The following is a 56849-nucleotide window of genomic DNA, read 5'->3' as shown; positions in this document are numbered from 1 at the left end:
GCAAGCCGCAGCCGAAGGTCCCGGCCGAGGCGCGTGCGGAGCGCGGTGTCGTCGACGCGGGCTCGCTGGTGCCCGCGATCATCGGCAACGACCTCTCCGACCTCCGGCTCCAGCCGATGTTGCGCACCCAGCTCACCACGAAGATCACCAACTCCGCTCCCCGTGGTGTTGTCGTAGCGGCCTGATCAGATCACAGGTGGGAAACCCCCGAACCGCCCCTTCGCGCTCGCCCCTAGGGTGAGAATGGGTGTCCGGGGGTTGATCCCTGAATCGTGTCGGGCTCGACCCTGATATCCGTGGGGGCCGGTGGAAGCCGGGACGAGCACCTGACACGATGGATGTCAGCACCGGGTGAACGCCTGGTCATGGGGCGTAGTCACGGGGCTGGGCCGCGGCAGGGTCGCACGAAGAAGGCAGGCGGAGGAGATGGCCAATCCGTTCGTGAAGTTCTGGAAGTACCTGATGGCGGCGTTCTCGTCGAAGATCGACGAGCACGCCGACCCGAAGGTGCAGATTCAGCAGGCCATCGAGGAGGCTCAGCGCCAGCACCAGGCCCTCTCCCAGCAGGCGGCGGCGGTCATCGGCAACCAGCGCCAGCTGGAGATGAAGCTCAACCGCCAGCTCGGCGAGGTCGAGAAGCTCCAGGCCTCCGCCCGTCAGGCGCTGGTGCTCGCCGACCAGGCGCGCGCGGCCGGTGACGAGGAGAAGGCGCGGCAGTACGAGGACACCGCGACCGCCTTCGCCACGCAGCTGGTGACCGCCGAGCAGTCGGTGGAGGACCTCAAGAGCCTGCACGACTCGGCGATCCAGGCCGCGGGGCAGGCCAAGCAGGCCGTCGAGCGCAACGCCATGGTGCTGCAGCAGAAGCTGGCCGAGCGCACGAAGCTGCTCAGCCAGCTGGAGCAGGCCAAGATGCAGGAGCAGGTCTCCAGCTCGCTGCGGCAGATGAGCGAGCTCGCCGCGCCCGGCAACACCCCCTCGCTGGAGGAGGTGCGGGAGAAGATCGAGCGCCGCTACTCCACCGCGCTCGGCCAGACCGAGCTCGCCAAGGACTCGGTGCAGGGCCGGATGCTGGAGGTCCAGCAGTCCACCGCGGACTTCGCCGGTGCCTCCAGGCTGGAGCAGATCCGCGCCTCCATGCGCGGTGGCTCGGCCACCCCGCAGGTCACCGGTGGGCAGGCGGCCGTCCCGGCCCCCGCGCCCAACCAGGCCACCACCCAGCTGCCGCAGAACCCGCAGCAGGGCTGAGGCCGCGGTGGCGCCGGGACGGGACGAGCTCACCAAGTTGGGCGAGCTCGTGGTGAAGCAGCTGCGCACCAGCGGCGAGCTGACCAAGCACCTGCGCGGTGCCGCCGACGCGGTCGACGGCGTCCAGCGCAAGCTCTCGGCCTGGCGCGATCCGCGCGCCAAGATGATCCGCCAGCGCAAGCGCTCGGTGCGCCGGATCTGGTTCCGCACCACGCTCGCGGCAGCCGCGGGCGTGGTGGCGTTCTTCGTCGGGGGCGACCCCGGCAGCCTGGAGTTGTCCGAGGCGGCGCTGGGCACGGTCTCCGTGCTCAGCGCCGCTGCGGCGACCTCGGCGGGGGTGCGCTCCTACAAGCTGCACAAGACCCCGCTCCCCGAGCCCGCGGCCCCGCCGCCCCCGCTCCCACCCTCCTCCTCCGCCGCTCGCGGTCCGATGCGCGAGCTCGCCGAGGCGGAGGCGCTGCTCTCCGACCTGCTCACCCAGCTCGCCACACCGCGCAACGGGGTTCCCCCGGTTCCGCTGGAGTCCGTTGGCGAGTCCAGGGCGATCGCCGCCGAGGCCGCCATCGCGATCCGCGAGGTCGCCGCGCAGCTGCGCGCGGTCGAGCAGGCCCGCGACGTCGCGCCCGAGCACCAGCGCGCAGGGCTGGACGCCGCCGTCGCCCGCCTGCTGCACGAACTCGTCGAGGGTGTCGAGGGCTATCGCGGTCTCGTCGCCGCCGCGGGCAGCGCCGTCGCCGAGAGCACGACCATGCGGCCGATGCACGCACTGGAGGACGCCACCGATCGGCTGGCCGGACTCGCCGCCGCGCTACGTGAACTCGCTTCGGGCAACGGTACGTTCTGAACCGCCTCTGATCTGGGAAAACATTCCTGTTTCGAGGAATCGCGCCCCTATCTCGATTTGATTACATACGGTGCTAACGTTGCGCTTCCGGGTGGGGCGCCGGTGGTTCCCGGCACCCTTCGGGTCTTGGTCAGTCCCGCGTTGGAGGGGTCCTTGTGGCGTTGTGGACGGTGCACGGCGACGGCCGCCACCTCGCGGACGGGGACATCGTCGCCCCGAACGAACGGCTGACCTGGCCGCGCACGATCAGCTTCGGTTTCCAGCACGCGGTGACCATGTTCGGCGGCACCCTGCTCGTCCCGCTGCTCACCGGCCTGCCGCCGACCACGGCGCTGTTGTTCTCCGGCCTGGGCACGCTGTTGTTCCTGGTGATCACCCGTGGCCGGGTGCCCTGCTACCTCGGCTCCTCGCAGACCTACGTCGCCCCGCTGACCGCGAACGAGGCCGCGTCGATGGGCGGGCGCACCGGTGGGCTGCTGATCTCCGGCGTGCTCATCACCATGGTCGGCGTCGCGGTGAAGGCGCTCGGCGCCCGCCTGGTCGAGTCGATCATGCCGCCCGTGGTGACCGGTGCCGTGGTGATCCTGATCGGTTTCCACCTGGCGCCGGACGCGGTGAAGTCCTTCAAGACCCAGCCCGGCCTCGCCGCGCTCACCCTGCTCGCCGTGCTGCTGGCCACCGCGCTGCTGCGCGGGTTCCTGTCCAGGATCGCGGTGCTGATCGGCGTGGTGATCGGCTGGGGGCTCGCGGCCGCGTCCGGCGGCCTCGACCCGGCGCGCCTGGCCGCGGTGCACACCGCTGACTGGATCGGGATGCCGCCGTTCGTGGCGCCGGAGTTCCAGCCCGAGATCGTGCTCAGCATGCTGCCCGCCGTGATCGTCCTCGTCGCCGAGAACCTGGGCCACGTCAAGGCCGTCGCGGCGATGACCGGCCGCAACCTCGACGGCAGCGCCGGTGACGTGCTCATCGGCAACGGCCTCGCCACGGCGCTGGCCGGCTCAGGTGGCGGGTGCGGCACCACCACCTACGCGGAGAACATCGGCGTGATGGCCGCCAACCGCGTCTTCTCCACCGCCGCCTACATGATCGCCGCCGTGACCGCGCTGCTGCTGGCGTTCTCGCCGAAGTTCGGCGCGCTGGTCAGCACAATCCCCGGCGGCGTGCTCGGCGGGGCCTCCATGGTCCTGTTCGGGCTGATCGGCCTGGTGGGCGTGCGCATCTGGATGGAGAACAAGATCGACCTGACCGACCCGGTGAACCTCATGGTCGGCGGTGTCGCCCTGGTCGCGGGCATCGGCAACCTGGAGCTGACGATCTTCGGCGCCACCATCGGCGGCATCGCCTGGGGCTCGCTGATGATCATCGTGCTGCACCCCGTGATGCGCGGCCTCAACAACCTCCGCAAAACACCCGCCCCGCCCGCCACGGACTAGCTCGCGCCCGTCGCCGAAGCCCTGAACGACCCGTTCAGTGCGCTCAAGTACCTCAACGGGTCGTTCAGTGCGCTCAACGCACCAAACGACCCGTTCAGTGCGCTCAACGCGTCAAACGGGCCGTTGGAGTGGCTCGCCCCAACCTCCGTTCAGTCGTCACCGTCTCCGCCACGGGCTGCGCGGGGGCTGGGGGAGAGAGACCGGGTTACTCGGGTTGGCAGGTGGGGCAGTGGTAGGTGCTGCGTTGCTGGAGGCCGGTGCCCTGGACGGTGCGGCGGACGGGGGTGCCGCAGCGTCGGCAGGGGCGGCCCCCGCGTTCGTAGACCCAGTGCTGGCGGCCGCGCGCCAGCTCGCCGGTGGTGGACTGCTCGGGGCGGAGTGCGTTGCGCAGCAACAGTTTGCGGGCCAACGCCACCACGCGTGAAGAGTCCACAGTGGACACTGGAGCCCATGGGGAGGCGCCGAGCATGAAGCAGACCTCGGCCTTGTAGAGGTTGCCGACGCCCGCCATCACGCGTTGGTCGAGCAGGGCGAGGCCGAGCTCGCGGGAAGGATCGGCGGTGAGCCTGCGCACGGCCTCAGCCTCGTGCGCGGGGCTCCACGCGGGGTCGAGCAGGTCGGGGCCGAGGTGGCCGACGAGGCGGGATTCCTCAGCGGTGGCAAGGAGTTCCATGTCGTGCAGGCGGAAACCCACGGCAGTGCGTCGCTCCGCGGAGAGGATCGCGCGCACCTGGTGGCCGGGGCCGCGCCACCGCTCGCCGGGCGCGTAGAGGTGCCACGAACCGTCCATGCGGAAGTGCGTGTGCAAGCTCCGCGCATCGTCGAAGCGGAAGAACAGGTGCTTGCCGACGGGGCGCACTTCGAGCACCACGCGCCCGGCGAGGTCCACTGTGGACAGTCGTGGATGACGTAGTTCTCCGCGCTGCAAACGTTGCCCGGCAAGGGCATCGTTGAGCCGCTTGCCCGCGAGGAAGACTGTGTCCCCTTCCGGCATCGGCGTGTCAGTGGTTCTCGAAGGCCAGCTTCACGCCGAGCCCGACCAGCACGGTCGCGGTGACCCGGTCGAGCCAGCGCCGCACGCGCTCGCGGGCGAGCAGCCGCTTGGCGCGAGTGGCCAGCCAGACGACACCGAACAGCCACAGCAGACCGGAGCCCGCGTGCGTGATGATCAGCAGCGCCGCCCAGCCGGTGGTGTTGCCGGTGGCGGGGAGGAACTGCGGCAGCAGGCTGAGGTAGAACACACCGACCTTGGGGTTGAGCAGATTGCTCAGCAGCCCGGCGCGCACGGAACCCCACGTGCTCGTCGCAGAGCTCTCGACCTCGATCGCGGCGGCGGGACGGCGGGACTTCCACAGCGCGGACGCGCCGAGCCAGACCAGGTAGCCCGCACCCGCGTAGCGCAGCACGTCGTAGCCGATCCGGGACGCGGTGAGCAGGGCGGTGATGCCCAGCACGCTCGCCGTTCCCCACACGAGGCTGCCCAGCGAGACGCCGACCGAGGTGGCCATGCCGCCGCGCCGCCCGCCGGTCACGACGTGCCGCAGCACGAGCATCGTGTCCAGGCCGGGCGTGATGATCACGAGCAGCGCGGTGGCCAGGTAGGTGAGGAACGCCGTGGTGCTCACAGGTCAGCCTCCGACTCCTCGAACTCCTCCAGGTCCTGCTCCTTGCGGCGGCTCCGGGCGGAGCGCAGCACACGCGCCAGCAGCAGGTTGAACGCCAGAGCCACCTCGCGCGCCCCCGGGGTACCCCATTGGTGGATGGGCGTGCACGCTCCTTGCGCCTGTTGCACCGCGAGGCGGTCGGGCAGCGACACGGGCATCACCAGCGGGCCGAAGATGTCGCGCAGCTCGTTGATGCGGAACTGGTGCTCGTGCGAGCGCGGGCGCACCCGGTTGACCACCACGCCCAGCGGCTGGAGCTCGGGGTTGGTGTGCTCGCGCTCGTTCTGCACCGCTTCGAAGGCGCGCTGCACACCGGAGACCGCGAAGATCGTCGGTTCGGTGACCAGCAGCGCGCGGTCGGCCGCGACCAGCGCGGAGCGGGTCAGCCTGCCCAGCGACGGCGGGCAGTCCAGCAGCACCACCTGGTAGGGCAGCTCGTCCTCGCTCAACACGCCGTTGACCTTGGCCAACGCGTCGGAGAGCCGGTGCAGCTGCTTCACCCCGGGGTCGTGGTTGTTGTGCGCCTCCCCGTCCTCGGTGCCGACGAGGACGTCGATCTCCTCACCCCAGGCGCTCGGCGCGATGGCGGCGCGCAGTGTCGAGCGGGTCGGGTTCTCCAGGACGTCGAAGAGGCTGGCCTCGGTCTCCTCCGGCTCAAGCGCCGATGTGGCGTTGCACTGGGGGTCGAGGTCGACCACCAGGGTGCGGACTCCGCGTCGCAGGGCCGCCGAAGCCAGGCCCAGCACCACGGTCGTCTTGCCAACACCACCCTTGAGGCTCAGCACTGCCACCGTATGCACGCGTGAAGCCTACGGCCTGGCACAACCGTGCGGCGTGCTCGATTAGGCTTTCCGGTCATGCGACCTGACGCAGTGCACCGCGTGCTGGACGCCGAGCTCCAGGCCGCGCGACAGCGCAGGGGCACGGCTCCGGAGGTCCTCGACGTCGGTGGGGGCAGCGGCGTGTGGGCCGTTCCGCTCGCCGAGCGGGGCTGCCGGGTGACCGTGATCGAGCCCAGCCCGAACGCGCTGGCCACGCTGCACCGCAGGGCCAAGGACGCCGGGGTCGCTGACCTGGTGATCGGTGTCCAGGGCGACACCGAGACCATGGCGGCGCTCGGTGAGCTGGCCCCGGCGGGCGGTGCTGACGTGGTGCTCGCGCACGGGGTGCTGGAGTTCGTCGATGACGTCCAGCTCGCCGTCGCCGCGATGACCGAGGCCCTGCGCCCCGGCGGTGTCGTCTCGGTCCTGGTCGCCAACCGCTACGCCGCCGTGCTGGGCAGGGCGCTCGCGGGCCGGGTGGCGGACGCGCGGCACCTGCTCGACGACCCCAACGGCCGGGTGGGCGCGGCTGATCCGCTGCTGCGGCGCTTCGACCTCGACGGCCTCGCGGAACTGCTCACCGGCGGTGGGTTGGACGTCGAGGTGTTGCAGGGTCACGGTGTGCTCAGCGACCTGGTGCCGGGCGCGGTCCTGGAGGCGACTCCGGGTGCCACCGAAGCCCTCGCGGAGCTGGAGCTGGCCGCTGCCGCGCGGTCGCCGCTGCGTGATCTGGCCACCCGCCTGCACGCGGTGGCCCGCCGCCCCGCCTGAGGCTTCAGCCGAGTCGAAGCGCTTGGAGCGCCACGAACAGCTCGGCCGAGTGCCGGGGATCACGGAACGAACGTCCGGTCAGTTGCTCGACGCGCTGCATGCGGTAGCGGACGGTGTTGCGGTGGCAGTACAGCGCCTTGGCGGTCTCGGTCGTCGAGCCGCCCAGCTGGTACCACCGCCACGCCGTGTCGAGCAGCACCGCGCGGTCCTGCTCCGGTAGCTCCCGCAGTGGCCCGAGCACGCGCTCGGCCAGCTCGCGCGCGATGTCGGCCGCACCCGCGATGAGGGTCGCGACGGGCTGAGCGCCGTGGTGGCGGACCTCGTCGGCGCCCGCTTCGATGCCCGCCGTGGTCAGCCGGGCCAGCCGCACCGCTGCGAACGTCTCGTCGATTCGTTCATAGCAGGGGCTCACGCCGACCCGGCCGCCGCTGAGCGCCTGGTCGAGGCCGTTCGGGTCGAGCTTCGGCAGCGACAGCACGCCGATCCGGTCCTCGTCGGTGTGCCGCCACACGGAGTGCACGCCCAGCTCGCGGAGCCGCCGTTCGGAGCGGTCCAGCTCGTTCTCGGGATCGGCCACCACGACGTGGAAGCGCCCGATGCGGGGCAGCGCCAAGCCCTCGGCGGCGTCGGCCAGGCGCCCGGGGTCCGTCGTCCCGGTCAGCAGCACGTGCAGCAGCGCGGCGCGTTCCTGGTCGGAGCGCCGCGCCCGTTCAGCCACCGTGCGGCGGTAGGACTCCTGGAACGCCTCCGAGTAGCGGTCCAGGCCCAGCCACAGCTCGTCGGCGTGGTCCAGCAGCGCCGCCCGCGCGTGCTCGCCGATGCGGTCGGCCTCCGCGCGCAGCTTCGACCAGATGTACTGCGTGCCGATGCGGTAGCCGTGCAGCACGGCGGGCAGGGGGATGCCCTGGAGCGCGCGCTCACGGCCGTTGTCGGCGGGCACGCTGAGGTCGAGCTGCTCGGCCGTCCCGAGCTGGCCGAGGATCTCGGTCAGGTGCACAACGCAGGTCCGCAGCAGGTCGGCGCGGGAGAGCGTGACCGCCGCGGAGATCTCCGACTCGGCCGCCCACACCAGCTCGCACAGCTCCTCGGACAGCTCCGGCACCCTCGGCAGCAGCGACGTGCTGATCCGCGCCAACGTCCGCCGACCGGGCTCGCTCATGCGCGCGACCTTAGCCACACCGGTGACGTCCTTCGCTCGACCGGAGGAAAACCGCTGATGGCGCGGTGGGCCGGGGTTAGCTTCGCCGCCGAGGAGGCGATGACGATGAAGGTGATGGCGAAGGCAGTGCTGTGCGCTCTCGTCCTGGTGGCGGCGGGGGTGTCCCCGGCGTCGGCCGAACCGAGGTGCGCTCAACCGGCCGAGCGCGCCGGCGTGTGCAACCAGGTGTGCGGCAAGGTCTGCAAGCTCCCCGGAGTCTGCGACGCGCTGTGCGCGGTGATGTGCTGATTGTGCGCGTGCACAACGAGGACGCCACCAACGTGAGGCCCGGGAACGTGGACACCGGCGGCTCCGCCCGCGAAGACTGAGCGGGTGGCAGCTCAGTTCGGGACCTACCAGTCCGAGATCTACCTCCAGGGCCTCGCGGGCGCGGTGCCCCCGTTCACCACCGACCCGACCGCGTTGGAGTCCAGCGCGCGCGAGGTGCTCGAAACGGGGCCGTTCGGCTACGTCGCGGGCGGGGCGGGGTCGGGGGCGACCGTGCGGGCCAACCGCGAGGCGTTCGACCGCTGGCGGATCGTGCCGAGGATGCTCGCCGACGCCACCGAACGCGATCTGCGCACGACGGTCCTCGGGACCGAGCTGGTCGCGCCGGTGCTGCTCGCGCCCATCGGCGTGCAGTCGATCGTGCACCAGGACGGCGAGCTGGCCACGGCCGCCGCCGCTGCCGAACTGGGCGTGCCGATCGTGCTCTCGACCGCCTCGTCGTACTCGATCGAAGAGGTCGCCGAGGCCAGCGGGGACGGCCAGCGCTGGTACCAGCTGTACTGGCCCAACGACGACGACGTCACCGTCAGCATCCTGGAGCGCGCCAAGCGCAGCGGCTTCACCGCGCTGGTGGTCACGCTCGACACGTGGACGCTCGCGTGGCGGCCGCAGGACCTCGACCAGGCGTACCTGCCGTTCATCCGGGGCATCGGCACCGCGATCCCGTTCTCCGACCCCGCGTTCCGCGCGCTGCTCGCACAGAGTCCGGAGGAGGACCGCAACTCGGCGGTGCTGCGCTGGGTGCAGATGTTCACCGGCGTCGACAAGAGCTGGGACCAGCTCGCGTTCCTCCGCGAGCACTGGGACGGGCCGATCGTGCTGAAGGGCGTGCTGCACCCCGACGACGCGCGGCTGGCCGCGGACGCGGGCATGAACGGGATCGTCGTCTCCAACCACGGCGGACGGCAGGTCGACGGAGCCGTCGCCGCGCTCGACGCCCTGCCCGCGATCGCGGAGGCCGTCGGCGACCGCGTGGACGTGCTCTTCGACTCCGGCGTGCGCACCGGCGCCGATGTGATCAAGGCGATCTCGTTGGGCGCCAAGGCGGTCCTGCTCGGCCGCCCCTGGGTCTACGGGCTCGCGCACGGCGGTCGCGAGGGCGTGCGGCACGTGCTGCGCGGCGTCCTCGCCGACCTGGACCTGACGCTCGGCCTGTCCGGAAACCGCTCGCTCGCCGATCTCGGTCGGCACACCCTGATGGAGAAGCCGTGAAGGTTCTCGTCGTCCTGCCCCCGCACGTCGGCGGCATCAAGCTCGGTGGCCTGTTCGCGGGCGCGCTCGGACCGGACTTCGAGGTCACGCCCGTGGAGGACGCGGGCGCCGACGAGGCCGCTCTGCGCGAGGCGGAGGTGATCGTCACCGCGCTCGCCCCGATCACCGCCGAGCACCTCGCGGTCGCGGAGAAGCTGCGGATGGTCCAGTGCGCCAGCCACGGCTTCGACTACGTGGACGCTCGGGCAGCGGCGGCGCGGGGTGTGCGCGTGTGCAACATCGGCTCGACCTCGGCGGAGGCCCAGGACGTGGCCGAGCAGGCGTTGACGTTGATGCTGGCGCTGGCCAAGCAGCTGATCCCCGGGCACGAGGCGCTGCGCGAGGGCGACTGGGCGTTGCCGCGCCTGCAGTTCAGCATCACCGAGCTGTTCGGCAAGACGCTGGGCATCGTCGGCTTCGGCGCGATCGGCAGGCAGCTGGCCAAGCGCGCGCGGGCCTTCGACATGCGGATCGTGGTCAACACCAGGACTCCCGTGCCGGTGGAGGTGATGGGGGAGTTCGGGGTGGCGGCGCGGATGGAGCTGGACGAGCTGCTGGCGGAGTCGGACTACGTCTCGCTCCAGCTGCCGCTGACGGAGGCGACGCGGGGCTTGATCGACGAGCGCAGGCTGGGTCTGATGAAGCCGACGGCGATCCTGGTCAACACCGCGCGCGGCGCGCTGGTCGACCAGGACGCGCTGGCTCGCGCGCTGACCGACGGGCGGCTGGCCGGAGCGGGGCTGGACGTCTTCGACCCGGAGCCGCCGCCCGCCGACCTGCCGCTGCTGCGCGCGCCGAACGTGGCGCTGTCCCCGCACGCCGGTGGTGTCACGCGGGAGTCGATGCTGCGGATCGCCCAGGCCGCGCTGGAGAACGTGCGCCGCTACGCCTCGGGCGCCGACCCGGCGGACGTGGTCGCGGGCTGAGCGCCGTGTGACCGCGACCACTCTCGCGCGAGAGCGTGCTCGCCTGCGGGGCTTGATCTCCGCTTAGTGGGGAATGACAGAACTTTTTATGCAAGGGGCTTTCTTTCCTGTTCAGATATTGCCGTTATCCCGTGAGTTCTCATAGATTCTGCTCGCACTTTCCCTAGCCGCCATGTGTGCGACGGCGTTCCCTGGAGAAAACGTGACGCAGAATCATGTTCCAACGGAGCTCGACTACACCTACGACCACGGCTGGATCGCTTACGAGAGCTGGCCGGTGACGGTCGGCATCACCCCGATCGCCACGGCCTTCCTCGGCTGCGTGGAACGCGTGCAACTGCCGCGCCCGGGCAGTTACGTCACCGCGGGCCTGTCCTGCGGCGAGTTCGAGTCCCGCCAGCTCTCCCGGCCGCTGTACGCGCCGGTCAGCGGCGAGGTCGTCGAGGTCAACACCGACGTCCTGCTCAACCCGTGGCTGGTCGGCCGCGACCCCTACCAGGCCGGATGGCTGTTCAAGGTCCGGCTGACCGAGTGGCCGGAGCACGCGCTCTCCCCGGCCGAGTACGGCCAGCTGACCGAGGCCGAGCCCGAGTACGACCGCGGGCCGGTTGTCGGACTCCCGCAGTAGTCTCGCTCTCGCCTGGTCAGCCAGGTGGCCAGAGCGAGATGACAGGGCGGGGCGGGGATGGGACGCAGCGGTGACCTGCCGAGGGGGTTGCTGGAGCGCTTCCGCGTGCGGGACGGGGTGTTCCCCGAGGACACCGACTGCACCGTGCTGCACGTGGACATGGACGCCTTCTACGCCTCCGTGGAGATCCGTGCCCGCCCTGAGCTGCGAGAACATCCTGTGGTCGTCGGCGGGGTCGGCGGCAGGGGCGTGGTGTGCTCGGCCAACTACATCGCACGCGGCTACGGCGTCCGCTCCGCGATGCCGACCGCGATGGCCCGCAAGCTGTGCCCCCACGCGGTCTTCCTCCCGCCGAACTTCGCCGCCTACCAGGAGGTCTCGGCGGGGATGATGCGGATCTTCCGCGAGCTGACCCCGCTCGTGGAACCGCTCAGCCTCGACGAGGCCTTCCTGGACGTCGCGGGCGCGCTGCGCAGGCTGCGCCGCACCCCCGCCCAGCTCGGCGCCGCGATCCGCGAGCGCGTGCAGGCCGAACACGGCGTGACCTGCTCCGTCGGCGTCGCCGCCACCAAGTTCGTCGCCAAGCTGGCCTCCGGCCTGTGCAAACCGGACGGCATGATGGTCGTCCCGGCAGGCGAGATCATGGACTTCCTCAGCCCGCTGCCGGTCTCGGCGCTGTGGGGCGTCGGCGCCCGCACCGCGGAGAAGCTCACCCAACAGGGCCTGACCAGGGTCTCCGACGTGGCGCGCACCCCGCTGCCGCGGCTGCGCAGGATGCTCGGCAACGCCAGCGCCGAGCACCTGTACGCGCTGGCCAACGGCGTCGACGGGCGGCGCGTGGTCGCCGAGGCGGCGGAGAAGTCGATCGGTGCCGAGGAGACCTTCGACGTGGACCAGACCGACCGCGAGGTGCTGCGCCGCGAGCTGCTGCGGTTGAGCGAGCGCACCGCCGCCTCGCTGCGGGCCAGGGACCTGCGGGCCAGGACGGTCTCGATCAAGGTCCGCTTCTCCGACTTCACCACGATCACCAGGTCGAAGACCCTCCAGGTGCCGACCAATCTCAGCCAGGAGGTCTACCGCACCGCCGCCCGGCTGCTGGCCGAGCAGGTGCCGCCGGGGGCCGTGCGGCTCATCGGCGTGCGTGCCGAGCAGCTCGGCGTCGGCGAGGCCATGGGGGAGCAGTTGACCTTGGACGCCCCTGAGCGCGGCTGGCGCGAGGCGGACGAGGCCGCGGACCTGGCCCGCACGAAGTTCGGGACCGCCGCGATCCGCCCGGCCTCACTGCTGAAGGCCCGCCCCGAGCGCCCGGACCGTTAGTTCCGACGCTTTTCTCACACACCCCCGCTAGCATTTGCCAGCGTTGGCCGTGGTTATACAAACGTCCAATAAAACATCCTCCGTTTCGTACTCCCAACGGGAATGAAAGCGCTTACCCTTCCCGTTGGGAGTACGAAACGGGAAGATCATCGACCGCTCTGGAGAGCCTTCCAGGTGTTGGTCCCGACGACGCCGTCCGCGCCGAGGCCGCGCGCCGACTGGTACCGCTTCACGGCGGCGGTGGTGTTCGCGCCGAACTGGCCGTCGATGTCGAGCTTCGCCGCGACCGCCGCGTTGAGCGCGCGCTGCACCCGGCTGACCGCATCGCCCGACGAGCCGTCCTGCACCTGCGGAGTGCTGCCCGCCGACAGCAGCGCCGTCCACGTCCTCGCGTCGACCGCGCCGGTCGCGGCCAGCCCCTTAGCGGTCTGGAACTTCGACACGGCCGCCGTGGTCGCCGCGTCCAGCGCGCCGGTCGGGTCACCCTCCCCGGTGCTGAAACCGTTGGCGCGCAACACGCACTGCGCCGCCTTGACCGCATCGCCTCGCGCGCCCGCCGCGAGGTCCGGGTAAGCGGAGAAGTCGATCTTCGCGATGGCGCAGCCCTTGCGGCCCGACACCAGCTCGGTGGCCGCCGCCGTGCCGCGCGAGACCGCGCTGGCGTTGCTCTCGATCGGTGAGGCCTTGATGCCGGGGAAGAGGATGTAGTCCACGACCGCGCCGCTGACGCCGCCGTTCTTCGGGTTGGGGTTGATGCCCAGCAGCTCGGCCAGGCGGTAGGAGCCCTCGCCGATCGCGCTCGTCGGGCCGACGTCGCCGACCACCGCGAAGGCGAGCTTGTCCTTGTACACCACGGCCGCCACCGTGCCGCCGGTGATGTTGGCGCCCTTGAAGTTCCACGTCGAGCTGACGCCGGGGACCACCACGAAGGGCAGCTTGTCCGCGATCAGCGGCTTGCCGTTGGACTGGTTCCACGCGGTCTGCGCCTGGAACCACGGGTCGGTGCTCTTGTTGCACTTCGCGGTCGGCTGGCCGTCGCAGACGATGTCCATGTCGGCTCGCCAGTGCACCGCGTTGCCGGTCGCGCACACCGGGACCGTGCGCGAGCCGCCCGCGTCGTGGCCGAACTTTCCGCTGGAGATCTGCTTCGTGCACTTGGCCACCGCTGCCTTGAGCTGAGCGGCGGTCGGCGCCGCCGCCGCGTCCGGTGCTGCCGAGGCGGAGGGGAAGGGGGCGGCGGCGAGCAGCAGGGCCGCGGCCGCGAGCTTCGCGATCGTCAATCGCATGGTCATCACTCCTGGAATGGCGAGGGGAGTGGAAGTTAACCGTGCGATTCCGTCGCAGGCCAGCCTTTAGGTAAGTACTTTTACGAACTGGTCCAAATAGAGTAGCCCCGCAAGGAGTACTACCCTTGCGGGGCTCTGAGCTGCACCTTTACCGCTTGTTAGGCGATTCTTGGGTGTTATCGGGTAATGGCTCAGCCGACCAGTTTTGCCGCTGCGGTGGCCCCGAGAGACTGTGCGGAGGCCTGATTTTCGATCTGGCTGGCCTTGACTCCCGGAAAGAGGACGTAGTCCACGACGGCGCCGCCGATGCCGCCGGTCGACGGGTGCGGGTTGATGCCGAGGAGCTCGGCCAGGCGGTAGGAGCCCTCGCCGATGATCGCGGTCGGGCCGATGTCACCGACGACCGCGTAGACCAGCTTGTCCTTGTAGACCACGGCCGCGACGGTGCCGCCGGTGATGCCCGCGGCCTTCCAGCTCCACTTGCTGCTGATGCCCGGCACCACGACGAAGGGCAGCGCGGCGGAGTTGAGGTGCTTGCCGTTGGACTGCTGCCACGCCGTCTCCGGCTGGAAGTACGGGTCGGTCTGCTTGTTGCACTTGGTCGTGACCTGGCCGTCGCAGTCGATGTCGAAGTCGGCCTTCCAGTGCACCGCGCCGTTGGTCTTGCAGACCGGGATGGTGCTGGAGCCGCCCGCGTCCTGGGCGTACTTGCCGCTGGAGACCTGCGTGGTGCACTTCGCGACGGCGGCCTTGACCTGGGCGGCGGTGGGACCGGCGAGCGCTGCGGGCTCCGCGCCCGCCTGCGTCGTGGTGAGCGCGGAGGCGGCCGTGACCGCGAGCACGGCCACGGCGAACCTGGTGAGCGACTTGTTCATGGCGACCTCGTCCTTGGCAGGGAGAACTTGGCGGGGAGAACGACGAGGGTCAGGGGCGCGCCCCGCCCTCGTAAGGGTCGTTTACCAATACGTGCGCTCGCTTGTCCTCCGCTGGTCCCGCAGGTGGTGGGCGGGCCCCGCTCACCACCCGCGGGCGGCTCTAGCCCACGAGCTTCGCGGCGGACTTCGCGCCGAGGGTCTTCGCTGCGGCGGCGTCCTCGACCTTGCCGACCTTCACGCCCGGGAACAGGACGTAGTCCACGACCGCGCCGCTGGCCCCGCCGGTCTTCGGGTTCGGGTTGATGCCCAGCGCCTTGGCCAGCGCGTACGAGCCCTCGCCGATGGCCCCGGTCGGGCCGACGTCGCCGACCACGGCGTAGACGAGCTTGTCCTTGTAGGTCACCGCGGCGACCGTGCCGCCGCCGATCCCGGCGCCCTTGTAGCTCCACGTCGAGCTGATTCCCGGGACGACCACGAAGGGCAGCTTCTCGGCGTTGAGCGGCTTTCCGTTGGACTGCGTGAATGCCGTCTGGTTCTGCCACCACGGGTCGGTCGACTTGTTGCACTTCGGCGTTTTCTGGCCGTCGCAGTCGACGTCGAAATCGGCTTTCCAGTGCACGGCGCCCTTGGTCTTGCACACCGCGCTCGTGCGCGAGCCACCGGCGTCGTGGGCGTACTTGCCGCTGGAGAGCTGCTTCGTGCACTTCGCCACGGCCGCCTTGACCTGGGCTGCTGTTGGTCCGGCCTGGTCGGCGCTCGCTGGAGTGGCGGTGAGTGCGAACGCGAAGGCGGTCACGACGACCTTGCGCAGGGTTGCGTTCATGGAAAATCCTCTCGGCAGGGAAGAGGTCTTTGCTAAATAATGGCGCAGTCTCCCGAAAATGCAATCAAGGATTTTCTGTGTGCCGCGAAGTGTGCCTTTACCGAATCGCAGGCGGGTCTTGGTCGAATGCTCGTAAAGTCCTTTGCGGTGGTTCCGCTGCCCCAAGGGGCCGGGTCGATGTTCACAGACTTCACGAAGTTGTGAAGTAGGTGTAGCTTCGGTGGACATGGACCCGAACGCGCCCACCACCCTGGACGGACTCCCCCTCGCCCGGCGCTGCCCGCTGGACCCGCCGGAGGAGCTGACCCGCGAGCGCGAGCAGCGCGCGCTCACCCCGATGACCTACCCGGACGGCCACCAGGGCTGGCTGGCCACCGGCAACGCCGCCGCCCGCGCGGTGCTGGCCGACCCCCGCTTCAGCGTGCGCGCCGATCTCCAGCACTCCCCGATCCCGATGGAGGTGCCGAAGGAGGTGCGCACGAAGCCCCAGCCCGGCATGTTCACGCGGCTGGACGACCCCGAGCACGCGCGCTACCGCAGGCAGCTGACCGGCGCGTTCACCGTGCGCCGGATCAGGACGATGGAGCCGATGATCGAGCGCATCGCCGAGGAACTGCTCGACGCCATGGAGCGCGACCACACCGGCGAGGACGCGGTCGACCTGGTCGCCGAGTACGCGCTGCCGTTGCCGTCACTGGTGATCTGCGAGCTGCTCGGCGTCCCGCACGGTGAGCGCGGCGGCTTCAACGAGGACAGCCGGCGGCTGCTGTCGCTGGACACCCCGATCGAGGAACGGATGAAGTCCTTCGGCGCGGTGGCCGCGCTGCTGGCCCGCCTGGTCTCGGAGAAGCGCGCCGAGCCGGGCGACGACCTGCTCAGCGACCTGATCACCGCTGGCGACCTGACCGACGAGGAACTGGTCAACATCGGCACGGTGCTGCTGATCGCCGGGCACGAGACCACCGCCAACCAGATCGGGCTCGGCGTCTACGCGCTGCTGCAGAATCCTGAGCAGCTGCACCGGTTCCAGGGCGATGAGTCCCTGGCGAACAGCGCCGTCGAGGAGATGCTGCGCTACCTGTCGATCATCCACATCGGACCGGTCCGCACCGCGACCGAGGACGTCGAGGTGGCGGGGCAGCTCGTGCGCGCTGGGCAGAGCGTGACCATCTCGGTGCCCGTCGCCAACCGCGACCCCGAGCGCTTCGAGGACCCGGAGCGGCTGGACATCGGCCGTTCCGCGACCGGGCACTTGGCCTTCGGGCACGGCGTGCACCAGTGCCTCGGCCAGCAGTTGGCGCGCTCGGAGCTGCGGATCGCCTTCACCTCGTTGTTCCGCCGCTTCCCGGGCCTGCGGCTGGCAGTGCCCACCGACGCCGTGCCGATGCGCTCGGACATGGCGATCTACGGCGTGCACGCGCTCCCGGTCAGCTGGGATCGCTGAGCTGCGACTTTCCTGTCCGGGCGCGCAGCTGGTCGCGCACCACGCGCCAGCGCTCCAGCAGGCCCGGCAGCTCGCCCTGGACGAACTCGAAGAACTCCAGCGTCTCGGTCATCCTGCGGCCGGCGGGGGAGTCGGGGCCCAACACCTCGATCCCCTCGCGCAGGCTGGTCTCCCAGCGGGTGAGGGCGCGGTCCTTGCGCACGGCGGCCTCGTACCAGACGTCGTCGCGCACCCGGTAGACATCGCGCCGGGAGCCCGGTTCGCGCTCCCGGCTGATCAGGCTGACCTGACCCAGGTAGCGGACCGCCCCGGAGATCGCGGCCGGGCTGACCCGCAGCGCCTCGGCGAGCTCGGCGGCGGTGAGCCTGCCGGAGTCCACCGCGAGCAGGCAGACGAACACGCGCGCGGGCATCCTCGGCCAGCCGCCGTCGGCCAGCACCGAGGCGAAGCGCTCCACGAAGCGCAGGAACGCCTCCGCGTCGCGGCCCTCGATCCGGCCTTCGGTCGTCTCGGTGCTCACTGATGCCTCCTCACGCTCGCCCGGTCAGGGTAACCGCAGCCGGCTGTGGCCGAAGCCGCGCGAAGAACTTCGGAAGCGACTCAACCCCACCCCGGTCCCAGCGGTCTGTCACAACGGGGCCGCCGAGAGGCCCCGGCTAGGCTGCACGGACTTCGGCTGTCGGGAGGCTTCACGTTGCTCACCACCATCTGGGACCGCTTCCGCACCCTGGTGCTCCGCCACGGGGCGGCACTGGTCGTCGCGGCGGTGGTCGCCCTCGTGGCGGTGGTGCTCTTCCGGCTCGCCGACGCCCGGCACGTCTACGAGGACCTCGACGTCTACCGCGCGGCCGTGCAGACCTGGTGGTCCGGCGGTGACATGTACGGCCTGCTGGAGAAGACCGCCGCGGGCAACCACCTGCCCTTCATCTACCCGCCGTTCGCCGTGCTCGTGCTCGCGCCGTTCGCGGTGCTCGCCCGTGACCCCGCCGTCGCGCTGAACTTCGGCATCTCCGTGCTCGCGCTCGCCGCCACCCTGTACGTCGTGGTCCGGCGGCTGTGGCGCTCCGGCGGGCCGAAGGGCGCGTTCGTGGTGACCTCGGCGCTGCTGCCCTTCGCGCTGCTGCTGGAGCCGGTGACCGAGACCCTCGACTACGGCCAGGTCAACCTGTGGCTGATGGCGCTCGTCGCCGTGGACTGCCTCGCGATCTCGCCGAAGTGGCCGCGCGGGACCCTCGTCGGCATCGCCGCCGCGATCAAGCTCACCCCCGCCGCGTTCCTGCTGTACTTCTTGCTGCGCAAGGACTTCCGCGCCGCGCTGACCGTGGTGATCAGCGGTGCCGCCGCCACGCTCGTCGGCTTCGTCATCGCGCCCGGCTCCTCGCTGCACTACTGGCTGGAGGGCGGCGCGTCGTCGATGAGCGGGACCCCGTTCTCGGCCAACCAGACCATCACCGCGATGCTCGTCCGCCTCCAGCCGCCCGTGGTGCTCATGGGCGTGCTGATCGTGCTGCTGTCGCTGCTGGCCATCGGCATGGGCGTGGTGATCATCCGACGCGCCGACGCGCCGCTCGCGGTGATGGCCAACGGGATCGTCGCGCTGCTGATCTCGCCGACCTCGTGGTCGCACCACTGGGTGTGGATCGCCCCGGCCCTGGTCATCATGATCGCCTCGGCGCTGCGGGTGAACAGCTGGGTGTGGCTGCTCGTCGCGGCCGTGACCACCGTCGTCTTCTACGTCGGGTGGCACTTCAAGCTGCCGACCGCGGGCAACCAGGAGCTGCTCTGGACCCCGGGGGAGCACCTGCTCGGCAACTCCTTCGTGATCGTCGGCTTCTGCCTGCTCGCCGCGGGCTCCTACCTGGCCTGGCGACGCCCCCGCCTGCTCATGGCCCGCAGGGACGCCGCCTTCCTCCCGTAGTTCCCTCGCGTTGTGGCACCGCGCCGCGACTGCCACAACGCTTCAAGGACGGCTGGGTTTGCGGCGGTCAACGATGATCAACAGGGGTGTTTGCTGGTCTTGAAGACATCCCGACCCCCAGCGACACCGTGACCGGAACACACGGCTCAACCACGTGCTAGTCGTCGGTGCCCGCGACCAGGGATTCGAGCTTGAGCTCCGGGTGCAGGCGCTGGAGCGAGCCGACCGCGACCGGGTCGGGGAACAGCGCCAGGTCGACGCCGTCGCGGTCGCGGCGCAGGACCTCGGCCCGGCCGCTGCGGTCGACGATCGAGCGCTGCTCGGGCTGCACGAGGATGCGCGCGAGGCGGTAGGGCAGCCGGTCCAGCAACAGCTTCACGCCGAACTCCGCCTCGATGCGGTGCGCGGCGACCTCGAACTGCATCGGGCCGACGGCGGCGAGCACCGGGGCGGCGTCACCGCGCCGGTCGGAGCGCAGCACCTGGACGACGCCCTCCTCCTCCAGCTGCTGGATGCCCTTGCGGAACTGCTTGGCCCGGCCGAGGTCGGAGGGGCGGGCGACGGAGAAGTGCTCGGGGGCGAAGCTCGGCAGCCTCGGGTAGCGCACGGCGGGCTTGCCCACGTGCAGCGTGTCACCGACCTGGAGCGCGTTGGCGTTGACCAGACCGACGACGTCACCGGGAAAGGCCTCGTCCACCGTGTTGCGCTCGCGGCCGAACATCTGCTGCGCGTACTTGGTGCTGAACGGGCGCCCGGTCTGCGCGTGCGTGACGACCATGCCGCGCTCGAAACGGCCGGAGCACACGCGGACGAACGCGACGCGGTCCCGGTGCGCGGGGTCCATGCCGGTCTGCACCTTGAAGACGAAGCCGGAGAACGGCTTGTCGAGCGCGCGCGCCTTCTCGTCGACGTCCACGCGCGGCGTCGGAGCGGGGGAGAGCCGCACGATGCTGTCGAGCAGCTGTCGCACACCCATGTTGAGCACACCGGCGCCGAAGAGCACCGGGGTCGCCTTGCCGGAGAGGAACGCCTCCTGGTCGAAGTCGGAGCCGCTCAGCGAGAGCAGCTCGGACTCCTCGACGGCGCGCGTCCAGTCCTCGCCCTCCTCCTCAGCGGCCCGCTCCGCGCTCATCGTCTCCTCGGTGGCCACCGTCGCGCCGCCCGCGGTCCTGGTGAAGCGGGTGAACTCGCCGGAGGAGCGGTCCAGCACGCCGCGGAAGTGCCCGGCCTCGCCGACCGGCCAGTTCAGCGGCATCGGGGTGAGGTCGATCCGGGTGCTGATCTCGTCGCACAGCTCCAGCGCCTCGCGGCCGGGGCGGTCCCACTTGTTCACGAACGTGATCACCGGGATGCCCCGGTGCCTGCACACGTCGAAGAGCTTCAGCGTCTGCGGCTCCAGGCCCTTGGCCGCGTCCAGCAGCATCACCGCCGAGTCCACCGCGGAGAGCACGCGGTAGGTGTCCTCGGAGAAGTCGGCGTGGCCCGGGGTGTCCAGCAGGTTGATCACGGTGTCGCCGTAGCCGAACTGCAGCGCCGCCGAGGTGATCGAGATACCGCGCGCCTGCTCCATGGCCAGCCAGTCCGAGACCACGCCCTTGCGACCGGCCTTGCCGTGCACCGCGCCCGCCTCGGAGATCACCCGCGCGTGCAGCGCCAGCGCCTCGGTGAGGGTGGACTTGCCCGCGTCGGGGTGACTGATCACGCCGAAGGTCCTGCGGCGGCCCGCCTCCGCCGGGACGGCTGTAGAGCCCTTGCCGGTGGCCGTCGCTTCGTCCGTGGGGTCGAGATCTGGCCCTGTCGCCGTCACCGTGAGCACACTCCAAATCCGCTGAAAATCGCCCGGTGGATACTAGTTCCCGCCCGGCCGGTCACGTTCGCGATCGCCTCCGCTTCACAAAGGCATCACGCCGCGTACCTCCTCCGGGGTGAGTTCTGCGACCTGTTGTGTCGCCGCACCGCCGAACGGAGGACAGCCCGCCGCAGGCCCCCGGAGCGCCGAAAACGGGAAAAAGGCCAGCTCAGCAAGGGTTTTGAGGCGACAGCACCCGGTATCGGCCGCTCCCCCGAGCGGATGACGCTGACAACAGGCTGGCTTCGGCAGTGCCGACCGGGTAGTCGCAGCGTCCCACGGATCGTATCCTCAAGGGTGACGCTCCCAACGGGGGCGCCCGCCGGGTCCGGCGGCAACCGTGACGCCCGGCGCTAGCGAGAAGATGTGCCGGAGGAGGATCCATGCCACTCTCCGAGCACGAGCAGCGACTGCTCGACCAGATTGAGCGCGCGCTCTACGCCGAGGATCCGAAGTTCGCATCGACGGTGCGCGGTTCCCGGCTACGGCGGCCCTCCAGACGGCGCCGCCTCCAGGGTGTCGCCATTCTGATCATCGGTCTACTACTGCTCGTCGTCGGGGTCGCGCTTCCCGTGGCACGGGTCGCGGAGATCCCGGTGCTCAGCGTCATCGGGTTCCTGCTGATGTTCGGCGGGGCCATGTGGGCCCTCTCCGCGGTCGGTCAACGCGACCAGACCGTCGAGGAGGGTGGCGGCAAACCACAGCAGACGACACCACGCCGGAGTTCGTTCGCCCAGCGGATGGAAGAGCGGTTCCGCCGCAGGTTCGACGACAACGGCTAAGCACCGCAACGCACCACCGAGCTCGACCGCGCTCGACCACCAAGGGCTGCCACACCGCCTCCCTCTCCCGGGACGGTGCGGCGGCCCTTGGTGGTTCTGAGCCCGTTGGTTTCGTGCCCGGTGAGTCAGCGCGTGGGCATGGCGGAGCGCGGGAACAGCTTCGCGCGCAAGGACAGCGGCGCGTTCACCGCCAGACTGGCCAGCACCTGCTCCAGCGCCGCCGGGAGCTCCGAGCGCACGGGAGCGCCCGCGCCGTACCAGGACCGCTCGACCTCGCCGACGAGCACGCGCAGCCCGGCGCGCCCGGACTCGTCCAGGCTGTGCTCGCGCGCGAGCTTCGTCGCGGCGACCCGGACCGTGTCCGTGTCGGAGATCCCGGTGCCGCGGTCGACGCTCGCCGCGACCAGCTCCTGCCACGCTGCGTCGGCTGCGTCCTCGCCCCCGGCGGCCACGGCGTCCAGCCGCTGCTGCCGAAGCGCTCCGCGCACCCAGGACGGCAGCAGCGCGAGATAACCGCCGCCCAGCACGATGAGCAGCAGTGCCCACACGAACCCCGGCAGCGTCCACCACAGCGGCAGCAGCACGGCGATGACGCCGAGCCCGGTCGCCGTCGCCGCCCAGAACTCAGGCAGGACAACGGTCTTCGTCAGCCGCGCGCGCCACGGGGTCGCGGCGGCGAGTGGGGCGCTCATCGCGCAGTCTCCCTGTTTCGTCGCCTCCGCGCACGCGTCGCGACGGCGGCTCCGGCAGCGCCCGCGACGGCGAGCAGCAACAGGATCTCCCACCACACCACGGCCGCCGGGACCCGTATTGCGCCGAACAGGAGCACGCGGTCGTCACCACCGCCGGGAGCGACCGGGGCGGTCGTGGCGGTCGGCGCGGACGACGGGTTCGACTGGGGCGTCGTGGTGCGCCCCGCCGAGGGCTCGTTGCCGCTCTGGTTGCCGCCGCTGGTGGACCCCTCGACCTCGTAGGGAGCCGTCACACCGCGCCCGTTGGCCTGCGGGGTCGGGTCGAACTTGGTCCAGCCGATGCCGGGGAAGTGCAGTTCCACCCACGCGTGCGCGTCGCTGGTGGTGATCACGTGGTAGCCACCGGCGTCGTAGCCCTGGGTGAAGCCGATCGCCACGCGCGCCGGAATGCCCGCCGCCCGCGCCAGCACGGCCATCGCCGACGCGAACTGCTCGCAGTACCCGGTCTTGCCGTTGAGCAGGAAGTCCACCAGGCCGTCGGAGTCATTACCGGCCACCGTCTGCAGGCTGTAGGTGAAGCCGTTGCCGGGGTCGGTGAAGTGCTTGCGCAGCGCGAGGGCCTTGTCGTAGTTGGTCCGCGCGGACGCGGTGATCCTGCGGGCCAGGTCCGTGACCCTCGGGTCGACGTCGACCTGGAGGTACTCCGCGCCGATCTCCTGGGTGTCCACGCGCAGTCCCGTCGCGCGCAGGGCTTCCGGACTCGGGTTCGCCACCACGCTCTGCTGCGTGTAGCGCTCCACGCGCTCCCGCTCGTCGTTGAAGACCACCCCGACCTTGGGGTCGTAGAGCCAGTGCTCGGGAACGCCCTCCAACGCCGTCGGCACCCCGTAGACCGGCAGCCAGTAGTCGGTGTAGCCGACCGTCTCGATGTCGATCCGCTTCGGCCTGCCGAGGCTCTCCGGCCGCGTCCCCTCGGTGATCAGCTTGCCGTTGGTCGGGATCCCGCTGAGCGGGCTGTTGACCGTCCAGCCTCCCCTGCGGTCGTACTGGCGCAGCGTCAGGGCGCGCAGGTAGGACACTTCGTCGAGGCCGCGCACCCGGAACAGCTCGATGGTTCCCTTGCGCTCCAACTGTCCGCGCAGCGACGCGAACGGCTTGATGCCCATGCCCGCGGTGCCCGAGGAACCGCCGACGCCGGGCAGCCTGCCCGCGGTGCCGACCAGCGTCAGGGTGGAGCCGCCGACGATCGCCACGACCAGGCCGACGATGGTCACCGCCGTCGCGCTGAAGCCGGAGCCGCCGCCGCGTCGGCCGTTCTTCTCGCCGTTGCGGCCGCGCGAGGGCAGGCCGAGCCTGCCGCGCCACAGGCGGTGCCGCTGCGCCTCGTCCACCACGAGCAGGAGCGCGAAACCGCTCGCTCCCAACGCGAAGGACCACCACGGCAGCATCTCGTCGGCCAGCGAGGCGGGCACGGCGAACACGCACAGCAGCACCAGACCGGCCGCCGCGGGCGCCTGCGCCGCGGTGGCCAGCGTGTCCACCGCGATCATCACGATGCCGACCGCGAGCGCGGACAGGCACAGTATCGCCGACGTCCCGCTCACCGGGGGCACTCCCGTGCGCACCTGCTGCACGGACTCGCTGAGCACGTTGCCCAGCTCCCGCAACGCTTCCGGGCCGGGGAGCACGCCGAACAACCCGCTGCGGGTGAACACCGCGGTCAGGAAGAACGCGAGCGCGCAGATCTGGCCGAGCGCCACCACGAAGATCGGCGCACGGATCGCGCGCAGGCCGGTGCCGACCGCGATCACCACCGCGATGGTCACGGCGACGAAGCCGATCCACCGCCCGCCCTCGATCACCGCGGACAGCGCGGTCGCCGCGCCCAGCACCGAGATCGCGGCCGCGATGGAGATTGTGGCGCCGTGTTCGGTCGACGGTGCCAGCACCGCGTGTCGTGAGCTCACCAGGCAGCCCCGCCCTTCCCTACGGCCATCCGGTCGGCGGTGCTGTGGCACAGCCGCGTCCAGACGGTGGTCATCGGCGTCCGCGCGTCGGCGATCATGACGCCCCAGCCCGCCGAGGTCAGCAACCGCGCGACCTCCTGGGGATCGGCTGCCCCCTCCTCGCTGGAGCCCGCCCAGCTCTTGACGTCCAGCAGCACCGCGAGGCTGCGCACCGACCGCTGCCGGTACTTGATCAGCTCGTGCACGGCGGACGGGGTCGTCGCGCCGAGCACCGCGATCAGCTCGCGCCCGGAGCCGGGGTCGTTGCTGCACGCCAGGTCCCTGCGGTGGGACGGTCGCAGCGCCGCGAGCGCGTCCAGCACCTCGGTGTCGCTGTGCCCGCCGTCGCTCTGCCCACCGGCGAGCGCGTGCCCGTCCTCGGTGCTCAGCCGGACGTGCTGGCCGTGCCGGTGCAGGTGCAGGCAGATGCTCGCGGTCAGCGACACCGCCCACTCCAGGCTGGAGCTGGGGCCGCTGCCCCGGTGCGCGGACTCGCGCGCGTCCAGCAGCACCGCGATCCCGCCGCGCCACGGGCGTTCCTCGACCCGCACCATCAGCTCGTCGCGGCGCGCGGTCGAGCGCCAGTGCACCTTGCGCATGTCGTCGCCGTGCCGGTACTGGCGCACGATCGCGTCGTCCTCGCCCTGCCCGGTGCGCAACCGGATCGCGCCGTCGTCCCCGGTGCCAAGGCCCGCGCCGACCGGCAGCCCGGACAGCCCGACGATCTTCGGCGCGACGATCAGCCTGCTGGTCCCGCCCAGCTCGCGCTCGAACTCGGCCAGCCCGAAGGGATCGGTGATCCGCGCCCGCATCGGCCCGAGCTGGTGCACGCCGCGCAGCACCGGCTGCAACGGGTAGCGCAGACCGACGGAACTCTTGCGCGACATGCGTTCCACGACGAAGCGCGGCCTGCTGCCCAGCGCGTACGGGACCCCGTCCTCCAGCAGCAGTCCGCCGGAGGGGACGCGGCCGGTGCTGCGCAGCTCCACGCGCACCTCGGCGGCGTTGCCCACGTGCACGCGCTCGGGCATCACGTGCCGCAGCGCGACGAGACCGACGCGCGCGCCCGCGGCCAGCGCGGCCGCCAGCACGGGCAGCGCGACGGCGAAGATGGCCACCCGCAACAGGTCCCGCTCGTTGAGCACCAGCGCGCAGAGCGCGGCGGCGATGCCCGCTGCGAGCAGGCAGCGCCCGCGCGTGGTGAGGCCGGACAGGGCGCCCCGCATCTACCTGGTTCCCCGCAGACCGTTGCGCTGGTACGGGCCGGCTTGCGCGGGACCCGCTCCGCCCTGGGGGACCGGAACCCGTTGCACCAGACCGCGAACGAGGTCGGCGGGGGAGCGGCGGGCCGCCTGCGCCTCCGCCGTGAGCACGAGGCGGTGGGCCAGCACCGGCACCGCGACCGCGTGGATGTCGTCCGGCACCACGAAGTCACGGCCGACCAGGGCCGCCTGCGCCCGCGCCGCGCGCACGAGCTGGAGCGTGGAGCGCGGGGAGGCACCGAGGCGCAGCTCCGGCAGGCGGCGCGTCGACGAGACCAGCTCGACGCAGTACCTGCGGATCTCCTGGGAGAGGTGCACCTGGCGCACCGCCTGCACCAGCGCGCGCACCTGCGCGGCGTCGGAGACAGGGCGCAGGTCCGCCATCGGGTCGTGCCCGGCGTGCTCGTCCACCATGGCCAGTTCGGCCTGCGGGTCGGGGTAGCCGATGGACACGCGCGCGGTGAAGCGGTCGCGCTGCGCCTCCGGGAGGGCGTAGGTGCCCTCCATCTCGATGGGGTTCTGCGTCGCGATCACCATGAACGGCGAGTCCAGCCCGAAGGTGCGCCCGTCGACGGTGACCTGGTGCTCCTCCATGCACTCCAGCAGCGCCGACTGCGTCTTCGGCGAAGCGCGGTTGATCTCGTCGCCCACCACGATGTTGGCGAAGACCGGGCCGGGGCGGAACTCGAAGTCCGAGGTCTGGCGGTTGTAGATGGACACGCCGGTGATGTCGCTCGGCAGCAGGTCCGGGGTGAACTGGATGCGGCTGACCGTGCAGTCGATGGACCGGGCCAGCGCCTTGGCCAGCGAGGTCTTGCCGACGCCCGGCACGTCCTCGACCAGCAGGTGGCCCTCGGCGAGCAGCGTGACCAGGGCGACGCGCACCACGTCCGGCTTGCCGACGAGAACCCGCTCCACGTTGCCCGCGATCCGCCGCGCGGTCTCGTGCAGCTCGGCGAGCACGTCGGCGGGGCGTTGCGCGCTGTCCGGCTCGGGCAGCGGCTGGCCGGGCAGTGCGGTCGGCTGGGTACTCGGCGTCACTCGACAGACCTCCATGGTGGTGCGGCTCCCACGCGGTGCCCGCGTCACCGGCCGACGACACCGGCGGGGCGTGTCCCAGTCGTCCGGCGAACGACGAGCAGCGTGACACGCAGTGTGTCAAAACCTGGCGAAGGTCCCCACCCCGTCCGGGCACCCGGGTTCCCCCACCCCGCCCCACCTGCTCGTCAGCGACCGGATGGCCGCGGGTCACGCTCACCCTAATGGGGGAAATCCGCTTGCTCCCGTCCCCCGGTGGTGGGAAGCCGGTCGGGCGTGGGGCCGCCGTCACCCCCCACGCGGACCCACCCTTTCCTAGCTGCGAAAACGTCACTCGGGCGGTCGAAGAGCGGCCCTTGATCGCGTTGACTGTGGTGGAAAGTGGGGTACTGTGGCGGCCGGTGGGGAGAACGGGTCCCCGCTGCCGGTCCGGACGGGTCGGTGGGGAGGTGAAGCCGGTGTTTCTCGGTACCCACAACCCAAAGCTGGATGACAAGGGCCGGCTCACGCTGCCGGCCAAGTTTCGCGACGCGTTGGCGGGGGGGCTGATGGTCACCAAGGGACAGGACCACTGCCTCTACGTGTTCCCGCGCGCGGAGTTCGAGCAGATGGCGCGCAAGGTCGCCGAGGCCCCGTTCACCAACGAGGCGGTCCGCGCCTACCAGCGCTACCTCTTCGCCGGGACCGACGAGCAGCGACCGGACTCCCAGGGCCGCGTCACCATCGTCCCGGAGCTGCGCCGCTACGCCGGGCTCAGCAAGGAGTGCGTCGTCATCGGCGCCATCACCCGCCTGGAGATCTGGGACTCCTCGGCGTGGCAGACCTACCTCGAGGACAACGAGGAGAACTACGCGAAGGCGAGGGAGGAAGTCCTGCCGGGGATGTTCTGATCCCGGCACGTGGTCGTGGTTCGGGTGCCGTGAGGCCTCGGTCCGCTCGATCTCTCGGTCCTGGTGCACCTTCCCCGGTACCAGGCTCGACGGGCGGGCGGGGACCTGGCGACATCCGCCACACCCGTCGTGACTATCCACAGTGGACGTCCACAGAGGACAGACAGGGGTCGGTGCGCCGGTCGAAGGATCGTTGAGCGCGGAGCAGGGCAAGGGAGGGACCGCCATGGCGGAGTCGGCGCGGCCCGCGCACATCCCGGTCCTGCTCGACCGCACGATCAACCTGCTGCGCCCGTCCCTGGAGAAGGGCCCCGCCGTCGTCGTGGACGGCACGCTCGGCCTCGGCGGTCACTCCGAGGCGATGCTCACCGCCTTCCCCGAGCTCACCCTGGTCGGTCTCGACCGCGACCCGCGCGCGCTGGAGCTCGCCGGTGCGCGGCTGGCCCCGTTCGGCGAGCGCGTCAAGCTCGTGCACGCCGTCTACGACGAGCTGCCCTCGGCGCTGGACGGCCTGGGCATCGACCACGTCGACGGCGTGCTCTTCGACCTCGGCGTCTCCTCGATGCAGCTCGACGAGGCCGACCGCGGCTTCGCCTACGCCAAGGACGCCCCGCTGGACATGCGGATGGACCCGACCGCCGGGCTCACCGCCGCCGACGTGCTCAACGAGTACGCGCCCGGCGAGCTGATCCGCGTGCTGCGCGACTACGGCGAGGAGCGCTTCGCCAAGCGCATCGTCTCCGCCGTCGTGCGCGAGCGGACCAAGGAGCCGTTCACCACCAGCGCCCGGCTCGTCCAGCTGCTCTACGACGCCGTGCCCGCCGCCACCAGGCGCACCGGTGGACACCCCGCCAAGCGCACCTTCCAGGCGCTGCGCATCGAGGTCAACGGCGAGCTGGAGGTCTGGCGCAGGGCGCTGCCGAACGCGCTGGACGCGCTGGCCCCGCAGGGCCGCGTCGTCGTGCTGTCCTACCACTCGCTGGAAGACAAGATCACCAAGCGCGAACTGGTGGCGAGGTCCACCTCGCGCACCCCACTGGGCCTGCCGGTCGAACTGCCCGGCCACGGCGCAGAGTTCCGGTTGATCACCCGCGGCTCCGAGCCCGCGACGGAGGAGGAGATCGCGCAGAACCCGCGCGCCGCCTCCGTGCGGTTGCGCGCCGCAGAGCGGATCGGGGAGGCGGGATCATGACCGCACCGGCACGTTCCGAACCGCCCGCCCACCGAGGGCAGGGCGCCCAGCCCGTTCGCGACCGCGAGGCCGAGCGCGCCGCCCAGCACCGGCGCTCGGCCGCTGCCGAGCGCGCCTACGCCCGCAGGGCGCACCGCACCGGGGCTGCCGTGCCCGAGCGCCGCACCGCGCCCGCGCCAAGGGCTCCCTTCGTGCTGCTGGTGATGGGCCTGCTCGGCACCGGCATCGTCGCGTCGCTGTGGCTGTCGACCGCCGCCGCCGCCGACTCCTACAAGCTGGAGGAGACCCGGCGCGAGGTCCGCAAGGGCGCCGAGGACGTGGAGCGGCTGCGCCGTGAAGTGTCCACTTTGGAGTCTCCGATCGAGCTGGACCGGCGCGCCCGCGAGCGCGGCATGGTCCCCGCAGGTGACCCCGCGCGCCTGCAGGTCCAGCCCAACGGCGACGTCGAGGTCGTCGGCGATCCCAAGGCCGCCGAGAAGCCGCGCTCCAGCGTGCGCAGCCAGCCGCCGCCTTCGCAGGCTCCGCCTCCGCAACCGCCTTCGCCGCCGGAACAGCAGCAGCCCGAGCCTCCTGCTCCGGCCGCGCCTCCGGCAGGGCAGCAGCAGCCTCCGGCGGCTGGCGGGGGCGGCTGATGCAGGGCCCGAACCGGCGTGCCGGCCGACCGCGCCCCGCTCCGAGGTCGTCGCCGCGGGCGGCGGCGCCGAAACCCAAGCCCCCCAGGGTGAAGCTGAGGCGCAACCCCAACGGCATGGGCGATCACCGCGTCCGCGTCGTGGTCGGACGCGCCTTCCTGGTGCTCGCGCTCGTCGCCGCCGGGCTGCGCCTGGTGCAGGTGCAGGGCTTCGAGGCCGAGGCCCTGTCGCAGCGTTCGCTCAAGCAGCGCGTCACCGTGCAGAACATCCCCGGCCAGCGCGGCTCGATCGTGGACCGCGACGGCAACCTGCTGGCCTTCAGCGTGGAGGCGAAGGCGCTCTACGCGCTGCCGCAGCTGATCGTGGAGGAGCAGCGCAAGGCGGGCAAGGACCCCGACGAGCGCAAGCGCAACATCGCCGCCTACATGAAGCAGGTCCTCGGCGACCAGGTCGACGAGCAGGAGCTGCTGCGCAAGCTGTTCTCCGACAGCAAGTGGCTGTACCTGGTCGACCGCGTGGAGCCCGCGAAGGCGCGGATGATCCGCGAGAAGTTCCGCGAGATCGGCGCCGAGTACCGCCAGATCCGCCAGTACCCCTCCGGCAAGGTCGGCGCGGACATCGTCGGCTTCGCCAACTGGCGGATGGAGGAGCGCAAGGCGGCGGGCCTGGAAGGGCTGGAGACCTACAAGAACAACCTGCTCTCCGGCAAGGACGGCAGGCGCGTCGTGGACACCGCGGCGGGCAGCGCGAACGTCACGATCCCCGGTTCCGAGCGTGAGGTCGAACCCGCGACACCGGGCTCCGACATCCAGCTGACCATCGACACCGACCTCCAGTTCACCGTGCAGAACATGCTCACCAGCTACGTGCAGCGGGTGGAGGCCAAGGGCGGCAGCGCCGTCGTGCTCGACGCCAAGACCGGCGAGGTCATGGCGCTGGCCGACGACAAACCCTTCGACCCCAACAACTTCGCCGACTCCAAGCCCGAGCAGCGCAACAACCGCGCGGTCACCTCGCCGTTCGAACCGGGCTCGGTCAACAAGGTCGTCACCGCCGCCACCGCCATCGAGCTCGGCCTCGCCACGCCGCAGACCGTGCTGTCGGTGCCCGGCAGCATCAAGGTCGCCGACCGCGAGATCGGCGACGCGTGGAACCACGGCACCATCCCGATGACCTTCACCGGCGTGATCGGCAAGTCCTCCAACGTCGGCACGCTGATGATGGCGCAGCAGATCGGCCAGGACCGCTTCGCCGAGATGCTCTCGAAGTTCGGCCTCGGCGAGCGCACCCGGCTCGGCCTGGCCGGTGAGACCTCCGGCCGCGTCCCGCCGCGCTCGCAGTGGTCCGGCTCCACCTTCGGCAACCTGCCCATCGGCCAGGGCCTGTCCATGACCGTCGTGCAGATGGCGGGCATGTACCAGGCGCTCGCCAACGACGGCCTGCGCATCCCGCCGCGCATCATCAAGGCGGAGATCGGCCCCGACAAGGTCCGCAAGGAAGAGCCCCGCCCCGAAGGCGTCCGCGTCGTCAGCCCCGAGACCGCGCGCACCGTCCGCGACATGATGCGCGCCGTCGTCCAGGACGCCCCCGGCCAACGCGGAACCGGCCCCGCCGCCGCGCTGCCCGGCTACCAGATCACCGGCAAGACCGGCACCGCGCAGCAGGTCGACCCGAACTGCGGCTGCTACAGCAACTCCTCGTACTGGATCACCTTCGCCGGCATCCTGCCCGCCGACAAACCGCGCTACGTCATCGGCATCATGCTCGACGCCCCCAAGGCCGGCACCGCGGAGGCCACCTCCGCCGCGCCCCTGTTCCACGACATGGCCGACTACGTGGCCCAGCGCTACCGCGTTCCCCTGTCCCCGGCCGCCCCCACGCTGGAGCTCCTGCCGAAGAACGGCTGATCCTGTTTCACAGCAACGTGATCAGGTGCGTCGTGAGCACGACCAGGTACAGCGGAGCCCACGCCGCCCACAACCACCCCCCGATCGCCCGTTGCCGCGCCAACGCCCGCACACCGCCGATGAGGCCGAGCAGCAGTCCGATCACGGCCGAGCCGATGGTGGCCCAGATGACCAGATCCGGCCTGTCGTCGACGATCGTGCGAACGTCGACGTGATCCGCCCTGCTCGCGTAGAAGATGATGTACCAGATGGTGGACACGAATCCTGCGAAGGCCAACAGTCCCATGTGGACAGTCAGGCGAACCGCCTGTCGTGACGGGGCGCTCCTGTTCTTGTTCCCCAACCACCGCTCATCGGCTTCCCTGCTCACGACGTCTTCTTCCCAGCGTTCGCCGGGTGCGCCCTCGCTTCCAGATGACACCCGGTGTGCAGCATGAGCGTCGTGTTGACCGCGGTCCCCAACATGTAGAGCGCGCCGTAGGCGTCCTTTGCGGTGATGTCGTGTTGCCCAGGGCTGTTGACACGAGCGCTGGGTACTTCGAAGCCGTAAGCGCTGGTGACTTCGGTAGCGATCGCGACGACCCTGTCCCACTGTTTGTCGGGAATGTTGCCGAAATGGATCCACAGGGCCAGCGTGCGGCTTTCGACCCCTCGGACGTCTGAGTAGCCGGAGCAGCCTGCTTTGCTCATCGGGTCTTGTTCTTTCCAGTTCAGGGGTCCTACTTCTGCGGAAACACGATTTCGCAGCGCTGTCTGCATCTCTTCGTACCGCGCCGTCATCACGTCGATGTCCGGTCGTCGAGCGAGCGCTTGGAACTTGTCCTCCATGCTGGGGCCTCCGCAGCTGATGAGAATCAGAAGGCAAGCAGTTAGTGTCGCGGCCCGTCGCATCAGCGCAGCTCCGCTGGGCACGTGCTGCTTTTCCATCGCTTCGTCACCTGATGTTCTCGGTTGCCGAGCCGACCACTTCCCGAAGCTGAAGACTCACGTCGTCGGCTTCGCGGCGTTTGCGGGATGCGCCTTCGCCTCCAGATGACACCCGGTGTGAAACAGCAGCGTCGTGTGAACGCTCGTCCCGAGCGTGTAAGTCGCGCCAAGAGGGTCGACCGAGAGGACCTCGTGGTGGCCGGGGCTGTTCACGCGGTGGCCGGGTTGCCCAAAACCGTATGCGGCGTTGATCTCGGTGATGATCGCGACCGCTCGACTCCACTGGTCATCGGGGATGCTGTGAGGGAAGGACCACAGGCCCAGTGATCGGCTTTCCGCAGCGGGAACGTCGGCGAAGTCGGCACATCCTGACCTACTGACCGGATGGCTCTCTTTCCACTCCATGGGGCCGAGTTCGGCGGCGAGTCGGTTTCGGATCTCGGTCTGCATCCTTTGGTACCGCGCCGTGGCAGCATCGATGTCAGGCCGCTGTGAGAGCGTCTGAAACTGATCCTTCATGGTAGGGCGACCCCCGCATCCGATGAGTAGGAAGAGACAGGCTGCAACCATTGCTGTGCGTCTCATCAGTAAGACCCGCGCCCACGGCTCTGCCTGAAGTCGAACTGACCGAGGCTCTTGTCTTCGCGAGTCAGGTGGTGCAGTCCTGCAGCAACCAGGCTCATGTTGTACTGGCTCGTGCTCCCCGGTGCGAGGTAGCCGATCTTGGGCTCTACGGAGCCGTGACCGGATGAGTGGCTCAGCTGTCTGCCGTCCGGCAGCGTGAGGTCATGTGCGGACAATCTGTTGATGCCCCTGATGCGATCGGGGTCAGTCCCGAACGCGGCGAAGTCCGCAACCGGGTCTTGGCGTGCTTCTACTACCCACGAGTGTCCAGCTGGCACCTTCAGGTCTTCTAGACGTGAAGTTCCCAACCCGGGAGAACCGAAGAAGACCGCGTCATCGACCCCCGTGTTCTTCTGCAAAGCAATTCCGGTGGTCAGGGAACCGTAGGAGTGACCGATCGCGGTGAGATGCGGATCGGTAGGGCGAGATGCGTCGACGCCGTTGAGGAAGCGTGTCAGCTTCTCGGCACCCTCGCGCGCGGCACCCTCGCCGATAACGGAGCGGTTGATTTCCAGGATTTCGCTGGCCTGCGGGGCCTCGTAGCCGATCCAGGTCACCGCCGCGACTGACGTCGGCTTCCCATTCTGTTCGGAGGCGCGTTGGGCCTCTTCTCGCAGCTTGTTCATGTGGTCGTCGTACGAACGCATGTCGCCCTGAACAGTGGTTCCGAAGCCAGGAGTGAAGACGGTGACGTGTTCGGCGGTGTCGACGTTGCCCGCAGCGATCGCGGCCTTGGCGCGCTGCCCCGAGGTGTCCAGCACAAGGAGTTGGCGATCGCCACGCGCCAGTGTCTGGTCGATCGCGTCCAGTGAGGCGAGTTTCGCCTTGATGATGGCCAGTTCGGCGGCGGGACCGGCGAGCTGGCGGGCGATCGACAACTCGCCGATTTCGCTGGTGGACGCACCGAGCCGTTTGGTGAGGGAGTCGACCAGAGGCTCCAGCTTCGCGGCCTCGGCCAGCAGCCTGGCGCGTTCGCCCGGGATCTGGGCGCGGTTGGCCTGGTCGCGGACGACGGCGGGAAGGCCGTCGAGGTTGCCGATCCAGTCGGGGTGGTCCTTGAGCAGCGCGGCGCGTTCGGTGTCCGACAGCGACGACCACCAGCCGGAGTTGTCGGCGGGGGAGCCACCTTGAGGCGGGCCGATCGTGGAGAGGCCGCCGGTCGCCTGTCCCGCAAGGGAAGCGTCGGTCAGCGAGGTGCCGCAGCCGTCGTCGACGCGGTCGAGGGCGGCGCGTTCCAGGACGGCGGCGAGGTCGGCGTCGATGTCGTTGGCCCGGCGCAGCACCTGCTCGACGCGGTCGGCGAGCTCGACCTGCATGGCGGCGCGCTCGCGGATCCGGGGTTCGTCGGTGGGGCGGGACTGCGCGGTGTCGACGATCTTGCCGTCGTCGGCGATGGAGAAGCCGTAGCGGCCAGCGAGGTGTTCGGCGTCGCCGAGTGCGCGTTGGACGGCTTTGACAGCGTCGGCGGCTTCTCCGGTGGCGCGCCGCACGGCGGAGATACCAGCGACCAAACGACGCATTCGTTCAGTGAGTTCGCCGTGGTGCTTGGTGGCGGCCTCGGCGGCGGAGCCGGTCCACCCGGCGGGCGACTTCGTGGCGTGCAGCTCGTCGTCGAAACCGACGAGGGTGTCGCGACGCGAGCCGAGCGCCTGGAAGACGCCGTCGAGAGTGGGCGGCCGCCATCGCCGCACATCGCTGACGGAGACCATCAGAACGCCTGTCGCATGTCGTCGCGGGCGTTGGCGTCCTTGGCGTTGTAGAGCGCGGCGCTCTCGTCCAAGCGCTTCGCGTGGGCCTGGACGTCGTTCGCCCACGAAGAGACGCTCGTCTTCCAATGCCCGGCGAGCTTGGCGGCAGCCGCAGCGGCCGCGCCGCCCGGCATGGCCGCCGCGATCTGGTCAGCCTCGGCGGCGACGTTGACCGCTCCCGCGCCCTCCCCGGCACTTCGAGCCGTCCGAGCTGCCTTGCGGAGCTCGTCAGTGACAACAGTGAATCCCACGTCTGTCAACCTCCCCCGGCGGCTCACGCTACTGCGTCCCGCATGGCCGCGCGGGGGAATCAGTACGGTCAGGTGACGGTGAATGCCGGAGACGTTCCGCTGATCGGGCTCACAGCACCGACGAGGTTCTTGGCGTCACCGCGGTAGACGATGCGATAGCTGCCGGGCTGCGCGGTGCTCGGCACGTCCCACGACACGGTGATCCTCGACGCCGCAACGCCCCACCTCGCCCAGCGGAACTTCGTTGACCAGTCACCGTCATCGGCCACGCGCTTCCACGCGGCCCCTTCCTGGCGCTGCACCTCGATGAACGTGCCGTTGCGGTGCACGTCGTTGTTCGGGTGCGCGCCCGCGAACTCGACGACGACCTGCTGTCCCTTGGTGTAGCTCGGTTTCGGCGCGGTGACCACGTCGCCGAAGTTGCCTCCGATCGGGGGCGCGTCCAGCACGACACCGGGCTGCACCGTCCACACGGAACCCGACATGTCCGGCGGCGTCGGACCGGCGGCGCTGGGGCGCCCGGCCTTCATGTCAGCGGCGATGCGGGCGAATTCCTGTTGGTAGGCGGGCAAACTCCAGCGACCGAACATCGTGTGACCCGCCTCGTAGTCCTGCTGGTCGTACTCTTCCGGCGTGGTCAGGTACCCGGCGTAGTCGTTGGCGTAGCCCGCGATGAGGACGTTCTGCAGCGGCGCGCCGACCTGCTCGGCCACGGTCCTGCGCAGTCGCAGGCCGGTGACGATCGTGGCCTCCTGCGGCAATCCGATCAGGTAGAGCTGGCCGACGCGGACGAGCTGGATCGGCAGGATCTTCGGGGTCAGGTTCAGCGCGCCGGTGTCGAGCAGGATGTCCTTGGGGGCCTGGCACGCGCGCAGCTCGGGGGAGGCGACGTAGCGCGCCTTGGTGACGAGTTCGATGAGCGGGTTGTTGCCGACGCCCTCCTTGAAGATGTCCGGCCCCGGACCGTCCTCTGTGGACCCCGCGGCGAAGCTCGCGCCCATCGCGGCCTGGCAGGTGGTGTGCGCGGCGCCGTCCCCGGTGAACTCCGGGCGCACGGTCGTCCCGCTCATGTCCACATGGGACAGACGCGAGTCGACGCTTCCGCTGAGCGAGCGCCCCGGGCTCGCGGCGAGGGCGCGGGCCGCGTCGGCCTGGCGCTTGCCGAGGATCTGGGTGTTGGCGAACTCGTCCTCGGTGGGGCCGCTGCCCGGCTTCAGGTTGAGGTTGGGCGACATGTCGCCCGCGTTGGTCTGCGCGAACGCTGTGACCAGACCCGGCTGCCCCGCGAGGTAGTCCGCTCCCGCGACCTCGCGCTCCCAGTTGTAGGCCGCGTATCCCTTGTTGTCACCGCTGATGAGCGTGTTGTTGCCGGTCATGCTCGTGTTGTGGGTGGCGAACCAGTTGATCGCGCCGACCGTCCTGCCGCCCCGGTCCATCCGCAGCAGGGAGGTCATCGGGTCGATCCCGTCCGGGAACGCGGTCCTGTCCTGCGCCGGGTTCTTGTCGAAGGCGCGGCGCGAGCGGTTGGCACTGGCGTTCTTCAGCTCGCCGTTGGCCAGCGACAGCGAGCCGGGCGCGAGGTCGTCGTGTGCCCGGTTGATCGACTCGACGATGCCGTCGACCGCCGCGTCGAAGGTCTTGCCGTGGTAGCCGAACGTGGTGATGTTGTAGAGCGAGTAGTGCGACTGTCCGCCCGGTCCCGCGTGCGTGTGCGTCGCGGTGAGCAGCACGTTGTCCGCCGAGTACAGCGATCCGTGCTTGGCGGCGAGCTTGCGCAGCACCGCCTGCCGCACGCTGCCGAAGATCATGCCGAGGTCGGCGGTCACCAGCGCGACGCGTTTGCCGCCTGCGGGGTCGGCGATGACGAAGGCCCGCGAGCGCTGTCGCTGGTGGATGCCTGAGGTGCGCTGGTCGAGCTTGGCGTAGCCCATCATTCCGCGCTCGGCGGCCTCACCGGTGACATCGGCGATACCGCGTCCCACCAGGTACGCGCCGTCGGCGCTGGTGGCCTGGGCGGGCTCACCGAGCTGGACGAGCGTGGCGGCGCCGACCGCGGCCGCCAGCGCCGCGCCGAGCACCCCCCTCACCCGTTCTCCGGACAACCAGCGCACAACGACCTCCCGGGTGCCGATGCTCGGTGACCGCCGTCACAGCTCACCGTGACTGACGGTAGCGAGGTCGAGGAGAAATGTGAATGCTTCTCGCTTAATTGGTGGCGGTCGTGAGTTGGTCGATCTGGCGCACCAGCACCCGCGTGTCCGCCGGGCTGACCGTCGTCCAACCCCGGGATTCCTCCATGAGGTAGCGGCCGTGCTCGGTGTCGAAGTACGCGACCACGTGATCGGCGCGCTTGCGCCGCAGGCTCGCGCCGAACTGGCCGCGGTGCCTCGCCGCCTTGGTCATCAGGGCCAGCTGCTCGGCGTCGTCGGCGGAGATCTCGCCCCGCAACGCCGCCGCGAGAGCCCGCCGATCGCTGCCCGCCTCGCGCGCGGCCTTGGCCAGGGCCTCGTTGGGCACCGACACCGAGTGGCCGGGCCCCGGCTTCACCGCTGGCAGCAGCTCCGTCGCCGCGCGCGCCAGGCCTGTCGCGTAGATCGGCCGCAGGATCATGCGACCGCCTCGGAGAACCGCCAGGACACCTTCGTCCTCGTTCTGGTTCGCCGCAGCGACCGCGCGGACCTCCTCGCCCAGCCACAGTCGCGCGTCGACGAGCCGGTCCGGCGCGGCGAGCACCGTCAGCCACCGCACCAGCTGCTCGTCGAGTGTCACACCGTCGACGAGTCCAGCGCCGCGCAGTTCCTGCCACGCGTCCGCCACGACGGCGTCGCGCTCCTCGTGGCGCTCCCCTCGGGGATTGACGAGCAGCGCCAAGGGCATCTGGTCGAAGCCGATGTGCTCCCACGCCACCTGGTACGCGGTGTCGGAGATGGAGATTCCGGTCATCAGCTCACTCGCCGATCACGGGAGGCGCGACCATCGGCAGCTCGCCGACGATGTCCTCGGTGATGTCGTACTTGCGCTCGTGCTCTTGCTCTTCCTCGCGCTGTCCAGTGCCGAGCGCGGGCTGCATGAAGCCCTGCCGCGCACCCGCTGCCGAGGTCGTCGTTGGCCTGACCGGCGGTGGGGTCGGCTTGGCGGTCAGAGGCTGTCCGCTGGGCGCTCCAGGGTTCAGCGCGCCCGTCCTCGGCAGCAGCCCGCCGCCGAGCGTCATGCCCGCACCACCAGCGCCCGCCGCACCAGGTCCGGAGAACGCTCCCGGTCCGCTACCGCCGCTGTTGAGAGCGGGCGGTGGCGTGAAGCTGGCCTGCTGCACCTCGCCGAACTTCGGTCCGGGAACGTCGAGGTTCTGACCACCACGCTGATCCGGAATCGGCGTCGGAACGCCTTCACCGCCCACGTTCTGGCCGATGTCCTGCCCCGCACCGATATCGCCGCCCCTGGGCCTGGTGATCGCCCTGCTACCGCCGCCGACGGGTGTTCCGGGCTGCTTCGGGGCGCCGGGTGCTCCGCCATCGAAGCGCGGCGGCTCGTCGTAGGCGGGTACCGGCTTGTTCACCGCGTCCGCGTATGCCTGCATGACGCGCGCCGCTTCGCGATGCGCTTCGTTCGCCGCACCCTCAAGGACTTCACGGTCCTGCTTCAACTGGAACAGATCGCGCAGAGCGTTGCTGTTGCCCAGCTGTTCCAGCGTCGGCACGTCCTTCGGCTCCGGCATCGAGTTCCGTGCGTGCACGAACGCGTTCATCTGGTCCGCGATGCTCTGGCCGCGCCCGTGGGTGCTCGTGCACGCCGCCGCCGTCCAGGACTTGAACGAGCTGATCTTCCCCGTCGCCCGCTCCGCGGCTTCGCCCTCCCACGCCGCCCCCAGCGACGTCAGCGCATCAGACAAGCTGGTGCTGGCGTCACCCAGCTGCTTCATCAGCTCGCCTGTGAAGATCATCGAGTTCAGATGTCCGTTGGGGCCCGGCCCGGCGTGGATCTTGTTGTACAGAGTCGTGTGCGGGATGGCCATCCAGTTGCGGTTAACGTCCACGTCGTCCCCCGTGTCGTTGTCGTGCCGGACTCGTTCGCGTCAACCGCGAGCGAGGAGATTGCCGAAAGCAAGGTCAGCTGCGCGCCGGGCGCGGCGACAGACTTCCTCCTGAGGCAACGGATTCTCGTATCGCCCTGGCTCCGCAGCCTGGGCGCGCAACACCTGTCCCTGCGCGACCCCGATGTTGACCGCGCACCCCGCTCTTCCGGGCTCTGAGTCCACGTACACCTCGTAAGCCGGAAAACCATGAACGCGCAGCAGACGTGTGTGCACGGGCGGCTGAGTGGGGGCGAAGTAGCTCATGTCGTAGCCGAGAAGAATGTTGACGGAGATCGTCATCATTTCGGCGCGGCCGAGGAAGTGGCAGACCTGAGTCTGAAAGTAGCTGTCCTTGGTCTCTTTGACGGGCCGGTCGGTCTTGAACTCCTCGCGGTTCTCCGCGGTGAACAGCTCACACGGACGAACGGAATCAATCTTGAGCTCGCGTGGTCGGTCCAGACCTGGCTCGCCGGTCGTCGAGGACATGGGCGGCGTTGTGCTCTGCGTGGTTGGTGCGCCAACGTCGCTGCTGCTGCAACCCGCGAGAACGGTCACCAGCAGCACGGCGGCACAAGAAATGCCGCCAGCGGATCGAGAGATCATCAGCCTGGCCTGCCCAAGCTCTGGCTGCTGGCGTTCTCCACGCGTCTGTAGTGGCGCAGAGCCGCCTCCAGCTGCGTTGCAGCTTTGCGTAGTTCGTCCTGAAAGCGGTTTGCGGCCCACTCCGTGCTTCCTGTGCCACCGAGGTGTCGCTTGTTCACCTCTGCGGCGAGGCCGACGCTGACGTCGTCTTGCCCCATTGCTTCGACCTGAAGCTTTCCGACACCATCCGCGCTCAGTCTGTCCACGCCGTCGAGGGCTTCGTTGAAGATCTTGATGGCGGCGGGGACCTGGTCGAGGTCTATGCGCCATCCCCCGACGCGCACGTACTGCTTGGACATGTGAAAACGCCTCCCCTGCGTCACTGGCCCGCGAACAGCTTAACCAAGCGCGCGGAGTGGCGGACTCCTTCGGTGCGGCTCACCGGATCGGACGACGCGAGATCGAAGGACATGATTCTGGCAATTGCCTAGGGGGTTATTTCGGGAATGCGCGGGGAGTGGCGCGGCCGGTTGGCGCAGCGGGTGCGCGGGTGCGTCCACGGTCCGGGGGATTGACAGCTGGGCGGGGCAAACGCACGGGGGTGGGAGGGCGCGTTCTGACCGCCGGTAGCCTTTCGCGACGTGTCTCCGGTCGTCTCGCCCAAGGCGGCGACAGCCCCGCCGCGTCCCAGCCACGTCGAGCCCGTCGGCCTGTCCGAGCTCGCGGCGCTGGTGGACGCGCGAGCGAGGCTGGACGCCGACGAACCTCTGATCACCGGCGCGACGCTGCGCGCGCAACACGTGCGGCCCGGTGATCTCTTCGCCGCGCTGCCGGGCGCGAACGCGCACGGAGCGGACTTCGCGGCGCAGGCGCTGGCGGCGGGAGCGGTCGCGGTGCTGACGGACGAAGCGGGTGCGTCGCGCCCGGCGTTGCGGAACGTGCCGCTGCTGGTGCACGAGGACCCGCGCGGAGTCCTGGGCGCGCTGGCGGCGCGGATCTACGGCGACCCCTCCGAGAAGCTGGCGATCGTGGGTGTCACGGGCACCTCGGGCAAGACGACGGTCACGACGATGATCGAGTCGGGCCTGCGCGCGGCGGGGCGCAAGACGGGGCTGATCGGCACGGTGCAGACGGTGATCGCCGGGCAGCGCCTGGACAGCGCGTTCACCACGCCGGAGGCGCCGGACCTGCAGGCGCTGTTCGCGGTGATGGTGGAGCGCGGGGTCACGCACGTGGCCATGGAGGTCTCCAGCCACGCGCTCGCGCTGGGCAGGGCGGCGGGGACGCGGTTCGCGGTCGGGGCGTTCACGAACCTCTCGCAGGACCACCTGGACTTCCACGCGGACATGGAGGACTACTTCCAGGCGAAGGCCGCGCTGTTCGACGGCAGGGCCGACGTGGAGGTCGTCTGCGTCGACAACGAGTGGGGCCCGCGCCTGGTCAAGGACGGCACGGTCACGGTCGCGCTGGACGACGAGAAAGCGACTTGGCGGGCCGAGGACGTCACGGTGGCGGCGAGCGGGGCGCAGTCCTTCCGCGTCGCGGGGCCGGACGGGATCGAGCTCGACGCGGTCGTGCGGTTGCCGGGCATCTTCAACGTGAGCAACGCGCTGCTGGCCGTCGCTTGCGCGCACGCGGCGGGGGTCGCGCCGGAGGACACGGTCCGCGCGATCGGCGAGCTGGACGTGCCGGGGCGGATGGAGCGGGTCAACCGCGGGCAGGACTTCGTCGCGCTGGTGGACTACTCGCACAAGCCCGCCGCGGTGTCGGCGGTGCTGGACACCGTGCGGGACCAGATCGACCGCGCGGGCAACGGCGGCAAGGTGATCGTCGTGCTCGGCTGCGGTGGTGACCGGGACCGCGCCAAGCGGCCGATCATGGGCGAAGCCGCGGTGCGCCGCGCGGAGCTGACGGTCGTGACGGACGACAACCCGCGCAGCGAGGAGCCCGGAGTCATTCGCACCGCGATGGTGGAGGGCGCCCTCGCGGTGCCGCAGGACCAGCGCGGCGAGGTGGTCGAGATCGGTGACCGCCGCGCCGCGATCCAGGAGGCGGTGCGCCGCGCGGAGCCCGGCGACATCGTCGTGGTCGCGGGCAAGGGCCACGAGACCGGCCAGGAGGTCGGCGGGGTCGTGCACCCCTTCGACGACCGGCACGTCCTCGCCGACGCCATCGACGAGCGCTTCGGCTTCTTCGGGAAGGACCACGCGTGATCCCGCTCAGTTTGGCCGAGATCGCCCAAGCGGTCGGCGGTCGGCTGCACAACACCGACGGCAGCCCGGTGGTGACCGGCTCCGTCGAGTTCGACTCGCGCCAGCTCGGCGACGGAGGCCTGTTCGTCGCGCTGCCGGGCGAGAAGGTCGACGGGCACGACTTCGTCGCGAAGGCCGTCGCGAGCGGCGCTGCCGGGGTGCTGGCCGCCCGCGAGGTGGACGCCCCGTCGGTGATCGTGCCGCCGGTGAGCGAGGCCCACCACGGCTCGGTCGCCCTCACCGGGGACTCCGACGGTTCGGGGGCCGCGGTGCTCGCGGCGCTGGCCGCGCTGGCCCGCCACGTCGTGGACCGCCTGGAGAACCTCACCGTCGTCGGGATCACCGGGTCCTCCGGCAAGACCTCGACGAAGGACCTCATCGCGCAGGTGCTGAGCCCGATGGGCCCCACCGTCGCGCCGCCCGGGTCGTTCAACAACGAGCTGGGCCACCCGTGGACGGCGCTGCGCTCCGACGCGCGAACGCGGTTCCTGGTGCTGGAGCTGTCCGCGCGCGGGGTCGGGCACATCGCCCAGCTCTGCGAGGTCGCCCCGCCCCGGATCGGCGTGGTGCTCAACGTCGGCAGCGCGCACCTGGGCGAGTTCGGCACGCGCGAGGACATCGCCCGCACCAAGGGCGAGCTGGTCGAGTCACTGCCCTCCGACGGCGTCGCCGTGCTCAACGCGGACGACCCGCTGGTGGCGGCGATGGCCGAGCGCACGAAGGCCAAGGTCGTCCTGGTTGGACAGTCGCCCAAGGCCGACGTGCGCGCGGAGGACGTCGAGCTGGACGAGCAGGCGCGCGCACGATTCCTGTTGGTGGCACCGCAGGGCAGTGCGCGCGTGGAGCTGGGGCTGCACGGAGAGCACCACGTCGGCAACGCGCTCAGCGCGGCGGCGGTGGCCCTCGAACTCGGTGCCGGCGTTGAGGAAGTCGCGCAGCGGCTCTCCGGCGCGCAGCGGGTTTCCCAGCGCCGCATGGAGGTCACCACCCGCGCGGACGGCGTGACGGTGGTCAACGACTCCTACAACGCCAACCCCGAGTCGGTGCGCGCGGCGCTGAAAACCCTCGCGGCGATGACCCACGGGGAGCAACCCCGGCGCGGCTGGGCCGTCCTCGGAGTGATGGGTGAGCTGGGTGACGATCACATCGCCGCCCACGACGGGATCGGCCGCTACGCCGTCCGGCTGGACGTCAGCCGCCTCGTCGTCGTCGGAGAGCAGGCCGCCCCGATGCATCAGGGCGCCTACCTGGAAGGCTCGTGGGGAGAGGAGTCCGTGCTCGTGCCGGACGTCGACGCGGCCATCGCGCTGCTGCGTGATCAGGTTCGCGAAGGGGACGTTGTCCTGGTGAAGGCCTCGAAGGTCGCCGGACTGTGGCGGGTCGCCGACGCGCTGCTCGAGGGGGCCGGTCAGTGAGGAACATCCTCATCGCGGCGGGCATCGCGCTCGTCGTCTCGATCCTGCTCACCCCGTACCTGATCAAGGTCTTCTCGCGGCAGGGCTTCGGCCAGGAGATCCGCGAGGAGGGCCCGCAGCACCACAAGACCAAGCGCGGGACGCCCACCATGGGCGGCGTGGCGATCATCATCGCCATCTGGGCCGGGTACGGCGGCAGCCACCTGTTCGTCCAGCTGACCAACCCCAAGCCGGAGTCGGGGCCGACGGCCTCCGGGCTCGTGGTGATGCTGCTGACCAGCGGCCTGGCGCTGGTGGGCTTCCTCGACGACTTCATCAAGATCCGCAAGCAGCGCAACCTGGGGCTGAACAAGACGGCGAAGCTGGTCGGGCAGTTCGTGGTCACCATCGCCTTCGCCCTGCTGGCGTTGCAGTTCCGCGAGCCCAGGACCGGACTGACGCCCGCGTCGGTGCACCTGTCCTTCACCCGCGACATCGCGATCGTCTCCTTCGGCACGGTCGGCTTCATCGTCTTCTGCTACCTGCTGGTCAGCGCCTGGTCGAACGCGGTGAACTTCACCGACGGCCTCGACGGCCTCGCGGCGGGCTCCTCGGCGATGGTGCTCGGCACCTACGTCGTCATCTCCTTCTGGCAGTTCCGCTCCGACTGCTCGGTCAAGCTCGACCCGGGCTGCTACTGGGTGCGCGACCCGCTGGACCTCGCCGTGATCGCGGCCGCCGCCATGGCCGGCTGCGTCGGCTTCCTCTGGTGGAACGCCGCGCCCGCGAAGATCTTCATGGGTGACACCGGTTCGTTGGCCCTCGGCGGCCTGGTCGCGGGCCTGGCGATCAGCACCCGCACCGAGCTGCTCATGATCATCATCGGTGGCCTCTTCGTCATCGAGGCGATGTCGGTGGTCCTGCAGATCGTGGTCTTCCGCACCACCAGGAAACGGCTGTTCCGGATGGCGCCGTTCCACCACCACTTCGAGCTGGCCGGGTGGGCCGAGACGACGGTGATCATCAGGTTCTGGCTGATGGCCGGGATCTGCTGCCTGCTCGGGCTCGGCGTGTTCTACAACGACTGGCTCTCGTTCACCGGAGGCTGAGATGAGCGGAACGTTCTCCGGGAAGTCCGTACTGGTCGCCGGGGCCGGGGTCTCCGGTCGTTCGGCGGCCGCGGCGCTGCTCGCCGAGGGTGCGAAGGTCACGGTCACCGACTCCGCCCCCGACCGCTTCGGCGGGCTGGACGCCGGGATCGCCACCGCGGTCGGGCTCACCGCGCCGCCGGAGGGCACCGACCTCGTGGTCACCAGCCCCGGCTGGCGCCCGTCGTCGCCGTTGCTGGTCGCAGCGGCGGAGCAGGGCGTCGAGGTGATCGGCGAGGTCGAGTTCGCGTGGCGGCTGGCCCAGCACCGGCCGAACCCGCCCGCGTGGCTCGCGGTCACCGGGACCAACGGCAAGACCACCACGGTCACCATGCTGGCCTCGATGCTGCGCGCGGCCGGGGTGAAGGCGGTGGCCTGCGGCAACGTCGGCCTGCCGGTCGTCGCGGCGGTCCGCGGCGGCTACGACGTGCTCGCCGTGGAGCTGTCCAGCTTCCAGCTGCACTGGTCGTCCTCGTTGCGCATGGACGCCGCCGTGGTCGTCAACATCGCCGAGGACCACATCGACTGGCACGGATCGCTGGCGGAGTACGAGGCGGCCAAGGGCAAGATCTACGCGGGCGACGGCGTGGCGATCTACAACGCCGACGACGAGCGCTCGGCCCGGCTCAGCGAGGGCACGGGCCACCGGGTGGGCTTCACGCTCGGCGAGCCCGGCCCCGGACAGCTCGGCGTGCGCGGAGAGTCCTTGGTGGACAAGGCTTTCGGCGACGGGGACACCGTGCTCGCGGATATCGCGGACGTGCACCCGCCCGGGCCGTACAACGTCGCGAACGCGCTCGCCGCCGCCGCGCTGGCCAGGGCGCACGGCGTTCCCGCCGAGGCGATCGGCAAGGGACTGCGCGACTTCACGCCGAACCCGCACCGCTCCGCGCTCGTCACCGAGCACGAGGGCATCCGCTGGATCGACGACTCCAAGGCCACCAACCCGCACGCCGCCGCCGCGTCCCTGGCCACCCACGACAGGGTGATCTGGATCGCGGGCGGGCTGCTCAAGGGCGCGGTGGTGGACGAGCTCGTCGCGGGCGCGGCCGACCGGCTGGCCGGAGTGGTCCTGCTGGGCCGCGACCGCGCGGTGATCGCGGCGGCGCTGGCGCGACACGCACCCGAGGTTCCCGTGCACGAGGTGACGGCGGGGGACCATGGGGCCATGACCGAGGTGGTGCGCGCGGCGCGCGCAATGGCTCGACCGGGTGACGTCGTCCTGCTGGCGCCCGCGGCCGCGTCGATGGACATGTTCGAGGACTACCCGCACCGGGGAAGGGTGTTCGCCGAGGCTGTCAGGAACCTGACCGACCGGGTGGGGTGAGCAGCGCGATGCCGCGGAGCTCCGACAACAGCACAGCCGCGACCGAAGCCGGGGCGGCGAAGAAGACCCGCTCGTCGCGGCCGAGGCGCGAGGGACGGGCCTCGTCGATGCGCGGCGCGCTCACCGCGTGGCTGAGCAGGCCGCTGGCCTCGTTCCACCTGATCCTGGCCGTGTTCGGCCTGCTCACCGCGCTGGGCCTGATCATGGTGCTCTCCGCCTCCAGCGTCGAGTCCTACAGCAAGGAGGGCTCGTCCTACTCGGTGTTCGTCAAGCAGTTGGCCTACACCGTGGTCGGGCTCGTGCTGTTCTGGCTGATCCTGCGGATGCCGCTGCGGATCATCCGGCGGATGACGCTGGTGTTCATGGGGATCAGCGTCCTGCTGCTGATCCTGGTGCTGGTACCGGGGGTCGGCGCGAAGATCAACGGTGCGCAGAGCTGGTTCAAGATCGGCCCGGTCTCCTTCCAGCCGGTGGAGCCCGCCAAGATCGCGCTCGCGCTGTGGGGCGGGCACGTGCTGGCCACCAAGCGCGCGCTGCTGCACCAGTGGCGGCACATCCTGGTCCCGGTGATGCCCGCGGCGCTGCTGATGTTCGCGCTGCTGATGCTCCAGCCCGACCTGGGCAGCACGGTCACGCTGATCATCATCGTGCTGGCGCTGCTGTGGTTCGCCGGAGCGCCGATGCGGCTCTTCGGCGTGCTCGCGCTCGGCGCCGCAACCGGCTTCGGCGTCCTGGCGGTGACCGCCGGCTACCGGTTGGACCGGCTGACCTCCTTCTTCGACCCGGAGAACGCTTCCGGCGACTCGGTCTACCAGGCCTCGCAGGCGCTCTACGCGCTCGCCGACGGCGGGCTGTTCGGGGTGGGGCTCGGCCAGGGCAGTGCCAAGTGGCGGTACCTGCCCAACGTGCACAACGACTTCATCTTCGCGGTGATCGGCGAGGAGCTGGGCATGGTCGGCTGCCTGCTCGTGCTGACCCTGTTCGGCCTGCTCGCCTACTCCGGCCTGCGCATCGCCATGCGCAACACCGATCCGTGGATCCGCCTGGTGTCGGCCACCTTCACCGTCTGGCTGGTCGCCCAGGCCGCGATCAACATGGGCTACGTGGTCGGCCTGCTGCCCGTCACCGGCCTGCAGCTGCCGCTGATCTCCTCCGGCGGCACCTCGCAGGTGATGACGATGGTGGTGTTCGGCCTGCTGGCGAACTTCGCCAGGCACGAGCCCGAGGCGGTGGCCGCACTGCGCTCGCTGGGACCTGGCAGAGTGGGCCGCCTCCTGCGGCTGCCCGCCCCGGAGCCGTACCGGCCCCCGACGCGCCGCAGGACCGCGCGGGCGGGCGTGCCGCCGAAGCCCGCGGGCAGACCGGCCGTGCACCGCGGCAGCGCCGTGCACCAGATGGACGACCGCCGCAGGACGCGCCGCAACCCGGCGGCGGCGGACGCCAGGCGGCGCGGGAACTGGCGGCAGTCGCAGGACTACCGCTGACCGAACGGGGTCGGCGGCGACAGACAGGAGAGCACCACAGGTGAACGGGCAGGACGGCACCATCAGCACCACGGGCCCGTGCGTGGTCGTGGCGGGCGGCGGTACCGCCGGACACATCGAGCCCGCGCTGGCGCTGGCCGACGCGGTGCGCAGGCTCCGCCCGGACGTGCGGGTGGTCGCGCTCGGCACGGCGCGCGGCCTGGAGACCAAGATCGTTCCCGCCCGTGGCTACCAGCTGGAGCTGATCCCGCCGGTGCCGCTGCCGCGCAAGCCCAGCCCCGACCTGCTCAAGCTGCCGCTGAAGGTGCGCGGCGCGATCAAGCAGACCAGGGAGATCTTCGAGCGGCACCGCGCCAGCGTCGTGGTGGGCTTCGGCGGCTACGTCGCCCTGCCCGCCTACCTTGCCGCGCGTGGGCGCGTGCCGATCGTGGTGCACGAGGCCAACGCCCGCTCCGGCCTGGCGAACAAGGTCGGAGCGAAGTTCGCCGCCGCCGTCGCCGCCGCTGTCCCGGGCAGCGGCCTGCCGCAGGCGGAGGTGCTCGGCATCCCGCTGCGCCGCTCGATCACCTCGCTGGACCGCGCCGCGCTGCGCGAGGAGGCCCGCCGCCACTTCGGCCTGCACCCGACCGCGCCGACGCTGCTGGTGGTCGGCGGCTCGCAGGGCGCGCAGTCGCTGAACAACGCGGTCGCCGGTGCGGCGGTCGCGCTCGGCCAGGCCGGGATCGGCGTGCTGCACGCGCACGGCCCGAAGAACTCCCTGGCCGTCCAAGGCGTTCCCGGCGCTCCGATCTACCAGCCGGTGCCGTACCTGGAGCGGATGGACCTCGCCTACGCCGCCGCCGACGTGATCCTCTGCCGTTCCGGCGCGATGACCGTTGCCGAGGCCTCCGCCGTCGGCCTGCCCGCGGTGTACGTCCCGCTGCCGCACGGCAACGGCGAGCAGGCGCTCAACGGCCAGCCGATCGTGGACGCGGGCGGCGCGCTGATGATCAACGACGCGGACCTGAACCCGCGGGCGGTCATCGACACCGTCATCCCGCTGCTGCGCGACGGCGAGCGCATCGCGAAGATGGGCGCGGCAGCGCAGGGCAGCGGCCACCGCGAGGCCGACGAGGCGCTGGCCCGCATGGTCTTCGGCGTCATGAAGGGCTGAGCAGACGTGACCGATCTCGACCTGAGACTGGCCAGGACGCACCTGGTGGGCATCGGCGGAGCCGGGATGAGCGGTATCGCGCGCATCCTGCTGGCCAGGGGCGCGCAGGTGTCCGGCTCCGACGCCAAGGACTCGCGCACCGTGCTCGCGCTGAAGGCGCAGGGCGCGCACATCGGCCTCGGCCACGAGGCGTGGCACCTCGACCAGGTCCCGGACGGGCCGACGGCCGTGGTGGTCTCCACCGCGATCCGGCCCGACAACCCCGAGCTGGTCGCGGCGCGCAAGCGCGGGATCACCGTGCTGCGCAGGGCCGAGGCGCTCGCCGCGCTGATGGCAGGGCACCGGGTGGCCTGCATGGCGGGCACGCACGGCAAGACCTCGACCACCTCGATGCTGACGGTGGCGTTGCAGCACTGCCGCCTCGACCCGTCCTTCGCCATCGGCGGCGACCTCAACGAGTCCGGGGCCAACGCCCACCACGGCTCCGGCGGGATCTTCGTCGCCGAAGCGGACGAGAGCGACGGCTCCTTCCTCGTGTTCTCCCCGTCGGTCGCGGTGGTGACCAACGTGGAGGCCGACCACCTCGACCACCACGGCACCGTCGAGGCCTACGTGGCGGTCTTCGACTCCTTCGTGGAGCGGATCGCCCCCGGCGGCGTGCTCATCGCCTGCGCCGACGACGCGGGTTCCGCCGCGCTCGCCGACCGCGCCGAGGCCGCCGGAGTCCGCGTGCGCCGCTACGGCCGCGCCGCCTCGGGGGAGAAGGACGCGCAGATCCTGGGCTACGAGCCCGCCGACACCGGCGGCAAGGTCACGTTGCGGCTGCCGAAGCGGTTGGCGGACAACGGTTCCACCGATCCGATCACCGTGGACGTGGCGGTGGCAGGAGAGCACATGGCGGCCAACGCGGTCGCCGCGCTGCTCGCCGGGCTGGAGCTGGGCGCTCCGCTGGACGGGCTGCGCGCCGGGCTCGCGGCCTTCGGCGGGGTGCGGCGGCGCTTCGAGTTCAAGGGTCAGACGCGCGGCGTGCGGGTCTACGACGACTACGCCCACCACCCGACGGAGGTCGCCGCGCAGCTCACGGCGGCGCGCCCGGTCGCCGGTGAGGGCAAGCTGATCGTCGCCTTCCAGCCGCACCTGTACTCGCGGACGCGGTTGTTCGCCAAGGAGTTCGCCGAGGCGCTCGCCCTGGCCGACCACGTCGTGGTGCTGGACGTCTTCGGCGCCCGCGAGGAGCCGGAGCCCGGCGTCAGCGGGGCGACGGTGGCCGAGCTGGTCCAGCTGCCGCAGGGCAGCGTGCACTACGAGCCCTCGATCACCGACGCGCCGAAGCACCTGGCCAGGGTGGCGAAGGCCGGTGACCTGGTGATCACCATGGGCGCCGGCGACGTGACCATGCTCGGGCCCGAGGTGCTGGCCAGGCTCGACCAGGAGAGCCAGGAGAGCCCTGCGTGAGTTCGCCGACGCGCGGAGCGGGGGGCGCCCGCTCGGGAGAGCCCTCCGGCCGGGACCGTTCCGCCGCCCGGCGGGGCGGTTCCCCCGCGCGCAGGGAGCACGGCGAACACGGTGAGCCCGGGCAGCGCCGAGGCCGTGAAGAGCGCGGCCGTGGCAGCGGTCGCCGCCCGCCGCCGCGAGGTGGGGGCGGCGGCAGGGGCGGTCGCCGTCCGGTCCGCCGCGTGCGCTCCCGGGCCCGCCCGTGGATGGTGCTGCTGGTGGTGCTCGTCGTGCTCGCGCTCGGTTACGTCGGCCTGTTCACCTCGGTGCTCGGCGTCCGCACGGTCGAGGTGGCCGGGACGAAGACGATCACCGTCGAGGAGGTCCGCGCCGCCGCCGCCATCCCGGACGGCCACCCGATCCTGCGGCTGAGCAGCTCGGACGTGGCGGCGCGGGTGAAGGCGCTGCCCGTGGTGGAGTCGGCCGAGGTGGACTGGTCGCTGCCCTCCACGGTGACGATCTCGGTGGTGGAGCGGGCCCCGGTCGCGGTCTTCACCGCCGAGGACGGCACGAAGCTGGTCGACCGCACGGGAACGCCCTACGCCACCGTCGCGGCCGCGCCGCCGGGGCTGCCGGTGCTCAAGCTGGCCCGCATCGCCCCGGACGACCCGACGACGCTGGCCGCCGTCGGCGTGCTCGCCGCGCTGCCGGAGAAGCTGCGCGTCGAGGTCCAGGTGATCAGCGCGGAGAGTCCCGGCGACATCCGCTTGGCGCTGTCGGGGGACCGCGAGGCCCGGTGGGGCGGGACGGCGGACTCCCCGCGCAAGGCCGAGGTGCTGCTGGTGCTGCTGAGCCGCCAGGGCTCGACCTACAACGTGTCCAGCCCGGACCTGCCGACCGTCTCCTGATCACACCGTCCACAGTGGACACGTGATCGCAACAGCTTGAGCTGCAAGAACTTTCCTACCGGTCGGTCGGTCTGCTGCGCCGTGACGAAAATCCGGACCGAGCGCGAACCCCGTCACCCTCCGCTCGGTAACGTATGGGGCGGTTGGGATCTGGTTTCGCGCCGATCGGGGGCCCACGGGCTACTCGATCTTCGACGGAGTGTTGCCCGACGGAGTGACCGTCGCGTGACCCTCTGTGGCCTTGGCCAGGGAATTTCGTCAGCCTGGTCACGGGTGTGGACACACGCGGCGTGGCTACTGGACCTCGCGTCGGGGCGTGCTTAACGTCGCGTACGAGGGGTTCAGGGGTTGATGTGAGGAATCCAAGCCTCTTGGACGAGGTCAAGGGTTCGATCCGGGCCTGACGCCGGGTGGCGAGGAGTCCAGCCCGCAACCACCGAAGTACCCAGTGCACACGAGCCACGATCAGGAAGGCGGATTCCGATGACGCCCCCGCACAACTACCTCGCGGTGATCAAGGTCGTCGGCATCGGCGGCGGCGGTGTCAACGCCGTCAACCGCATGATCGAGGTTGGGTTGAAGGGCGTCGAGTTCATCGCGGTGAACACCGACGCCCAGGCGCTGCTGATGTCCGACGCCGATGTGAAGCTCGACATCGGCCGCGAGCTGACCAGGGGGCTTGGCGCAGGCGCCAACCCCGAGGTCGGCGGCAAGGCCGCGCACGACCACAAGGAGGAGATCGAGGAGGTCCTCAAGGGGGCCGACATGGTCTTCGTGACCGCGGGCGAGGGCGGTGGAACGGGCACCGGTGGCGCCCCGGTCGTCGCCTCGATCGCCCGCAAGCTCGGCGCGCTGACCATCGGCGTGGTCACCCGGCCGTTCTCCTTCGAGGGCAAGCGCCGCGCCAAGCAGGCCGAAGAGGGCATCCAGCAGCTGCGCAACGAGTGCGACACGCTGATCGTGATCCCCAACGACCGGCTGCTGCAGCTCGGCGACGTCGGCGTGAGCCTGATGGACGCCTTCCGCTCGGCGGATGAGGTCCTGCTCTCCGGTGTCCAGGGCATCACGAACCTGATCACCACCCCCGGTCTGATCAACCTGGACTTCGCCGACGTCAAGAGCGTCATGTCCGGCGCGGGCAGCGCGCTCATGGGCATCGGCTCGGCCAGGGGCGAGGGCCGCGCGGTGCAGGCCGCGGAGAAGGCGATCAACTCGCCGCTGCTGGAGGCCTCGATGGAGGGCGCGCACGGCGTGCTGCTGTCCATCTCCGGTGGCTCCGACCTCGGCCTCTTCGAGATCAACGAGGCCGCCTCGCTGGTCCAGGAGGCCGCGCACCCCGAGGCCAACATCATCTTCGGCACGGTCATCGACGACTCCCTCGGCGACGAGGTGCGGGTCACCGTGATCGCCGCGGGCTTCGACGGCGGCACCCCGACGCACAAGAAGCTGGAGCCCATGGCGGTCTCCAGCAGGGGCCCGGTCGCCACCGGCCAGGCGGGGCACGTCGGCCAGCACCAGGAGCCGGTGCAGCAGCAGCCCCCGCCGCAGCCGGAGCAGGCCCCGATCCAGCAGGCGCCCGTGCAGCAGCAGGCGCCGATCCAGCAGCCCGTTCAGCAGCAGCCCCTGCAGCAGGCGCCCGTCCACCAGGCCCCGGTCCAGCAGGAGCCGCAGGTCAGCGCCTACCAGCCGGCGAACCCGACCCCTCCGGTCGAGCCGCCCGCGCAGCAGCGCGCCAACCCGACGCCGCCGGTCGGTCTGCCCGGCCACGGCCTCGGCGGGCACGGCCTGCCCTCGCGCTCGGTCCCGGTCAGCGACGACCCCGAGGACGACGAGGTCGACGTCCCCCCGTTCATGCGCCGCTGAACCACCCCGCTGCACGCTCACGGCCGGACTCGCTTCGAGTCCGGCCGTTTTCGTGGGGGAGAATGGGTTTTCTTCGTGGGAGGAGCGGGTGTGCGCGTTCGTCGGGTGATCACGACCAGGCAGGGCGGTGCTTCGGGCGCCCCCTACGAGTCGTTCAACCTGGGTGACCACGTCGGTGACGACCCGGCCGCCGTGCGGGCCAACCGGGGGCGCCTCGCCGAGGGGATCGGGCTGACCCCGGACCGCCTGGTGTGGATGGAGCAGGTGCACGGTCGCACCGTCGGCGTGGTGAAGGGCCCGGTCGCCGACCCCGTCGAGGCCACCGACGCGCTGGTCACCACCGAACCCGGGCTCGCGCTGGTCGCGCTCGTCGCCGACTGCGTGCCCGTGCTGCTCGGCGACGCCGAGGCCGGGGTGATCGCGGCGGTGCACGCCGGGCGCGTCGGTGCCCGGGTCGGTGTCATCCCCGCGACCTTGGCGGCCATGCGCGAGCAGGGTGCCGAGCCGAGCCGGATCGAGGCGCTGCTCGGCCCCTCGGTGTGCGGCGAGTGCTACGAGGTGCCCGCCGCGATGCAGGCCGATGTCGAGAAGCACCTGCCGGGCAGCGCGTGCAAGACGCGCTCCGGCACCCCCGGCCTCGACCTGCGCGCGGGGCTCTGGCAGCAGCTCGCCGACGCGGGCGTCGGGCGCATCGGGCTCGACCCCCGGTGCACCGTCGAGGAGCAGACCCTGTTCAGCCACCGCAGGCAGGCCCCGACGGGCCGGCTGGCCGCGGTGGTCTGGATGGAGCAGTGATCCTGCCCGCCGTTCGGCCCAGTGGTCGCGCGGACGGGCGCACTCGATCTTTGTGAGCCGAGCCACGGAGGGACTGGCAGCCATGACCGACGACCGCAGGGCCGAGCTCGCCGAGGCGCTTGCCGGGGTGCGCGCGCGGATCGACGCCGCCTGCGTCGCGGCCGGGCGCGCCCCAGGGGAGGTCCGGCTGTTGCCGGTGACCAAGACCTTCCCCGCCTCCGACATCGCCCTGCTCGCCGAGCTCGGCATGACGGAGTTCGGCGAGAACCGGGACCAGGAGGCCCGCGCCAAGGCCGAGGAGCTGGGCGCGCTCGCACCCCGGCTGCACATGATCGGCAACGTCCAGCGGAACAAGGCGCGCTCGGTCGCCAGGTGGGCCTCGGTCGTGCAGACCGTGGACAGCCCCAGGCTCGCCGAGGCCTTCGCGAAGGCCGTCGCGGCCGCCAGGGAAGCCGGGGAGCGCGACGGGCCGCTGGAGGTGCTGCTGCAGGCCAGCATCGACGGCGATCCGGCGCGTGGTGGCTCTCCGTTACCGGAATTGCCCGCGTTGGCTGACCGGGTAGCCCGTTCGGAGCAACTGATCTTGCGCGGTGTGATGACTGTCGCACCGCGTTCCTGGGAGCCCGAGCGGGCCTTCGCCGCCGTGGCGGAAGCGGCCGCGAAACTGCTCGTCGATCACCCGAATGGCGTGGAGATCTCCGCGGGGATGAGCCAAGATCTGGAGGCGGCGATCGTTCACGGCTCGACCTTGGTGCGTGTCGGAACCTCCCTGCTCGGAGGTCGGCGGTTAGCCTCGCAGTAGCAAGTCGACGGGGTGGCGCCGCTGCTCTCGGCGGTGAGGAGTCGCGTCGGACGACGGGGAAGGGCTGGCGATGAGCGGGCTGCAGAAGCTGAAGGCCTACTTCGGGATGGTCCCCGCCGACGAGGCGGAGTACGACAGGGACTACCGCCGTGGCGACTACTCCGACGACGACACCGCGCACGCCGCCTACGCGGACGACTACGAGCCGTACCCGGAGCGCTCGGCGCGCCGGCGCCGGTTCGGCCGCTACCAGCCCGAGCTGGTCGACGACTACGCCGAGGACTCCGGCGACTACGACGTCGAGCCGGAGCGCACGCGGAGTAACCGGTGGGCGGGCACCCCGCCGCCGACCCGCGGCGCGCTCGCCGTGGAGCCCGAGCACGAGCCGGTCTCCCGCGTCCGGCCGCCGATCGAGCACCCCGCGCACCCGCTGAGCCGGATCACCACACTGCATCCGCGCAGCTACAGCGAGGCGCGCACGATCGGCGAGCACTACCGCGACGGCATCCCGGTGATCATCAACCTGACCGAGATGGACAACGCCGACGCGCGCCGCCTCGTGGACTTCTCGGCCGGTCTGGCCTTCGCCCTGCGGGGCGCCTTCGACAAGGTCACCAACAAGGTGTTCTTGCTCTCACCGCCCAACGTGGACGTGACCGCGGAGGACCGGCGCAGGATCGCCGAAGGCGGCTTCCTCAACCGAGGCTGAGAAGTGGCAGAGTAGAAGCGTGAACCCGGTCCTGGTCGTCCTGTACTACGTGCTCTTCTCGTTCTGGTTGCTGCTGATGGCGCGCGTCGTGGTCGAGGCGGTTCGCTTCTTCGCGCGCGAGTGGCGACCGGCGGGCGGGGTTGCGGTGACGCTGGAGACCATCTACACAGTGACCGACCCACCCGTTCGGATGGCTCGCCGAGTGATGCCGGCCGTCCGAATCGGGGGCGTCGGACTGGACTTGTCGATTATGGTGCTGCTGCTGGTCGTCATCATCCTGATGGGACTGGTGCGCCCCGGGTAACGGGGAACCCGAGGCTGACAGGCAGCCAGGAGTGCGTGAGGTGATCTGAGGATGCCGTTGACCCCCGCCGACGTTCACAACGTCGCGTTCAGCAAGCCGCCCATCGGTAAACGCGGCTACAACGAGGACGAGGTCGATGCCTTCCTCGACATGGTCGAGAGCGAGCTCGCCCGGCTGATCGAGGAGAACAACGACCTGCGTGCGCAGGTCGAGGAGCTGGACGCCCAGCTCGGCTCGGCCCGCACCGAACTGGACGACGCGCGCTCGCGCTCGGCCTCGGTGCCCGCGGCGCGGTCCATGGACGAGCCGCGCCGGCTGGCGCCCGTCCCGCCGCCCAGCGTGATGGAGCAGACCTCCCCCGGCAGTGGTGACCACCACGTGCAGGCGGCCAAGGTCCTGGGCCTGGCTCAGGAGATGGCCGACCGGCTGACCGCCGAGGCCAAGGCGGAGTCCGACGGCATGCTGTCGGAGGCCCGCACCAAGTCCGAGCAGCTGCTGTCCGAGGCTCGCGCCAAGGCCGACAGCATGGTCAACGAGGCGCGCACCCGCGCCGAGACGATGCTCAACGACGCCCGCACCCGCTCCGACACCCTGGAGCGCAAGGCGCTGGAGAAGTCCACCGCCCTGGAGCGCGACGCCCAGCGCAAGCACGCCGAGGTCATGGGCAACATCACCCAGGAGAAGAACACCCTGGAGAAGGAGATCGACAAGCTGCGCACGTTCGAGCGGGAGTACCGCACGCGGCTGACGACCTTCCTGAAGTCCCAGCTGGGTGAGCTCGAGGGCCGCGCGTCCGCCGCTCCGTCGGAGGGCAGGGGTTCCGGTGGTGGCTACACCTTCGGCAGCCGTGCCGCCGAAGCCGGCTGAGCCGGTCTGACGTTCGGAAGTGCTGTACGCAGTCCTGCTGTTGGTTCTGGCCGCTTTCGGCCTGTTGGTCCTCGCCCTCGCCTCCGGGACGACCGGGTGGGCGTGGGGTTCGGTGGCGCTGAGCGTGGCCGCCGCGGTGGTGCTGGTCCTCGACTGGGCCGCTCGCCGTGGGCGCCGTGACGCGGCCGCTGAGCCGGAGCAACGGGTGACGGAGGCCGCCGACACCGTGCTCGATGCGGCGTCGAGCGCAGGGGCGAACTCCGCCCCTGATGACGCCGCCGCCGAGGCGGAGCCGGAGAGCGACAGCGGACGAACTCGGCGGGAACCCGCCGAGGAGGACACCGACGCGGCCGACCTGCTGGTCGTGGCGGGCCTGACCGACGAGGTCCTGGTGGTCGACGAGCGCCCCAGGTACCACTTGCCGAGCTGCGAGTGGGCCAGGGAGCACGCGACGATGCCGCTGCCGGTGCGTGAGGCACGCGAGCTGGGGTTCACCCCCTGCGCGCTGTGCACCCCGGACGCGGTGCTGGCCACCGTGCACAGGACCCTTCGGGCCAGGTAGGGAAGAAGACGTGCGGTGGGGCGGTGCGGCCGAGGAGAGGCCGCCCGCCCCACTGACTCGTTCCGCCCCTCTTGCGCCCGGGGTTCCCCGGTCTTCAAGTCCCCCGAACCCCCTCGGGCGCATCGCCAACCACCCCGTGGTTCTCGGTGGTTCTCGCCGCAGCCCCCTCCTCGCGGCCGCCCTCCGCCCCACTCGCCGCGCCCCCACCGCCCGCTCGCGCCGTGGTGTTGCGCCCTGAATGACTCATTCAGGTACCTCAACGCGCTGAATGAGTCATTGAGGGAGTTGAGCGTCCCGAAGGGGTCATTCAGGGACCTCGACGCACTGAACGGGTCGTTCGGGACGTTGAGCGCACTGAACGGGTCGTTCGGGTACTTCAAACGCACTGAACGGGTCGTTCAGCGCGTTGGGCGCACCAAACGGGTCGTTCGGGTACTTCAAACGTACTGAACGGGTCGTTCAGCGCGTTGGGCGCACTGAACGGGTCGTTCAGGGACCTCAACGCACCAAACGACCCGTTCAGGGACTTCAACGCACTGAAGGGGTCGTTCGGGGCGTTGGGTGCGCTGACGGGGTGTTCGGGGGCCTTGGGGGTTGGGGGGCAGCGGGCATGGGCGGAGGGCGGCTGTGAGGGGTCTGCCGCGAGAACCACGGGGGG

55 protein-coding genes (1 of these 55 cut by a window edge) are annotated in these 56849 nt (G+C 70.8%); 32 read left to right on the top strand and 23 right to left on the bottom strand.

The annotated features are described in order from the left end of the window. The 4 genes from ABD798_RS29320 to ABD798_RS29305 form a co-directional block, all read left to right on the top strand. A protein-coding gene (locus ABD798_RS29320) for a helix-turn-helix domain-containing protein (RefSeq protein WP_344881806.1) crosses the window boundary here: on the top strand, nucleotides 1-185 show its 3' portion. 265 nt of this gene lie to the left of the window's left edge; only the last 185 of its 450 coding nucleotides appear in the window; its start codon lies beyond the left edge, outside the window; the stop codon is at nucleotides 183-185. A gap of 241 nt (nucleotides 186-426) precedes the next feature. After that, entirely contained in the window at nucleotides 427-1248 is an 822-nt protein-coding gene (locus ABD798_RS29315; protein ID WP_344881802.1) for a PspA/IM30 family protein, read from the top strand. A gap of 7 nt (nucleotides 1249-1255) precedes the next feature. After that, entirely contained in the window at nucleotides 1256-2092 is an 837-nt protein-coding gene (gene pspM / locus ABD798_RS29310) for a phage shock envelope stress response protein PspM (RefSeq protein WP_344881799.1), read from the top strand. A 155-nt stretch (nucleotides 2093-2247) separates the two neighbouring features. Then, complete coding sequence (locus tag ABD798_RS29305) at nucleotides 2248-3525, top strand: uracil-xanthine permease family protein (RefSeq protein ID WP_344881796.1); 1278 nt, start codon at nucleotides 2248-2250, stop codon at nucleotides 3523-3525. Between the two features lie 205 nt (nucleotides 3526-3730). Here ABD798_RS29305 and ABD798_RS29300 read toward each other — a convergent pair whose 3' ends face one another. The 3 genes from ABD798_RS29300 to ABD798_RS29290 are packed head-to-tail and all read right to left on the bottom strand — an operon-like array spanning nucleotide 3731 to nucleotide 5989. Beyond that, nucleotides 3731-4519, bottom strand: coding sequence for a DNA-formamidopyrimidine glycosylase family protein (locus tag ABD798_RS29300; RefSeq protein ID WP_344881793.1), 789 nt, complete (start codon nucleotides 4517-4519; stop codon nucleotides 3731-3733). A gap of 7 nt (nucleotides 4520-4526) precedes the next feature. Continuing rightward, entirely contained in the window at nucleotides 4527-5150 is a 624-nt protein-coding gene (locus ABD798_RS29295) for a LysE family translocator (protein ID WP_344881789.1), read from the bottom strand. Beyond that, nucleotides 5147-5989, bottom strand: coding sequence for a ParA family protein (locus tag ABD798_RS29290; RefSeq protein WP_344881786.1), 843 nt, complete (start codon nucleotides 5987-5989; stop codon nucleotides 5147-5149). Before ABD798_RS29290 ends, ABD798_RS29295 begins: the two co-directional genes overlap by 4 nt. 57 nt (nucleotides 5990-6046) lie before the next feature. Here ABD798_RS29290 and ABD798_RS29285 point away from each other — a divergent pair, with 57 nt between their 5' ends. After that, nucleotides 6047-6781, top strand: coding sequence for a class I SAM-dependent methyltransferase (locus tag ABD798_RS29285; RefSeq protein WP_344881783.1), 735 nt, complete (start codon nucleotides 6047-6049; stop codon nucleotides 6779-6781). Nucleotides 6782-6785: 4 nt separating this feature from the next. On the opposite strand, the gene ABD798_RS29280 is transcribed toward ABD798_RS29285, so the two are convergent. Beyond that, a complete protein-coding gene (locus ABD798_RS29280; RefSeq protein WP_344881780.1) occupies nucleotides 6786-7940 on the bottom strand; it encodes a PucR family transcriptional regulator in 1155 nt (384 codons plus the stop codon). A 57-nt stretch (nucleotides 7941-7997) separates the two neighbouring features. Here ABD798_RS29280 and ABD798_RS29275 point away from each other — a divergent pair, with 57 nt between their 5' ends. The 5 genes from ABD798_RS29275 to ABD798_RS29255 all read left to right on the top strand — a co-directional run bounded on the left by ABD798_RS29275 (nucleotide 7998) and on the right by ABD798_RS29255 (nucleotide 12389). Continuing rightward, nucleotides 7998-8228, top strand: a complete 231-nt coding sequence (locus ABD798_RS29275; protein ID WP_344881777.1) for a hypothetical protein — start codon at nucleotides 7998-8000, stop codon at nucleotides 8226-8228. 84 nt (nucleotides 8229-8312) lie between these two features. Then, entirely contained in the window at nucleotides 8313-9479 is a 1167-nt protein-coding gene (locus ABD798_RS29270; protein ID WP_344881774.1) for a lactate 2-monooxygenase, read from the top strand. Beyond that, nucleotides 9476-10444 (top strand): NAD(P)-dependent oxidoreductase, encoded by a 969-nt coding sequence (locus ABD798_RS29265; RefSeq protein WP_344881771.1) that lies wholly within the window; start codon nucleotides 9476-9478, stop codon nucleotides 10442-10444. Before ABD798_RS29270 ends, ABD798_RS29265 begins: the two co-directional genes overlap by 4 nt. 202 nt (nucleotides 10445-10646) lie before the next feature. Continuing rightward, nucleotides 10647-11072, top strand: coding sequence for a glycine cleavage system protein H (locus ABD798_RS29260; protein WP_210408188.1), 426 nt, complete (start codon nucleotides 10647-10649; stop codon nucleotides 11070-11072). A 57-nt stretch (nucleotides 11073-11129) separates the two neighbouring features. Then, nucleotides 11130-12389, top strand: coding sequence for a DNA polymerase IV (locus ABD798_RS29255; RefSeq protein ID WP_344881765.1), 1260 nt, complete (start codon nucleotides 11130-11132; stop codon nucleotides 12387-12389). 146 nt (nucleotides 12390-12535) lie between these two features. Here ABD798_RS29255 and ABD798_RS29250 read toward each other — a convergent pair whose 3' ends face one another. From ABD798_RS29250 to ABD798_RS29240, 3 genes are all read right to left on the bottom strand, one after another. After that, nucleotides 12536-13675, bottom strand: a complete 1140-nt coding sequence (locus tag ABD798_RS29250; RefSeq protein ID WP_344881762.1) for a peptidoglycan-binding protein — start codon at nucleotides 13673-13675, stop codon at nucleotides 12536-12538. A gap of 191 nt (nucleotides 13676-13866) precedes the next feature. Then, nucleotides 13867-14550 (bottom strand): glycoside hydrolase family 75 protein, encoded by a 684-nt coding sequence (locus ABD798_RS29245; protein ID WP_344881759.1) that lies wholly within the window; start codon nucleotides 14548-14550, stop codon nucleotides 13867-13869. A gap of 160 nt (nucleotides 14551-14710) precedes the next feature. Next, the gene (locus ABD798_RS29240) at nucleotides 14711-15373 is read right to left on the bottom strand and encodes a glycoside hydrolase family 75 protein (RefSeq protein WP_344881756.1); all 663 of its coding nucleotides are present in this window, start codon (nucleotides 15371-15373) and stop codon (nucleotides 14711-14713) included. Between the two features lie 226 nt (nucleotides 15374-15599). Between ABD798_RS29240 and ABD798_RS29235 the strand changes: the two genes are divergently transcribed. Next, the gene (locus ABD798_RS29235) at nucleotides 15600-16817 is read left to right on the top strand and encodes a cytochrome P450 (RefSeq protein ID WP_344881753.1); all 1218 of its coding nucleotides are present in this window, start codon (nucleotides 15600-15602) and stop codon (nucleotides 16815-16817) included. Here the strand turns inward: ABD798_RS29235 and ABD798_RS29230 are convergent. After that, nucleotides 16801-17337, bottom strand: a complete 537-nt coding sequence (locus tag ABD798_RS29230) for a GbsR/MarR family transcriptional regulator (RefSeq protein ID WP_344881751.1) — start codon at nucleotides 17335-17337, stop codon at nucleotides 16801-16803. The genes ABD798_RS29235 and ABD798_RS29230 overlap by 17 nt on opposite strands. Nucleotides 17338-17511: 174 nt before the next feature. On the opposite strand from ABD798_RS29230, the gene ABD798_RS29225 reads away from it, so the two are divergent. Further along, nucleotides 17512-18735, top strand: coding sequence for a glycosyltransferase family 87 protein (locus ABD798_RS29225; protein ID WP_344881747.1), 1224 nt, complete (start codon nucleotides 17512-17514; stop codon nucleotides 18733-18735). 157 nt (nucleotides 18736-18892) lie between these two features. Here the strand turns inward: ABD798_RS29225 and ABD798_RS29220 are convergent, their stop codons facing one another. Then, nucleotides 18893-20542 carry a peptide chain release factor 3 gene (locus tag ABD798_RS29220; protein WP_344881744.1) on the bottom strand — a complete coding sequence of 550 codons (1650 nt, stop codon included), beginning with the start codon at nucleotides 20540-20542 and terminating at the stop codon, nucleotides 18893-18895. Nucleotides 20543-20967: 425 nt separating this feature from the next. Between ABD798_RS29220 and ABD798_RS29215 the strand changes: the two genes are divergently transcribed. Continuing rightward, nucleotides 20968-21366: a DUF3040 domain-containing protein gene (locus ABD798_RS29215; RefSeq protein ID WP_344881741.1), complete on the top strand. Its 399-nt coding sequence runs from the start codon at nucleotides 20968-20970 to the stop codon at nucleotides 21364-21366. Nucleotides 21367-21491: 125 nt separating this feature from the next. Here the strand turns inward: ABD798_RS29215 and ABD798_RS29210 are convergent, their stop codons facing one another. Genes ABD798_RS29210 through ABD798_RS29195 form a run of 4 tightly spaced genes read right to left on the bottom strand, consistent with a single transcriptional unit; the run spans nucleotide 21492 to nucleotide 26367 of the window. Continuing rightward, a complete protein-coding gene (locus ABD798_RS29210) occupies nucleotides 21492-22058 on the bottom strand; it encodes a hypothetical protein (RefSeq protein WP_344881739.1) in 567 nt (188 codons plus the stop codon). Then, complete coding sequence (locus tag ABD798_RS29205; RefSeq protein ID WP_344881736.1) at nucleotides 22055-24025, bottom strand: transglutaminase TgpA family protein; 1971 nt, start codon at nucleotides 24023-24025, stop codon at nucleotides 22055-22057. The genes ABD798_RS29210 and ABD798_RS29205 overlap by 4 nt, the downstream gene beginning before the upstream one ends. After that, nucleotides 24022-25290, bottom strand: coding sequence for a DUF58 domain-containing protein (locus ABD798_RS29200; protein WP_344881732.1), 1269 nt, complete (start codon nucleotides 25288-25290; stop codon nucleotides 24022-24024). The genes ABD798_RS29205 and ABD798_RS29200 overlap by 4 nt, the downstream gene beginning before the upstream one ends. After that, nucleotides 25291-26367: an AAA family ATPase gene (locus ABD798_RS29195; protein WP_425549288.1), complete on the bottom strand. Its 1077-nt coding sequence runs from the start codon at nucleotides 26365-26367 to the stop codon at nucleotides 25291-25293. 455 nt (nucleotides 26368-26822) lie between these two features. On the opposite strand from ABD798_RS29195, the gene mraZ reads away from it, so the two are divergent. The 4 genes from mraZ to ABD798_RS29175 all read left to right on the top strand — a co-directional run bounded on the left by mraZ (nucleotide 26823) and on the right by ABD798_RS29175 (nucleotide 30985). Beyond that, nucleotides 26823-27254, top strand: coding sequence for a division/cell wall cluster transcriptional repressor MraZ (gene mraZ / locus ABD798_RS29190; protein WP_086825504.1), 432 nt, complete (start codon nucleotides 26823-26825; stop codon nucleotides 27252-27254). A gap of 226 nt (nucleotides 27255-27480) precedes the next feature. Then, nucleotides 27481-28446, top strand: a complete 966-nt coding sequence (rsmH, locus tag ABD798_RS29185; RefSeq protein ID WP_344881728.1) for a 16S rRNA (cytosine(1402)-N(4))-methyltransferase RsmH — start codon at nucleotides 27481-27483, stop codon at nucleotides 28444-28446. After that, entirely contained in the window at nucleotides 28443-29078 is a 636-nt protein-coding gene (gene ftsL, locus ABD798_RS29180) for a cell division protein FtsL (protein ID WP_344881725.1), read from the top strand. The genes rsmH and ftsL overlap by 4 nt, the downstream gene beginning before the upstream one ends. After that, entirely contained in the window at nucleotides 29078-30985 is a 1908-nt protein-coding gene (locus tag ABD798_RS29175) for a peptidoglycan D,D-transpeptidase FtsI family protein (RefSeq protein WP_425549287.1), read from the top strand. The genes ftsL and ABD798_RS29175 overlap by 1 nt, the downstream gene beginning before the upstream one ends. 7 nt (nucleotides 30986-30992) lie before the next feature. On the opposite strand, the gene ABD798_RS29170 is transcribed toward ABD798_RS29175, so the two are convergent. From ABD798_RS29170 to ABD798_RS29125, 10 genes are all read right to left on the bottom strand, one after another. After that, the gene (locus ABD798_RS29170) at nucleotides 30993-31271 is read right to left on the bottom strand and encodes a hypothetical protein (RefSeq protein ID WP_344881720.1); all 279 of its coding nucleotides are present in this window, start codon (nucleotides 31269-31271) and stop codon (nucleotides 30993-30995) included. Between the two features lie 80 nt (nucleotides 31272-31351). Then, nucleotides 31352-31813 carry an LppA family lipoprotein gene (locus ABD798_RS29165; protein WP_344881717.1) on the bottom strand — a complete coding sequence of 154 codons (462 nt, stop codon included), beginning with the start codon at nucleotides 31811-31813 and terminating at the stop codon, nucleotides 31352-31354. Nucleotides 31814-31969: 156 nt separating this feature from the next. After that, nucleotides 31970-32431 carry an LppA family lipoprotein gene (locus ABD798_RS29160; protein WP_344881714.1) on the bottom strand — a complete coding sequence of 154 codons (462 nt, stop codon included), beginning with the start codon at nucleotides 32429-32431 and terminating at the stop codon, nucleotides 31970-31972. Between the two features lie 65 nt (nucleotides 32432-32496). Next, nucleotides 32497-34245: an alpha/beta hydrolase gene (locus ABD798_RS29155; protein ID WP_344881711.1), complete on the bottom strand. Its 1749-nt coding sequence runs from the start codon at nucleotides 34243-34245 to the stop codon at nucleotides 32497-32499. Beyond that, nucleotides 34245-34535, bottom strand: a complete 291-nt coding sequence (locus ABD798_RS29150) for a hypothetical protein (protein WP_344881708.1) — start codon at nucleotides 34533-34535, stop codon at nucleotides 34245-34247. Before ABD798_RS29150 ends, ABD798_RS29155 begins: the two co-directional genes overlap by 1 nt. A 68-nt stretch (nucleotides 34536-34603) precedes the next feature. Further along, complete coding sequence (locus tag ABD798_RS29145; RefSeq protein WP_344881705.1) at nucleotides 34604-36622, bottom strand: neutral/alkaline non-lysosomal ceramidase N-terminal domain-containing protein; 2019 nt, start codon at nucleotides 36620-36622, stop codon at nucleotides 34604-34606. A gap of 118 nt (nucleotides 36623-36740) precedes the next feature. Further along, nucleotides 36741-37478: an ESX secretion-associated protein EspG gene (locus ABD798_RS29140; RefSeq protein ID WP_344881702.1), complete on the bottom strand. Its 738-nt coding sequence runs from the start codon at nucleotides 37476-37478 to the stop codon at nucleotides 36741-36743. 4 nt (nucleotides 37479-37482) lie between these two features. Then, nucleotides 37483-38568: a PPE domain-containing protein gene (locus ABD798_RS29135; protein ID WP_344881699.1), complete on the bottom strand. Its 1086-nt coding sequence runs from the start codon at nucleotides 38566-38568 to the stop codon at nucleotides 37483-37485. 39 nt (nucleotides 38569-38607) lie between these two features. Continuing rightward, on the bottom strand, nucleotides 38608-39171 hold the full coding sequence (locus ABD798_RS29130; protein WP_344881696.1) for a DUF3558 domain-containing protein: 564 nt from the start codon (nucleotides 39169-39171) through the stop codon (nucleotides 38608-38610). A gap of 38 nt (nucleotides 39172-39209) precedes the next feature. Beyond that, nucleotides 39210-39548: a hypothetical protein gene (locus ABD798_RS29125; protein ID WP_344881693.1), complete on the bottom strand. Its 339-nt coding sequence runs from the start codon at nucleotides 39546-39548 to the stop codon at nucleotides 39210-39212. A 282-nt stretch (nucleotides 39549-39830) separates the two neighbouring features. On the opposite strand from ABD798_RS29125, the gene ABD798_RS29120 reads away from it, so the two are divergent. From ABD798_RS29120 to ABD798_RS29050, 15 genes are all read left to right on the top strand, one after another. Continuing rightward, nucleotides 39831-41402, top strand: a complete 1572-nt coding sequence (locus ABD798_RS29120) for a UDP-N-acetylmuramoyl-L-alanyl-D-glutamate--2,6-diaminopimelate ligase (protein ID WP_344881690.1) — start codon at nucleotides 39831-39833, stop codon at nucleotides 41400-41402. Continuing rightward, entirely contained in the window at nucleotides 41399-42856 is a 1458-nt protein-coding gene (locus ABD798_RS29115) for a UDP-N-acetylmuramoyl-tripeptide--D-alanyl-D-alanine ligase (protein WP_344881687.1), read from the top strand. The genes ABD798_RS29120 and ABD798_RS29115 overlap by 4 nt, the downstream gene beginning before the upstream one ends. Then, the gene (gene mraY / locus ABD798_RS29110) at nucleotides 42853-43944 is read left to right on the top strand and encodes a phospho-N-acetylmuramoyl-pentapeptide-transferase (protein ID WP_086826033.1); all 1092 of its coding nucleotides are present in this window, start codon (nucleotides 42853-42855) and stop codon (nucleotides 43942-43944) included. Before ABD798_RS29115 ends, mraY begins: the two co-directional genes overlap by 4 nt. A 1-nt stretch (nucleotide 43945) precedes the next feature. Beyond that, a complete protein-coding gene (gene murD / locus ABD798_RS29105) occupies nucleotides 43946-45310 on the top strand; it encodes a UDP-N-acetylmuramoyl-L-alanine--D-glutamate ligase (RefSeq protein WP_344881682.1) in 1365 nt (454 codons plus the stop codon). 8 nt (nucleotides 45311-45318) lie between these two features. Next, on the top strand, nucleotides 45319-46794 hold the full coding sequence (gene ftsW, locus ABD798_RS29100) for a putative lipid II flippase FtsW (protein WP_425549286.1): 1476 nt from the start codon (nucleotides 45319-45321) through the stop codon (nucleotides 46792-46794). Between the two features lie 40 nt (nucleotides 46795-46834). Next, entirely contained in the window at nucleotides 46835-47947 is a 1113-nt protein-coding gene (gene murG / locus ABD798_RS29095) for an undecaprenyldiphospho-muramoylpentapeptide beta-N-acetylglucosaminyltransferase (RefSeq protein ID WP_344881679.1), read from the top strand. A 66-nt stretch (nucleotides 47948-48013) separates the two neighbouring features. Next, nucleotides 48014-49402, top strand: coding sequence for a UDP-N-acetylmuramate--L-alanine ligase (murC, locus tag ABD798_RS29090; protein ID WP_425549307.1), 1389 nt, complete (start codon nucleotides 48014-48016; stop codon nucleotides 49400-49402). Beyond that, entirely contained in the window at nucleotides 49399-50289 is an 891-nt protein-coding gene (locus ABD798_RS29085) for a cell division protein FtsQ/DivIB (protein ID WP_344881673.1), read from the top strand. Before murC ends, ABD798_RS29085 begins: the two co-directional genes overlap by 4 nt. Nucleotides 50290-50772: 483 nt before the next feature. Next, nucleotides 50773-52152, top strand: coding sequence for a cell division protein FtsZ (gene ftsZ, locus ABD798_RS29080; protein ID WP_344881670.1), 1380 nt, complete (start codon nucleotides 50773-50775; stop codon nucleotides 52150-52152). A 90-nt stretch (nucleotides 52153-52242) separates the two neighbouring features. After that, nucleotides 52243-52947 carry a peptidoglycan editing factor PgeF gene (gene pgeF / locus ABD798_RS29075; RefSeq protein WP_344881667.1) on the top strand — a complete coding sequence of 235 codons (705 nt, stop codon included), beginning with the start codon at nucleotides 52243-52245 and terminating at the stop codon, nucleotides 52945-52947. Between the two features lie 82 nt (nucleotides 52948-53029). Further along, complete coding sequence (locus ABD798_RS29070) at nucleotides 53030-53749, top strand: YggS family pyridoxal phosphate-dependent enzyme (RefSeq protein WP_344881665.1); 720 nt, start codon at nucleotides 53030-53032, stop codon at nucleotides 53747-53749. A gap of 70 nt (nucleotides 53750-53819) precedes the next feature. Next, nucleotides 53820-54458 carry a cell division protein SepF gene (locus ABD798_RS29065; RefSeq protein ID WP_344881662.1) on the top strand — a complete coding sequence of 213 codons (639 nt, stop codon included), beginning with the start codon at nucleotides 53820-53822 and terminating at the stop codon, nucleotides 54456-54458. A 19-nt stretch (nucleotides 54459-54477) separates the two neighbouring features. Beyond that, entirely contained in the window at nucleotides 54478-54762 is a 285-nt protein-coding gene (locus ABD798_RS29060; RefSeq protein ID WP_344881659.1) for a YggT family protein, read from the top strand. A 51-nt stretch (nucleotides 54763-54813) separates the two neighbouring features. Continuing rightward, nucleotides 54814-55629, top strand: a complete 816-nt coding sequence (gene wag31 / locus ABD798_RS29055) for a DivIVA-like cell division protein Wag31 (protein ID WP_344881656.1) — start codon at nucleotides 54814-54816, stop codon at nucleotides 55627-55629. Between the two features lie 19 nt (nucleotides 55630-55648). Further along, nucleotides 55649-56191: a hypothetical protein gene (locus ABD798_RS29050; RefSeq protein ID WP_344881652.1), complete on the top strand. Its 543-nt coding sequence runs from the start codon at nucleotides 55649-55651 to the stop codon at nucleotides 56189-56191. Nucleotides 56192-56849: the final 658 nt, after the last annotated feature.

This window comes from Allokutzneria multivorans (assembly GCF_039537405.1).
Classification (GTDB): Bacteria; Actinomycetota; Actinomycetes; order Mycobacteriales; family Pseudonocardiaceae; genus Allokutzneria; species Allokutzneria multivorans.
This window is presented reverse-complemented; position numbering and strand designations above follow the sequence as displayed.

Bases quoted from the DNA above. Each gene is read 5' to 3' on its own strand.
- ABD798_RS29315 (WP_344881802.1), top strand. From the start codon at position 427: ATGGCCAATCCGTTCGTGAAGTTCTGGAAGTACCTGATGGCGGCGTTC.
- ABD798_RS29300 (WP_344881793.1), bottom strand. From the start codon at position 4,519: ATGCCGGAAGGGGACACAGTCTTCCTCGCGGGCAAGCGGCTCAACGAT.
- ABD798_RS29285 (WP_344881783.1), top strand. From the start codon at position 6,047: ATGCGACCTGACGCAGTGCACCGCGTGCTGGACGCCGAGCTCCAGGCC.
- ABD798_RS29280 (WP_344881780.1), bottom strand. From the start codon at position 7,940: ATGAGCGAGCCCGGTCGGCGGACGTTGGCGCGGATCAGCACGTCGCTG.
- ABD798_RS29275 (WP_344881777.1), top strand. From the start codon at position 7,998: ATGGCGCGGTGGGCCGGGGTTAGCTTCGCCGCCGAGGAGGCGATGACG.
- ABD798_RS29255 (WP_344881765.1), top strand. From the start codon at position 11,130: ATGGGACGCAGCGGTGACCTGCCGAGGGGGTTGCTGGAGCGCTTCCGC.
- ABD798_RS29250 (WP_344881762.1), bottom strand. From the start codon at position 13,675: ATGCGATTGACGATCGCGAAGCTCGCGGCCGCGGCCCTGCTGCTCGCC.
- ABD798_RS29245 (WP_344881759.1), bottom strand. From the start codon at position 14,550: ATGAACAAGTCGCTCACCAGGTTCGCCGTGGCCGTGCTCGCGGTCACG.
- ABD798_RS29240 (WP_344881756.1), bottom strand. From the start codon at position 15,373: ATGAACGCAACCCTGCGCAAGGTCGTCGTGACCGCCTTCGCGTTCGCA.
- ABD798_RS29235 (WP_344881753.1), top strand. From the start codon at position 15,600: ATGGACCCGAACGCGCCCACCACCCTGGACGGACTCCCCCTCGCCCGG.
- ABD798_RS29215 (WP_344881741.1), top strand. From the start codon at position 20,968: ATGCCACTCTCCGAGCACGAGCAGCGACTGCTCGACCAGATTGAGCGC.
- ABD798_RS29210 (WP_344881739.1), bottom strand. From the start codon at position 22,058: ATGAGCGCCCCACTCGCCGCCGCGACCCCGTGGCGCGCGCGGCTGACG.
- ABD798_RS29200 (WP_344881732.1), bottom strand. From the start codon at position 25,290: ATGCGGGGCGCCCTGTCCGGCCTCACCACGCGCGGGCGCTGCCTGCTC.
- rsmH (WP_344881728.1), top strand. From the start codon at position 27,481: ATGGCGGAGTCGGCGCGGCCCGCGCACATCCCGGTCCTGCTCGACCGC.
- ftsL (WP_344881725.1), top strand. From the start codon at position 28,443: ATGACCGCACCGGCACGTTCCGAACCGCCCGCCCACCGAGGGCAGGGC.
- ABD798_RS29175 (WP_425549287.1), top strand. From the start codon at position 29,078: ATGCAGGGCCCGAACCGGCGTGCCGGCCGACCGCGCCCCGCTCCGAGG.
- ABD798_RS29170 (WP_344881720.1), bottom strand. From the start codon at position 31,271: ATGGGACTGTTGGCCTTCGCAGGATTCGTGTCCACCATCTGGTACATC.
- ABD798_RS29165 (WP_344881717.1), bottom strand. From the start codon at position 31,813: ATGGAGGACAAGTTCCAAGCGCTCGCTCGACGACCGGACATCGACGTG.
- ABD798_RS29160 (WP_344881714.1), bottom strand. From the start codon at position 32,431: ATGAAGGATCAGTTTCAGACGCTCTCACAGCGGCCTGACATCGATGCT.
- ABD798_RS29155 (WP_344881711.1), bottom strand. From the start codon at position 34,245: ATGGTCTCCGTCAGCGATGTGCGGCGATGGCGGCCGCCCACTCTCGAC.
- ABD798_RS29140 (WP_344881702.1), bottom strand. From the start codon at position 37,478: ATGACCGGAATCTCCATCTCCGACACCGCGTACCAGGTGGCGTGGGAG.
- ABD798_RS29125 (WP_344881693.1), bottom strand. From the start codon at position 39,548: ATGTCCAAGCAGTACGTGCGCGTCGGGGGATGGCGCATAGACCTCGAC.
- murD (WP_344881682.1), top strand. From the start codon at position 43,946: ATGAGCGGAACGTTCTCCGGGAAGTCCGTACTGGTCGCCGGGGCCGGG.
- ftsW (WP_425549286.1), top strand. From the start codon at position 45,319: ATGCCGCGGAGCTCCGACAACAGCACAGCCGCGACCGAAGCCGGGGCG.
- murC (WP_425549307.1), top strand. From the start codon at position 48,014: ATGAGCGGTATCGCGCGCATCCTGCTGGCCAGGGGCGCGCAGGTGTCC.
- ftsZ (WP_344881670.1), top strand. From the start codon at position 50,773: ATGACGCCCCCGCACAACTACCTCGCGGTGATCAAGGTCGTCGGCATC.
- ABD798_RS29070 (WP_344881665.1), top strand. From the start codon at position 53,030: ATGACCGACGACCGCAGGGCCGAGCTCGCCGAGGCGCTTGCCGGGGTG.
- ABD798_RS29065 (WP_344881662.1), top strand. From the start codon at position 53,820: ATGAGCGGGCTGCAGAAGCTGAAGGCCTACTTCGGGATGGTCCCCGCC.
- wag31 (WP_344881656.1), top strand. From the start codon at position 54,814: ATGCCGTTGACCCCCGCCGACGTTCACAACGTCGCGTTCAGCAAGCCG.